This window comes from Acinetobacter indicus, from assembly GCF_009914475.1.
GTDB lineage: Bacteria > Pseudomonadota > Gammaproteobacteria > Pseudomonadales > Moraxellaceae > Acinetobacter > Acinetobacter indicus.
The window spans coordinates 576,715-633,288 of the sequence record NZ_CP045198.1; the positions used below are offsets into that span (position 1 = coordinate 576,715).

Genomic DNA, 56,574 nt, shown 5'->3' on the forward strand with positions numbered 1-56,574 from the left:
TGAAGAAGGCGGGGTATTAACCGAAGCCGTACGCCGTAAACCATATAGCGTGGTGCTGTTTGATGAGGTGGAGAAAGCCCATCCGGATGTATTTAACATCTTGCTGCAGGTGCTGGATGATGGTCGCTTGACCGACTCGCAGGGCCGTGTGGTGGACTTTAAAAACACCGTGATTGTAATGACCTCGAACCTGGGTTCAAGCGATGTGCGTGAACTGGGCGATAATCCAAGCCGTGATGATGTACGCAATGTAGTGATGGCGGCCGTGTCTGAGCATTTCCGTCCAGAGTTTATCAACCGTATTGATGAGCTGGTAGTATTCCATGCCCTGGAAAAAGCGCAGATTCGTGGTATTGCCGATATCCAGCTGAACCGTTTACGTGCCCGTCTGGCTGACCGCGATATCAAGTTAACGGTAGATGATTCTGCCTTTGACCAGCTGATTGAAGCCGGTTTTGACCCAGTTTACGGTGCGCGTCCATTAAAACGTGCCATCCAGCAACAGGTAGAAAATAATCTGGCGCAGAAAATTCTGGCCGGTGACTTCCAGCCGGGAGATACCATTGTGATTACGGCAGATGCAGGCCAACTGGATTTCCAGAAGCTGAAACTGAACTAATCCGCACACGGTTCATCTAAACTGTTTAATCAAAGACCTGGCTTCGGCCGGGTTTTTTTATGGGTATATCTGCAGCAAAAAGCCGGGCAGATGTAGCGATTCACTCTGCAAAGTAAGTCCACGCTGGATGATGAGTGACAGCGTAAAGTTTCCGATGTAAAAGAAGCCTGCTATGGGGTAGCAGGCTTTTTTATTGCTGATCGAATGAATTGCGAATAGAAAAGGATCAAATCATCCTTTGCCATTCACCGTCCTTGCCAATCACATTTTAGATTTGTGGATGCTGGATTTTCCAGGCGCGGTGAATCTTCTGGTTACGCTTGAAATCTGGACCAATGGTTTCATGGCTGATTTCCTGAATATCAAACAGCGCTGGCAAGGTTTCATCCATTTCAAAACCGCGATAGTTGTTCGAGAAGTACAGGGTGCCTTCTGTGGTTAAACGGTTCATGGCGCGTTTAATTAGCGAAACATGGTCACGTTGTACATCAAAAGTGCCGTAGAATTTCTTCGAGTTAGAGAAGGTGGGCGGATCAATAAAGATCAGGTCATATTGCTCATGACCTTCTTTTAGCCACTCAAAACAGTCGCTGGCAAAGAACTGGTGTTGTTCATCGGCATGGTCGACGGTTAAGCCGTTTAAGACAAAGTTTTCTTTGGACCAGTTCAAATAGGTGTTGGACAAGTCCACACTGGTGGTGCTGGCTGCGCCGCCTAAAGCAGCATGCAAACTCGCCGTCGATGTATAGCTGTACAGATTGAGGAAATGCTTGCCTTTAGCTTCTTTGGCAATACGTAAACGAATCTGGCGATGGTCCAGGAATAGGCCGGTATCCAGATAGTCGGTGAGGTTAACCAGAATCTTGGCCTGACCCTCCTGCACAATAAAGCGTTTCGATGCGGTACTTTGTTTGGTGTACTGGTTTTTACCTTCCTGACGGGCACGGGTTTTAATAAACACGGCATCACGGCCTAAACCGGTCACGGCACGAATCGCTTGCAGCGCCAGGTTAAAGCGTTTTTTTGCTTTTTCAGGATCAATTTTCTTCGGTGGTGCATATTCCTGCACATGCAGACGATCACCATATAAATCGACCGCGACATTAAAGTCCGGTAAATCGGCATCATACAGACGCAGGCAGTAAACGTTTTCTTTAACCGCCCATTTTTTTAAGGCCTGCATGTTCTTTTGCAGACGGTTGGTAAAGTCTTCGGCACCTTCAATTGGTTCAAACTGCTGTGGCTGCCAGTCAGCCAGGAACGGTTTTACTACTGCCAATGGTTTGACCGTACCAAAGCGAATGTAAATTGGCAGCTTACCATTCATTAAACGCAAGGTTTGTGGCTCATTAAATGCCAGCACATCGGCCTGTTCCACCTGGGCAGCAATGACAGCAGCAGACTGGTTCGGGAAATGTTTTTGTAGCAGGGCAGACAGACCTAAATACAAGGCACGGTTCGAGGCTTTATCTCCCAGACGTTCACCATACGGTGGGTTGGTCACCACAAACGCAGTTTTGCCTTCGGCCTGAAAATCTGGCCAGTCTGACAAGGTGCGTTCTTCAATCTGGATATGATCGAGCAGACGTTCAAAACCGGCAGCAATAATATTCTGTTTGGTGGCTTTGACTGCTTCCCAGTCGGCATCAAAAGCATAGAATTTTGGCAGTGGCTGTTCCAGCGCCTGTTGATGACGCTCAGCCGCTTCTGCCTTTAATGACATCCACAGTTCATGGTCATGGCCATTCCAGCCATTAAAGCCGAAACGGCGTACCAGACCCGGTGCACGGTCGGTTAAAATCAGCAGGGATTCAATAATAAAGGTACCTGAACCACACATCGGGTCGATGACAATATCAGGTTGTGTTTCTTTTAAAGCACCTTTTTGCAAAATTGCTGCTGCTAGATTTTCTTTAATTGGGGCGTCGGTCATAAAACGACGGTAGCCACGTTTATGCAGTGAATCACCCGATAAATCTAAGCAATAGGTATGTTCTTTTTTACCTGCCAAAATATACATGGTGATTTCAGGTGATTTGGTGTCGATACTTGGGCGTTTACCGACAGCTTCCATAAATGAATCAACCACACCATCTTTGGCACGTAGCGTAGCAAACTGCGTATTGACCTTAATTTCACGTTCAACGTGTAAACGAATGGCGAAGGTACTTTGTGGTGCAAAAATCAGTGACCAATCAAAGCTGATTGCACCTTCATAAAGCTCTTCAGCGACATCACGGGCATCATGTGAAAATTCAATTTCATGGGTATGTATTGGCATCAGCACACGTGAAGCCAAACGAGACCACATGCAGATGCGGTAAGCATTTTCCAGCGTACCTTTGAAGGTTAGACGACCCGGGAAACGTTCAATATTCTGAACACCTAAACCTTTGATTTCTTCTTCTAATAAGGTTTCCAGACCATCGGCACAGGTGACCCAATAATTGCTTAAACGTGAAGAGGTATTCATAAAATAGAGAGACCGGAAAAGAATAAATAAAAACTGCGCCAAGTTTACCGTATTTTGGCTATTAAAGCTGTGGAATTTTTTATAAATCTGGCACATCTCTGTTAGAGCTAATAATTATAAAAAGCTCTTAATCTTGGCATAAAAAGCAAATTGAAAACTCATGAGATATGTATAATTACACACCATCAACAAGAGGAACTTGTTGATTAAATCTTTTATTTTACAGAGGGATATAGGGTGAATATTACATCCGGTCGTGATGATGTTTTTTCCATTGCAACATTGTTGTATGCACGGTTAAGAAAAGTGAATAGTCGAGTAATTGACGTGATGTATCTGATGCAGGATCGCTCCTATGCACATCATGTGATTACGCTGGCGCTAGAAACCCGGGATGCTGAACTGGCAACGCATGTCGAGCGTTTGCGTCAGTTGCTGGATCTTCCAGATGACGAACAGCTGGAAAGAAGAAATTATGAGAATATTCAGGATGATGTATCAAGAAAAGGTGGTTCGGCCAAATATGATGAAGGCCATGTAAGTTTTAGCCTATTCTGATTTATAACTGAATTGTAGTTTTTATAAAAAGCCTGTCTTAATTACAGATGGGCTTTTTAATTTTGGTATGGATATTGCTGTAATTATCACGAGATTGCAGTCGCTGGGGAGAGGCTGCAATCTCGATTTTTAAATGATTGGGGAATCAAGAATGGTCAATACAGAAAGTTTTTCAATTGCGACTTTAATCTATGCACGTTTGAGACGAGTTTCAGGCCGGGTAATTGATGCCATTTATCTGTCTGAAAATAGTGATTATGCCGAACATGTGATTGCATTAGCCGAAGCCACACGCGATCCGGAATTACTGCGTCTGGTTGAAAAATTTAAAGACGTATTCGAGTTCTCTTCCGATTCGAACATAAGTCAAAAAGCGGGTTTACAGCAAAAAAATAACGATGAATTAATGAAAGTTGAACCAACTGAAGATGACATTTATCGGGCACAAGTCTCACATCATTATATTGGCGCACTACGCTAGATCAGTTATGGCATTCAAGCTCCAGACTTGGGTGCCATTTTAGAACATAAAATATTCATTCTAAAAATTCGTTTAAATTATCTTATTGAAAAAATACATAGGAATTTCAAAATCAATTTTTATTATCGAGCCGGTTTTTATACAAGTAGCCGAATTGCCAAGTGCCAAGAATGGCGATTCTCTGTATAATACGTTGACTTAACGTATAAGGAATCTCTCATGCACTTGGCGGCATTGCATACTCCGAGCCAGATTCAACTCAATAAAGATGGAAATCTAAAACATTTCATCACCATCGAAGGGCTTTCCAAACAAACCCTCACAAAAATTTTGGACACCGCGCAGTCCTTTTTTAATGACCAAAATCAGCTGATCACTAACAACCTGCTGGAAGGTCGTACGGTTATGAACCTGTTTTTTGAGAATTCAACCCGTACCCGTACCACCTTTGAAGCTGCAGCCAAACGTCTTTCGGCCAACGTGCTTAACATTGACATTGCCCGTTCCAGTACCTCTAAAGGCGAAACCCTGCGCGATACGCTGTGGAACTTGGAAGCCATGGCCGCCGATATTTTTGTGGTGCGTCATTCCTCTTCAGGTGCAGCGCATTTTATTGCCAAGGATGTCTGTCCAAATATCGCGATTATTAATGCCGGAGATGGCCGTCATGCGCATCCGACTCAAGCGATGCTGGATATGCTGACCATTCGCCGTGAAACCAAAAAAGACTTTGCTGACATGAGCATTGCCATTATTGGCGATATTAAACATTCGCGCGTGGCACGTTCTGATGTGGCGGCGTTACAAACTTTAGGTTGTAAAGATATTCGCGTGATTGCACCGAATACCTTGCTGCCATTTGGTTTTGAGGAATACGGGGCCGATGTACGCCTGTTTAATAAAATGGAAGATGGCATCCGTGACTGTGATGTGATTATTACCTTGCGTATCCAGAATGAACGGATTGATTCACCGGCGCTGTCCTCACCGGCAGAATTCTACAAAATGTATGGCCTGAACAAAGAGCGTCTGGCGCTGGCCAAACCGGATTGTATCGTGATGCACCCGGGACCGATGAACCGGGGTGTGGAAATTGATTCCAGCATTGCCGATGGTCCGCAATCGGTGATTTTAAATCAGGTGACCAATGGTATTGCGGTGCGTATGGCTGTGCTGGCACTGGCGATGCAGGGTCAACTGCAGGAACAAGGTTTAATTGAAGCGATTGCGGTATAAGGAATCAGTCATGCGTATTGTAAAAATTGAAAATGTCCGCGTTCTTGATCCAATGCAAAAGACTGATCGCGTGCAAACGGTATATCTGGAAAATGGCAAGCTGGTTGCAGAAACAGCAGATGTGACTGAAACCATTGATGGACAAGGCAAATGGCTGATGCCAACCATGGTTGATCTGTGCGCGCGGATGCGTGAACCGGGTCAGCAGCAGCATGGTACTTTAAAATCAGAAGGCAAGGCGGCACGTGAAAACGGTATTCTGCACGTGTTTACCCCACCAGATTCCAAGCCGATTGTGCAGGACAATGGTGCTTTGATTCACGGTCTGGTCGAAAAAGCCATGCTGGATGGTGGTATTTATTTACAGGTGATTGGCGCACAAACCCAAGGCTTGCAAGGCAAACAGCCTGCCAATATGGCCGGTCTGAAAAAGGGCGGCTGTACTGCAGTTTCCAATGCCAATGCATCCTTTGCTGATGATGATGTCGTGATTCGCACGCTGGAATATGCAGCCGGTCTGGACCTGACCGTGGTGTTCTATGCCGAAGAACCGCAAATTGCCAAAGATGGCTGTGTGCATGAAGGTTTTATTGCTTCACGTCAGGGCTTGCCTATGATTCCGGCGCTGGCCGAAACCGTAGCCATTGCCAAATACCTGTTGATGATTGAAGCGACCAAAGTCCGTGCGCATTTCGGTTTGCTGTCCTGTGGCGCTTCGGTCGAGCTGATTAAAATTGCCAAAGAAAAAGGCCTGCCAGTAACCTGTGATGTGGCGATGCATCAGCTGCATTTAACCGATCAGGTGATTGATGGCTTTAACTCGCTGGCGCATGTGCGTCCACCGCTACGTGCTGAAAAAGACAAAGAATTGCTGCGTCAGGGCTTAAAAGATGGCGTAATTGATGCGATCTGTACCCATCATGAACCCTTAAGCAGTTCGGCCAAAATGGCACCGTTTGCTGAAACCTTACCGGGCTTTACCGCTTTTGATACCTTTGTGCCCTTGGGTGTGCAACTGGTTGAGGAAGGTCTGTTCAGTCCATTGGAATGGGTGCATACCGTGACACTGGCACCGGCGACGGTTGCGCAAATGGCAGATCGCTGGATGCAGGAAGCTGGCTGGATTCTGGTCGATCCTGAACTGGAGTGGACGCTGGACAAAGACAGCATTCTGTCCCAAGGCAAGAATACACCGCTGATTCAGCAAACCGTGAAAGGCAAGGTAATTCAGACTTTCCTGGCCTAAATTCGCCTGTTCAAGAGCCAGCATTTGCTGGCTTTTTTATGTTTTAATTTAAGTACATAAAGAAAAATACAATTATTTACAACGTCTAAAAAATGACCAGATACACTAAAAAATGCGAGTAGAACAATGACAAAAATGAGGCCATATCATGCAAACCAGATTGATAGAATTATTGAAAAATAGCGTGTCATCCATTGTGCTAGACGGGGAAACGGATTACCTCATTGAGAAAAACCGTGCCTTAAATGATTTTTATCCGGTATTTTTATCGGTGTTAAGACACCGGCCATCCCTCATTGACAGCCTGAGAAATCAGCTTAATCCGCGGCTGGCTGAAATTTTTGGTACCAACCTGAACCTGAAACAGCAGTTTCTGGAATTTAGCCGCGGTCAGGCGCCGGCAGATGAAATTGAATCTATCCTGAACCGGGCCATCGTACCAACCTTAGGTTTTTTAGAAAGCGAGGCCGGCTCGACCGATCCTGAGGCGATTGTGCATTTGCTTGATCAGTATATGCCGGACATTCAGGCTGCTTTGCCGGAATGGGCCGCTGCGCTGCTGGCCGGTTTGGGCGTCAATGCCACTGCCGGGCAGACTATTCATCAGGCGCCTGAGTTATATGAAGAGGTGCCAGAGCAGAAGCGCTCGCCGTGGGTACCGATTCTGATTTTTATTATTCTGGCATTGTTACTGGCCTTTTTATTTAAAGCCTGTTCTGACCGTAATGAAGAAGAGGTGCCTGTTACCCAGGCAGCAGCGACGGAACCGGCCTATTTGCAGGTCAATACCGGTTCCAATGGCGATCTGGTCACCTGTCAGTTGTATCTGAACAATCCGGCTTATACCGACATTCTGCAAACAGAAGTTAAACGGATTTTTAACCATCCGACAGGTTGTGGGGTGAATAGCGCCAGTAATTATCATAGTGAATTTATTGATCAGGATGTGATTCCAACGGCATTGAAAATCCTGAAAGATGTGCCGAATACCAATATGACCTGGATGGGTGAGCAGATTGCGATTCAGTCCACCAATCCGGCAGATGCGCAGCGTGTGGCCAATCAGCTGCGTCCTTTGGCCAAGAATATGACCATTACGGTGCAGCAGGATCTCGATGTACAGACCGTCACACCAGCGACCACGACCGCAGCACAAGCCTTGGCCGTGATTAACCCGGATAATATTCAGGCGCTGGATGTCGCCACAGCCTTAAATCTGGAGGCGATTCATTTTGAGTCGGCATCTTCGACTGTACCGGAAGCCAATCAGCCAATTCTGGATCAGGCTGCGGCCTTAATCCAGCGTGCGCCGCATGTACATTTGACCATTAAAGGCCATACCGATGCAGTAGGCAGCAATGAAGCCAATAATCTGTTGTCCTTACGCCGTGCTGAAGCGGTACGTGATTATCTGGTGCAGCGTGGGGTTGATCCTTCACAGTTACAGGCCGTGGGGTATGGCCAGCAACAGCCGATGGAACCAAATGCAACCCCAGAAGGGCAGTTCCAGAACCGTCGTATTGAGTTTGAAGTATTAAATACAGAAACCGGGGTGGTACGTGCGGTTGATGATCAGGGCATTGTCGAGAAGAAAGCAGAGTAAGTTCGGTTAAGGGAATAGAAAAGGACGACTTGAAGTCGTCCTTTTGGGTTTAGTTGAATAACAGAGGTAGAAGTGGGGGATGTATTCACGACCATCCGATGCCCGGTTTTAAAACCAGCCATTAAGCTGCATTACGAATCAACGGCACCCCGGTGACTTTCTGAATTTCCTCAAAACTGACTTCAGGTGCCAGTTCCACCAGCTGCACGCCGGTTGGGGTAATATCCAGAACGCCCAAATCGGTGATCACGCGATGAACCACGGCTTTACCGGTCAGCGGCAGGCTACACTGTGAAACGATTTTAGGTGTCCCATCTTTGGCGCAGTGTTCCATCAATACCACCACTTTTTGCACACCTGCGACCAGATCCATGGCACCGCCCATACCTTTGACTTTTTTGCCCGGAATCATCCAGTTGGCCAGATCGCCCTGTTCAGAGACTTCCATGGCCCCCAGAATGGCAATATTGACATGGCCGCCACGGATCATGGCAAAAGAGTCTGCGCTAGAGAAAAACGAAGCACCTTGACGAGCTGTGACCGTCTGTTTGCCGGCATTAATCAGGTCAGCATCGACCGTGGCTTCAGTTGGGAATTCCCCAATCCCGAGCAGGCCATTTTCTGACTGTAGCCAAACGTTGATATTTTCCGGAATATAGTTAGCGACCAAAGTTGGTAAACCAATCCCTAAATTGACATAGAAACCATCTTCCAGTTCTTGTGCGGCGCGCTGCGCCATTTGATTACGCGTCCAAGCCATGGTTTAAGCCTCCGCCTTTAAAGTCATTTGTTCAATACGTTTTTCAGGATGCACATTTAACACAATACGGTTGACATAAATCCCCGGCAGATGGATTTCATCTGGATCGAGCGCGCCAATCTCTACAATTTCTTCGACTTCGGCAATGGTGATTTTGCCCGCCATGGCACAGACCGGATTAAAGTTCTGTGCAGTTTTACGGAAAATCAGGTTGCCGGCCTTGTCGGCTTTATAGGCTTTGACCAGGGCAACATCGGCGGTTAAGGATTCTTCTAAGATATAATCCTGACCTTTAAACTGGCGCACTTCTTTACCTTCCGCGATGACGGTACCGACACCGGTGGCGGTAAAGAAGGCTGGAATACCCGCACCCCCGGCACGTAATTTTTCTGCCAGTGTGCCTTGCGGGGTCAGTTCAACTTCCAGTTCACCGCTCAGAAACTGACGTTCAAATTCTTTGTTTTCACCGACATAGGATGAAATCATTTTTTTAATCTGTTTGGTTTCAAGCAGCAGCCCCAGACCAAAACCATCAACACCGGCATTGTTGGAAATACAGGTCAGCTGTTTGGCACCGGTGTCTTTTAACGCGGCAATTAATGCTTCGGGAATCCCGCACAGGCCAAAACCACCCACGGCCAGGGTTTGACCATCCTGAACCACGCCATTTAAGGCGGCTTGTGCGCTGTCATAGACTTTATTTGCCATGTGTCACCTCTATTTTTATCCTTTTTTCAGCAGATTGCTGCTGTTACATCCTTGAGTGGCTTGAGGGCATTGCTCAAGCCGGGTTTTATTCGGTTATTAAGCGCAGGCTTTTTGCCAGTAGGCATTGGCATAATTGGATGGATTATTGCGCTGTAAAACATTGCTGATGTTACGGCTGGCCTGCATCAAGGCCTCCAGCTGAATGCCGGTTTCATAGCCCATGTTGGACAGCAGGTAATACAGATCTTCGGTTGAGACATTGCCGGATGCGCCTTTGGCATAAGGACAGCCGCCTAAACCGGCAATTGACGAGTCAAAAACGCGAATACCTTGCAGCAGTGACTGGTAAATATTGGCGATGGCCATGCCATAGGTATTATGGAAATGACCGGCCAGCACCGTCGTATCCAGTTCGGCCAGACAGGCGTCCCAGACTTTTTTCACCCGGTCGGGTGTGGCGGTGCCAATGGTTTCACCCAAAGACACTTCATAGCAGCCCATATCCAGCAGGCGCTGCGAAACTTTTGCCACCTGCTGCGGATCAATTGCGCCTTCATACGGACAATCGACCATACAGGACACATAACCACGCACACGAATGTTGTGCGCTTTGGCTTCACGCATTACATCGCTGAATTTTTCAAAGCTTTCATCAATCGAACAATTGATGTTTTTGCGGGTAAAACTTTCAGACGCGGCGGTAAAGACCGCCACTTCTTTGCAACCCACTGCCAGCGCAGATTCAAAACCTTTCAGGTTTGGCGTGAGCAGGCTGAACTGAATATTTGGATCTTTGGGCAAGCCGGCAAACAGCACATCGCTGTCTGCCATTTGCGGTACCCATTTGGCCGATACACAGGAACCAACTTCAATGGCCTGTAAACCGGTTTGCATTAAATCCAGAATCAGCTGTCTGCGGTCATCCAGGGTTAAGGGTGTTTTTTCATTTTGCAGGCCATCGCGTGGCCCGACTTCAACAATTTTGACAAATTCGCTCATGCGACTTCCTCCGCCAGCGGCTGGAATTCCACCAGCTCATCGCCAGCTTTGACCTGATCACCGGCCTGGAAGTAAGAGCTGGCCACGATGCCATCATGCGGTGCACGAATCGAGTATTCGATTTTCATGGCTTCGAGGGTCATCAGGACATCGTCTTTTTTGACTTTGTCATTGGCCGCGACCAGTACCTGTGTGATGACACCCGGCATTGGCGCAGTCAGGTTGTTTTCAGCACCTTGTTCATCATCCTGGTTAAATACCGGTTTCAGATAGGTAAATTTATAGCTCTGGCCATTCTGGAACAGGGTAATGCCATGTTCAGTCTGGCTAAAGGCCAGTTTTTGCTGTTTGCCGGCCAGCTTGAATTGCAGGGTATGCGCATCCAGTAACTGACCCTCAAGCTCAAAAGTCTGACCCTCATACTGTGCGACAAAGCCATGTTCTTGTGCTGCAAACTGGATATTTAAGGTTTTGTCATTACATTGTAATTTGATTGTCTGCCCCGATTGCAGGTTTAAACGCCAGAAAGCATTGGTCTGCCAGACCGGATTGCTGGCGCTCGGGTTCTGGGCCAAACGTGACAGCAATTCGATGAAGGCCGCGCTGATCACTAGCGTACTGTTCAGCTCTGTGGCCGGTTTTAGCAGGAATTCTTCTTCGCGCTGAATCAGGCCAGTATCCAAATTGGCATTCTTGAAAGAATCGCACAGTACCAGACGATCCAGGAAGGCAATGTTGTTGCCCAGACCATCGACATGGAACTGACCTAAAGCATGGTGCATTTGCGTTAATGCTGCTTCACGGTTTTTGCCCCAGACAATCAGTTTGGCAATCATCGGGTCGTAGTAGGTGCTAATTTCATCGCCTTCAACAATACCGCTGTCGACACGTACCGCTTCATTTTGTGCTGGATAATGCAGATAGCTGATTTGACCAATCGCCGGAATAAAGCCTTTTTCAGGTTCTTCGGCATAAACACGTGCTTCTAAAGCATGGCCGTGAATCTGCAATTCGTGCTGCTGTTTTGGTAAAGGCTCACCAAAGGCGACGCGTAATTGCCACTCGACCAGATCCTGACCGGTAATCATTTCAGTCACCGGGTGCTCAACCTGCAGACGGGTGTTCATTTCCATGAAGTAGGCAGTACCATCTTGCTCGACAATAAACTCGACCGTACCGGCACCAACATAATTTACTGCACGTGCAGCGTCAATTGCGGCCTGGCGCATGGCTTCCAGTTTATCTTCCGGCATTTTCGGTGCTGGTGCTTCTTCCAGTACTTTCTGGTGACGACGTTGCACAGAGCAATCGCGTTCAAACAGATGCACATAATTGCCATGGGTATCGCCAAACACTTGCACTTCAATATGACGTGGCTGCACGACATAGCGTTCAATCAATACATCTTCATTGCCGAAACTAGAACGTGCTTCGCTTTTACAGGAAGCGAGTGAACTCAGAAAGTCTTCGCTGCGCTCGACCAGACGCATGCCTTTACCACCACCGCCGGCACTGGCTTTGATCAGTACCGGATAGCCGATACTATCGGCTTGTTGTTTCAGGAAATCGGCATCCTGATTGGTACCATGATAGCCTGGGGTTAACGGTACACCGGCTTGTTCCATTAAGGCTTTAGAGGTCGCTTTAAGACCCATTGCTAAGATCGCATCCACTGGCGGACCTATAAAGACAATGTTGTTGTCCTGACAGGCCAGTGCAAACTGGTCATTTTCAGACAGGAAGCCATAACCTGGATGAATAGCCTGAGCACCTGTAGTTTTTGCTGCCTGAATAATACGTTCAATCTGTAAATAACTTTGTGCAGCAGGCGATTCACCAATATGGATGGCTTCATCTGCCAGTTTGACATGCTGTGCCTGTGCATCGGCATCGGAATATACGGCAACAGTAGCGATGCCTAACTTTTTCGCTGTACGAATTACACGACAGGCAATTTCACCACGGTTGGCAATTAAAATCTTTTCAAACATCCTACGATCCTTCTTGTTGTTATGCCGTGGTCTTGATCCAGGCCGGGCTTTTTTTGTTTAAAAATGCATTCAGTCCATTTTTCGCCTCATCTCCCTGGCGAACATGGGCAATATGCTGTGCGGTTTTAAGCAGCAGATCTTCAGTCAGGACCTGTTGATCGACGAGTTGAATCAGTTGTTTTGAGGCGTTCTGTGCTTCTGGTCCACCGAGTAAGAGCGCTTCAACAATCTCATCAATTTTACTGTCGAGATGTTCTGGTGCAGTCACTTCATGTGCCAGACCAATAGCGTGTGCCTGTTCTGCAGAAATTCGTTCAGCAGTTAAAAAGTAACGTGATGCCTGACGCGCACCAATGGCACGAATGACATAAGGGCTGATGGTGGATGGCGCCAGGCCTAAACGTACCTCAGAGGTGGCAAATTTGGCATCGGTGCTGGCCACACAAATATCACAGGCCGAGGCCAGACCCATACCACCACCAAAGGCAATGCCATGTACGCGAGCGATAGTCGGCTGTTTCAAGGTGGCCAGACTTTGCAGCATTTTGGCCAGTTTCAGGGCATCGGCTTCATTGTCGGCTTGTGAGGCCTGACCGGCCTGTTTCATCCAGTTCAGGTCGGCACCGGCAGAGAAGCTCTTGCCACGACCGGCCAGAATCACCACACGTACATCAGCGCGGGTATTCAGTTGCTGAAAGCAGGCGTGTAATTCTTCAATGACCTGCGTATTAAAGGCATTGTGCAGTTCGGCACGGTTAATCCACACCGTGGCCACCTGATCTTGCTGTTCGAGTTGTAAAAATTGATAATCCATTTTTGTCACCTCTTACATGCGGAACACGCCGAATTTGGTTGGCTGGATTGGGGCATTTAATGCCGCCGCCAGACTGAGCGCCAATACTTCACGTGATTGTGCTGGATCAATAACACCATCATCCCATAAACGCGCAGAAGCATAATATGGATGACCCTGACGTTCGTACTGGTCACGAATAGGCTGTTTAAACTGATCTTCTTCTTCCGCTGACCAGCTGCCGCCTTTGCTTTCAATCTGGTCGCGTTTCAGGGTCGAGAGTACACTCGAAGCCTGCTCGCCGCCCATCACCGAAATACGCGAGTTTGGCCAGGTCCACATAAAGCGTGGTGAATAGGCACGGCCACACATACCGTAGTTGCCGGCACCAAAAGAACCGCCAATCACCAGGGTCAGTTTCGGTACATTGGCTGTCGCCACCGCCATCACCAGTTTGGCACCATTTTTGGCAATACCTTCATTTTCATACTGACGGCCAACCATAAAGCCGGTGATGTTCTGAATGAAGAGCAGGGGAATATTGCGCTGGGTGCACAGTTCAATAAAGTGTGCGCCTTTTTGTGCCGACTGGGAAAACAGAATCCCGTTATTGGCAATAATACCAACCGGCATACCGTACAGTTTGGCAAAGCCGGTGACCAGCGTGGTCCCAAAACGTGCCTTGAACTCGTCAAAACGTGAACCATCGACAATACGGGCAATCACTTCACGCACATCAAACGGTTTACGCGCATCGGTCGGGACAATGCCGTACAGCTCGGACGCATCGAATAATGGTGCTTCGACATTTTCCGGTTGTGGATTTGGTTTTTTATTTAAATTGGCGACGATGTTGCGGGCAATCGCCAAAGCATGTTCGTCATTTTCTGCCAGATGATCGGCCACACCTGAAAGGCGAGTGTGCACATCGCCACCGCCCAGATCTTCACTGCTGACCACTTCACCGGTGGCAGCTTTCACCAGTGGCGGGCCCCCCAGGAAGATGGTACCCTGATTCCGCACAATAATGGTTTCATCCGACATGGCAGGGACATAAGCACCGCCGGCTGTACAGCTGCCCATCACCACGGCGATCTGGGCAATGCCCATGCTCGACATACGCGCCTGATTGTAGAAAATACGGCCGAAGTGATCACGGTCCGGGAACACTTCATCTTGCAGCGGTAAATAGGCACCGCCAGAATCGACCAGATAGATACAGGTCAGATGGTTCTGCTCGGCAATTTCCTGAGCGCGTAAATGCTTTTTCACAGTCAGCGGATAATACGTTCCGCCTTTGACTGTCGCATCATTGGCAATGATCATACAGGTCACGCCATTGACCTGACCGACACCGGCCACCACACCGGCAGCAGGCACATCATCCTGATACACCTGATAGGCAGCCAGCTGACCAATTTCAATAAAAGCCGTACCCGGATCAATCAGGTGGTCAATCCGTTCACGTGGTAATAATTTACCGCGATCCAGATGTTTCTGACGTGCAGTTTCACCGCCGCCGAGGGCAATTTTCTGGACTTTCTGTTTCAGGTCATCGACCAGGGTTTGCATCGCTGCGTGGTTGTTTTTGAACTCTTCGCTGCGAATATTGATTTTGCTCTGTAATTGATTCATGCCAACATCCTTGTCTATTCTTGTGATTTACTTTTTAGGCAGTTTCGTTAAACAGTTCGCGGCCAATCAGCATACGGCGAATTTCCGAGGTGCCTGCACCAATTTCATAGAGTTTGGCATCACGCCATAAACGTCCAGCAGAAAATTCATTGATATAACCGTTCCCACCTAGCGTCTGAATGGTTTCACCGGCCATCCAGGTGGCTTTTTCGGCTGCATATAAAATTGCGCTGGCAGCATCTTTACGCAGGCTGCGGCTATGCTCGGCTTTGTCACATTCTGCACCTACGGCATAGACCAGTGCTTTACAGGCCAGCCAGGTCGAATACATATCAGCAATTTTGCCTTGCATCAGCTGGAATTCGCCCAGTGCCTGACCAAACTGTTTACGCTCGTGGATATACGGAATCACGGTGTCTAGGCAGGCATCCATAATGCCCAGTGGGCCTGCGCTTAATACAGCACGTTCATAGTCCAGACCACTCATCAGCACTTTTACACCATTGCCGACACCGCCGAGGACGTTTTCTTTCGGTACGCGCACGTTGTCAAAGAACAGTGGATAGGTATTCGAGCCGCGCATGCCCAGTTTGTCCAGGTGCGTACCGTGGCTAAAGCCCGGCATGGTTTTTTCAATCAGGAAAGCGGTCATGCCTTTGGCGCCGGCTTGGGTATCAGTTTTGGCATAGACCACCAGCACATCTGCATCGCCACCGTTGGTGATCCACATTTTTGAACCGTTTAGCAGATAATGATCGCCCTGATCTTCAGCTTTGAGTTTCATGCTCACCACATCGGAGCCGGCATTCGGTTCTGACATGGCCAATGCGCCGACATATTCACCTGAAATCAGTTTCGGTAAATAGCGCTGTTTCTGTTCTTCGTTACCATTACGCTTAATTTGGTTCACACATAGGTTAGAATGTGCCCCGTAGGAAAGGCCAATGGATGCTGAGGCACGTGAAATTTCCTGCATGGCAATAATATGTGCCAGATAACCGAGGTTGGTGCCACCATATTCCTCACTTACAGTCAGACCGAGTAAACCCATGTCCCCAAAATTTTTCCAAAGATGAGCAGGGAATTCGTTGTCACGGTCGACCTGTTGAGCAATGGGTGCGATCTCTTTTGCACAAAATGCAGCAACTGAATCACGAAGGGCGATCAGTGTTTCATCCAAACCGAAATCCAAGCTTTGTAAATTCATTTCTTCATCCATCCTGCGGTTATATTTGTTGTTTCCAAAAAAGCATTTTTGTTGTGCTTGGTTTTTAACATACATCGAAAATTTAAAAAAGTGAACTAAAATTCACAAAATGATTTACAATTCATTTTATCTGGTTGAGAATAAGATATGAGTTATAAAAGATCATCATTGATGCAGGAACGAATGGAACAGAATCGCCTGTCGATTTTGCAGTCCGCTCGTGAACTAATTGCTCAAGGGGGCTTTAAAGAGGCGTCGATTCAGGCCATTGCGGAACGTGCCGGTGTATCTACCGGTCTGGTCTATCGATATTTCGAAAACAAAAGCCAGATTTTAATTGAAGTGTTGTCGAATGCGATTCAGCATGAGGTTGAAATTTTGAACCACATTGCCGGCTCGGATTTATCGCCAAAACAGAAATTGCAAAAATCTGTTACAACTTTTGTGAAGCGTGCCATGAACAGTCCCCAACTGGCGTATGCGCTCATGTTTGAACCGGTCGATCCGGAAATGGAACATGAACGTTTTCGCAGTAAACAGCTGATCAAGCAGAGCATTAAGGAAATTTTGGCTGAAGGAAAAGTCAATGGTGAGTTTGAGTTTGAAGATTTGAACACCGCCGCACTGGGCGTGGTTGGCTCTATGACTTTTGTGGTGATTGAACCTTTAAACCCATCTCGCAATGTGATGTTTGATCAAAACTATAAGGATTACTTTGTCAAACAGATTGCCGATTTTTGTATGAATGCAGTACGTCGACAGGAGGGAAGTGAGTAAAAAACGATAAAAACGGCAGGGAAGACAGACAGGTAGTCGTGGTTCAAAAACAATTAGTAGAGTTGAAAATCAGAATTACAAAGAATCAAGGAGAACGATTCAATGACACAAGTACGGTTAAGCTACGCCTACGGAACGAGCAGCCAGCCTTTACTGGGCACAACGATTGGTGAAAAATTTGATCAGGCTTGCGCGCAATACGCCGAACAGGATGCGGTGGTCAGCCTGCATCAGAATGTGCGTTTGAGCTACCGGCAGTTGCAAGAGCAGGTGAATGCCTTTGCCTGCAGTTTGCTGAAACTGGGCTTTCAAAAAGGTGACCGTCTTGCAATCTGGTCGCCGAACTGCGTGGAATGGACCATTACCCAGTTTGCGGCCTTTAAAGCCGGCATTATTCTGGTGAACCTGAACCCGGCCTATAAAAGCAATGAGCTGGAATATGTACTGAATAAAGTGTCGTGTAAGGGACTGGTGATTGCCTCGCAGTTCAAGACCACCAATTATCAGGAGATTCTGACCAAAATTGCCCCGGAGCTGAACCAGGCAGCAAGCAAAGTGCTGAAAGCCGAGCGCCTGCCGCATCTGAAACATATTATTAAAATTGATGATCAGGAACATGCCGGATTACACCGCTTTCAGGATTTACTGACCCCGCCAAGCAAAAAAATGCTGCAAAAACTGCAGCAGATTTCTAGTGAATTGCAGTTTGATGAAACTATTAATATTCAGTTTACATCGGGCACCACCGGGAATCCGAAAGGCACCATGCTGACCCATAACAACATTTTAAATAATGGCTATTTTGTCGGTGAAGCAATTCATCTCAGCCCGGCAGATCGGGTCTGTATTTCAGTGCCGTTATTCCACTGTTTCGGGATGGTGATGGGGAACTTGGCCTGTATCACTCATGGTTCCACCATGGTTTATCCATCAGCCGTATTTAACCCGCTGGATACTTTAAAAGCCATTCAGCAGGAAAAATGTACCGCCGCTTATGGCGTACCGACCATGTTCATTGCCATTTTAGAGCATGAACAGTTTGATGAGTTTGACCTGTCAAGCTTGCGCACCGGTATTATGGCCGGCAGTCCATGTCCGCAGGAAATCATGCAGCGCGTGATTGACCGCATGCATATGTCGGAAATTACCATCTGCTATGGCATGACTGAAACAGCACCGGTAAGTGCGCAAAGTTCAACGGAAGATTCGGTGGAACGTCGCGTCAGTACCGTAGGCCGAGTCCATCCACATCTGGAAGTCAAAATTGTCGATGAAGAGGGCAAGGTGGTACCACGTGGACAGCTCGGTGAACTCTGTGTTCGCGGTTATTCGGTAATGCTCGGCTATTGGGAAGATCAGGAAAAAACCGCAGAAGTGATTGATGCTGCACGCTGGATGCATACCGGTGATATCGCTGAAATGGACGATGAAGGCTTTGTCAAAATTAAAGGCCGGATTAAAGATGTGGTGATTCGTGGCGGTGAAAACCTGTTCCCGAAAGAAATTGAAGATTTCCTCTATACCCATCCGGCGGTTTGCGATGTACAGGTGATTGGCGTACCTGACCATAAATATGGCGAAGAACTCTGCGCCTGCATTATCTTGCATGAAAACGACCCTTGCACAGAAGAAACCATTCGCCAGTACTGCGCCGAGTATATTTCACACAATAAAGTGCCACGTTATGTGCGTTTCTTTAGCGAGTTTCCAATGACGGCATCGGGTAAGGCGCAGAAGTTTAAGCTGCGTGAATTTATGCGTGAAGAGTTAAACCTAAAAGAAATTGCTTGATTCATGCAGGCATCTAATCACATGACAGGGCGACAGGGATATCGCCGGTCATGTGATTGAATCTCGGGAAAAATCAAATCAGAGCAAAATTGCTTTGCTTTCCGCGAGCTGTCATGACTTTCCAACAAGAATGATCTTCGCAAGTCTATTCAAGAGTCAGAGGTAGAGTGAGTTAAAGATGGCCAAAAACTTTCACAGTGAAGTCATTGTCGCCGGCTATGATGATCACATCCGTAAACTGATTCCCGGCTATGAACTGGTACATCAACAGATTGATGCCATTCTAACAGCAGAATTACCGGAAACTGCGCATATTCTGGTGGTCGGGTGCGGGACAGGCTATGAGCTGACCTATTTATTGGCGCATCATCCACAGTGGCAGATTACCGCCATTGATCCCTCCCGTGCCATGCTGGAACAGGCACAAAATACGATCCGCTCAATTGCAGGTGCCGAGCGGGTGCAGTTTATTCAGGCCGATACCCAGAGTTTAGAGTCCCCTCAGCCTTTTGATGCGGCACTGGCCATTCTGGTGGCGCATTTTATTCCCATGCCGGCCAAAGCCGATTTTTTTCAGGACATCTGCCAGCGCTTAAAACCGGGTGGTGTGTTCCTCAGTTATGACCTGATGCAGCCTGAAACATTGGCTGAACAGCAAGTGCTGCAGCATGTAGCGGTGCAACAGGGCTTAACAGTGAGGCAGAGTGAAAAGATGATTGCACATCTGGATGATGATTTTGAACTGGTTTCGGCTGAACAGACCAAAGACGTATTAACAAAAGTCGGATTTAAAAGTTGCAGGGTTTATTGTCAAATCATGAATTATTATGGTTTTTTTGCACGAAAATAAACGAAACAGAGGCTACACAGGCAGGTAGCACACAGACCAAAGAGCAAGGAAGTAGGGAAAATAATGTCGGCATATTACAGTTTTATCAGACGTGAACAGCATGCAGATGGCAGCAGCACAGCTTATTATGAATCGAATATTCATGCTCAGGGCGCGTGGAATCCGCATGAGCAGCATATGGCACCTGCCACCGGTATTCTCTGTGCAGAGCTGGAACAGTTCCAGCCACGTGCAGAAATGCGCATTGGCCGGGTCGGGCTGGATATTTTTGGTTTGATTGCCTTTGGTGAATTTTCAATTACTACCCGCATGATTCGCCCGGGCAAAACCATTGAACTGATTGAAGCGGAAATGTGTGCCAATGGCAAAACCTGTATTGTGGCGCGTGCCTGGAAAATGCTGACTTCCGACACTCGTGCCATTGCCGGTCTGGAAGATTTACCGGCAGAAAGTCCGGACTATTTACCCGAGTGGGATGGCATGCGCTGCTGGCCAGGCGGCTATATTCAAAGTATTCAGACCCGTGCCCATCTGGACCATCGTCCGGGCAAAGGCATTGTCTGGCTCAGTAATCAGCTTGAAATGATTGACGGCCAGCCGACATCGGATTTTACCCGCCTGATGGGCATGGTAGATACTGCCAATGGCGTGGTGCCACGTCAGGACCCGAATGCCGGTTGGGGCTTTCCAAATTTGGATCTGCAAATTCATCTGCACCGCTTGCCGCAAGGCCAGTGGCTGGGACTGGAAGTGGTACAACAATATGGTGAAGATGGTATTGGTCTGACCAGCGGCATTCTGCATGATGTTCATGGGCCATTTGGACGCAGTGAACAGATTCTGACCTTAAGAAAGTTCTAAAACTGGCTCAAATCTATCAGGACGAATTGATTCGTCCTTTTTTTATTGGCATGCTGTGGGCAGTTCAAAATATAGATGAAACAGATGCGAATCGGGATTATTGGCGCGGGGCGGGTAGCACATCATCTGGCACGGGCATTGAGTGCACGGCACCAGATAGTACAGATTTATAGCCGCAGTTTGGATAAGGCAGCGCAGCTGGCACAGCAGGTACAGGCCAGTGCAATTCATAGCCCTGAACAGTTTGATGCAACATTAGACTTGGTGATCATTGCGGTGAGTGATCAATCCATTGCCGCGGTAATTGAGCAGGTGCATCCTCATCTGCCTGAAGTGCTGATGGTCCATACCTCCGGCAGTACTGCAATGCAGCTGTTGCAGCAGGTACATGCACGTGCCGGAGTATTTTATCCGCTGCAAACCTTTAGTCTGGAACGTGAGATTGACTGGAGTCAGACCCCTGTATTTATTGAAGCGGCAGATGAAGACGATCAGGCTGTATTATTGCAGCTGGCCAATGAACTCAGTCAGTGGGTTTATGCCTATAGCTCCGAGCAGCGTCTGAGCCTGCATCTGGCCGCGGTGTTTGCCTGTAATTTCAGTAATTATTGTTATGACATGGCCCGGCAAATTGTTGATGTCCAGCAGGTCGATTTTAGTCTGCTGTATCCGTTAATGCTGGAAACGGCGCAGAAGGCCACCCAGGCCGATCCTAAAACCATGCAGACCGGCCCGGCCATGCGTGGTGATCAGAATATTTTACAGATGCATCAGCAGTTATTGGCCGATGCACAGCGACCTGATTTACAGGCGGTCTATCAACTATTCAGCCAGCAGATTTTAGAACGTCATCAGTCATAAACCATTGTTGTTATCTTCGGTTTTATACTGGTTAATCGAGTCGTTGATCTGATCTTTTAAATCACTTTTGACTGGTAGATCATCTATTTTGTCTAATCTCAAGATAGGGACGTATAAAAAAAGCGCTGAGATTTCAGCGCTTTTTCAACTTTGCGATTAAGAAATTTTCTTAAAGATAAAGTCGTTAATCTTGTGACCGGCTTCAATACCGCGGCGTTCAAATTTGGTTTGCGGGCGCCATTCCGGACGTGGATAGCTGTTGCCTTTGCCTGCCAGGTTTTCTAAACGAGAACGGTTGTCCAGCACGTCCAGCATCCATTCTGCATACGGTTCCCAGTCAGTTGCTGCATGGAAAGTACCGCCCATTTCCAGTTTTTGTTCAATCAGTTCCATACGCTCATCCACCACAAAGCGGCGTTTGAAGTGGCGTTTCTTTTGCCATGGGTCCGGGAAGTACAGTTGCACGGTGTTAATGCTGTTGTCTGGCATTTCACGCAGCACCTGAATTGCATCGGCATCCAGTACGCGCAGGTTGCTTAAACCGGCTGTGCCTGCTTCATATACGCACTGGGCAATACCCGGCACATGCACTTCAATACCCACAAAGTTACGCTCCGGATTGGCCTGCGCCATTAAGACCAGTGAACGGCCCATTCCAAAACCGATTTCTACCGTTAAAGGACGTTCTGGATGTTCAAAATGCTGACGTAAATCGCCAACCGGATATTCCAAAATTAGGTGACCATATTGTTCAAGCGCAGTACGTTGAGAGGTGTTGAGTGGTGAGGAACGACGCATAAACGTCACAATTTCACGGTGCTCGTTTAAGTTGTCCAGCTCGACGACTTGCTGGTCTAATTGATCATTCGACATAACTTTGGCAATCGTAAAAAATTCAAATGCGGTATTTTAAGTCCTGAGCAGTTGAAGTCAAATTTTTTCATGCATTGCGCTATTTTTTTCACGGCAGCTGTCATGAAAATGCAGAAATAGTTTCATCAAATGTTCATACATCTGTCATGTCTAAAAAATAGCCTGAATAAGCTTTAACAACTGATAAAAAAACAATGAAATTACATACTTTATGCTGGGCCATGGCACTCATGGGTTGTGGATTTTCTGCACATGCAGAGTTGATGTTCAGTCAATATGTCGATGGTACGTCGAACCGTAAGGGACTGGAGATTTATAACCCTGATGCGACAGCGGCCGATTTATCTCAGTATCAAATCAAGATTTTTTCCAATGGCTCAACCACAGCCGGACTGACGGTATCTTTAGAGGGAGTGTTGCCGGCCAAAGCTGAATATCTGGTCGGGCGAAGTGAATTGGAGCTGGTGCTGGGCGATCTGGTCAAAAAAATCGCAAGTCTGAATTTTAATGGTAATGATGCGGTTGTGCTGTATAAGCATAATACACCGGTCGATCGTTTTGGTGTGCTTGGACAGACTACGAGTTGGGCAGAGGGCACCAGTTTAAGCCGCAATAAAACCACGCATAGTGTTAGCTCAGTTGACCCAACAGCACCTTTTGATGTGAACAGTGAATGGACGGCTTGGTCTGACCGGAATGCTTTTAGCCAGTATTTGCGACCAGAAGGAGAGCAGACGCCGCCTGTGACGGAAACGATTAGCTGTAGCAGTAGTGATACCGCCATTGCCGATTTGCACAGTGCCAGCAAGAACCAGATCTATACCGTGCGTGGGGTGATGACCGCAGATTATCGTTATAGCAATGGTTTTTCCGGTTTTTATCTGCAAACGCCAGATAGCAAAGCCAAGCCAAACCTGAATAATGCGATTTTTGTTTATATTCCGGCCAGCAGCCAGATTAAAGGCGGGCAGGTTGGAGAAGAGGTGATTTTACGTGGCCTCCTCACTAGCTATCAAAACCAGCTGCAGCTGGACCAGCTGACTCAGGAGATTCAAACCTGTAATCCGCAAGCGGCAAGCTGGGTGGCACCAAAAACAGTAAATTTACCCTTTGAAAGCCTGACGGATATTCAGCAACATGCACCGCAGCGTTATCAGGGTGCACTGGTTAAACTGCCGCAAACTCTGACCGTCAGTGAAAACTATAATTATGGCCGTTATGGCGAGCTGGCCCTAAGCCTTGGGCGCTTATATATGCCGACCAATCTGTATCCTGCCAAATCCGACGAAGCACTCAGCCTGGCCAAGCAAAACCTGCTATCCAAAATTATTCTGGATGATGGCTATAACAACCAGAACCGGACGCCGTGGTTGCCGCTGAACTTTAATGCGCAAAATACCTTAAGAGCCGGCTATGAGCTGCAAAATGTAGAAGGGATTTTGGAATATCGTTTTAACCAGTGGCGTATTCAGCCTGTTCAGGGCAGAACCTTGCCGAATATCGTGGCAGACAAAAATGAGCGCAGCAGCGTCAGTGCCAAAAATACTGCCCAGATTCGTGCTGCGGCCTTTAATGTCCTGAACTATGACAATGGCGCTGCACAAGGCTTCCCGACCGAGCGCGGTGCAAAAACCAAAGCAGAGTTCGACAAGCAGCATCAGAAAATTTTCAGTGCCTTAAAAGCCATTGATGCCGATGTCTATGGCCTGAATGAAATTGCCAACAATGGTTATGGCCCAGACAGCGCTATTGCCTATTTAACCCAAAGTCTGGGGCCAGACTGGAAGTATGTGACACCGCCAAATGCAGATCGCTTGGGCACCGATACCATTGCCGTAGCCATGATTTATAACAGCAAACGCCTGACGCCGGTGAATGCCGCTGCCGTGTTTGATGATGGTACGCAATTGAACCGTGTCACCATGGCGCAAAGTTTTAAACCTGTGGCGGGTGGCGAAAGCTTTACCGTGGTGCCACAGCATCTGAAATCCAAAGGTAGCTGTCCTGACACGGGTGTAGATGCAGATCAGGGTGATGGTCAAGGCTGCTGGAATAGCACCCGTGTGACCGTAGTACAGAAATTAATGCAATGGCTGGCGACCAATCCAACCAAAGTAACGCAGCCCAATGTCCTGATTCTGGGCGACTTAAACAGTTATGCCAAAGAAGATCCGATTTTGGCGCTGGAAAAGGCCAACTATAAAAATCTGTTTAATGATGAAAAAATCGGACAGGGCAAACAGGCTTATAGTTATGTGTTTGGTGTAGCCAGTAATACCCAGGGCTATGGCGGCGCCGGTAATTTAGACCATGCCATTGCCGATGCGCAATTGTATCCACGGGTTAAACGTGCTTTTGCATGGGCCATTAATGCCGATGAACCGACGGCGCTGGCCTATAACGAAGACTATAAAACTGCCGAGCAGATTCAGGCCTTTTATAGCCCGGATGCTTTCCGTTCATCTGACCACGACCCGATTATTATTGATCTGGATTTGGCAGATGCACCGGTAGAGCCAAAGCCATCGGAAGACTCCAAAGCGGATACCCATGGGGGGAGTACCGGTCTATGGTCATTATTGGGATTATTTGGTCTGAGTGCTGCGGCTTGGTTACGTCGCCGTAAATAAGGCGGGTATTGATCTGCCATAAAAAACGCCTGATTATCAGGCGTTTTTTTATGTGGTTTTACTCAAGCTTAATTCGGACTTAATTTATCAATCAGGGTGTCACTGGCTTCATTCAAGCCAATCAGCTCGACCTGAATCCCGCGAGCTTCAAATTTTTGCACCACAGTATTCAGCATATTCACTGAGGTTAAATCCCAAATATGCGCATGAGTCAGATCAATCTTTACCTGTTGCAGATTTTCCTTAAAGTCAAAGAACTGGAAAAACTTGTCCGAGCTGCTAAAGAAAATCTGTCCGGTAATCTGATAACGGCGTGTATCCTGTACGCGTTCAGACTGAACTTTGACTTCACTTTCCAGCTTATTCACCAGGAATAAGGCCGACAGCAATACCCCAACGAAAACACCCAAGGCCAGGTTGTGTGTGGCCAGTACAATCGCCACCACGGTCAGCATCACAATATTACTTTGCTTTGGATGCTTGCTAAAGTTACGCACCGAATCCCAGTTAAAGGTGGTAAAAGCGACCATAATCATAATCGCCACCAGCGCCGCCATTGGAATATAAGCCAGCCAGTCTTTAAAGAACACCACCAGACACAGCAGGAAAACGCCGGCGACCAAAGTAGAAAGACGGGTACGCGCACCAGAGCTGACGTTAATAATCGACTGGCCAATCATGGCACAGCCGGCCATCCCGCCCATAAAACCGCTGACAATATTGGCATAGCCCTGACCACGACATTCCTGATGACGGTCACCTTCAGTTTCCGTCACTTCATTCACAATGGTGGTGGTCATCATGGTTTCCAGTAAACCCACTGTCGCAAGGGTGATGGAATAGGGGAAAATAATCGCCAGTGTTTCAAAATTCAGCGGAATTTCAGGAATTAAAAATACCGGTAAGGTGTCTGGAAATTGTCCCAGATCACTCACCGTACGCATATCGGCACCCAAAAACAGCGCCAGCAGACTCAGCACAATAATGCAGATTAAGGGTGAGGGCACCGCCTTGCCAATTTTAGGCAGATAGGGAAACAGATAAACTACCGCCAGCCCCAGGCCGACAAAGACATAGCCCCACAGATCCATTTGCATCAGCTCTGGAAGTTGCGCGACAAAAATTAAAATCGCCAGCGCATTCACAAAACCATAGACCACCGATTGCGACACAAAACGCATCAGCTTGGCCACTTTAAAATAGCCGGCCACCACTTGAATGATTCCGGTCAGTACCGTTGCCGCCAGCAAATATTGCAGCCCGTGCTCTTTGACCAGGGTAATCATCAGCAGCGCCATGGCACCTGTCGCGGCCGAAATCATCGCCGTGCGGCCACCAAAAAAGGCAATGGTCACGGCAATACAGAAGGAGGCATATAGGCCAACTTGTGGATCGACACCGGCAATTGCAGAAAAGGCAATGGATTCAGGAATCAGGGCCAGCCCCACCACCAGACCGGCCAGCACATCGGTCCGGATATTGGAAAACCACTCTTCTTTTTTTAGACTAATCACAATCGGCTTTTCATGAAACTTTAAAGGCGACTATGGTAAAACAAATGAAGTGAAAAAAGCAGCCGCAATCCACTTGAAAAAGCGCCGCGCTTGCTCAATATTGAAAAGGTAAATGTTTTTTACGCATTTACGCTTTTTTGCAATTTACAGGTTCGATCACTTGAAAGTTTGTTAGAAGCCATTTAAAACAGTTAGTAGTTATATAACAAGGATCAGATATGAAGCTTTATTATTCACCGGGTGCATGTTCTTTAGCGGCCCATATTATTTTAAATGAAATTAATGTAGATTTTGATTTAGAACGTGTCGACCTGAAAACCCATAAAACCGAAAAAGGTCATGATTATTACGAAATTAATCCAAAAGGCTATGTTCCGGCGCTTGAGATTAATCCAGGTCTGATTCTGACCGAAAACGTGGCAATTTTACCGTTTCTGGCCCAGCACGATCCAAAACAAGATTTAATTCCGCCATCTGGCATGGGCCGTGCCAAAGTGCTGGAATGGTTAGGTTATCTCAACTCGGAATTGCATGATGCCTACGCGGTATTCTTTGGTGGTCAGTTAACCGATGATGAAAAAAATAAAGCCTATGCTGAAATTGACCGTCTGTTAAGTTATATTGATAAAACCATTGGTGAATCAGACAATGAATATCTGGTCGATGATAACTTTGGCCCGGCCGATGCCTATTTATTCGTACTGACCAACTGGTCGAACCATATTCATCATGATTTAACCCCATATACCCATATTATTGCGCTACGCAATAAAGTGGCCGAGCGTCAATCGGTGCAGATTGCCATGCGTGATGAAGGCTTGATTCCTTGATCCAGGTTTAAAAACCGCAATAAAAAAGGACTCAAGCAGAGTCCTTTTTTCATGTTTAGCTTTTAAATCAAGTGAAACCTGAAGGAGTAACTTATCTCTCAGCACAGATAATGTCCGGATTATTTAAAGAAATAACCGGTTTCTGGCGAGCTGGCATTGGCCATACGTTTACGCGGCATCCGGCCTGCCAGATAGGCTTCACGGCCCGCTTCCACTGCTTTGCGCATTGCCGAAGCCATCAGGACCGGATTTTGCGCTGCTGCAATTGCAGTATTCATTAACACACCATCACAGCCCAGTTCCATGGCAATTGCTGCATCGCTGGCAGTGCCGACACCCGCATCGACCAGTACCGGTACTTTGGCATTTTCTTTAATAATAGAAATGGTATGCGGGTTTAAAATCCCCAGCCCTGAACCAATTAAGCTGCCTAAAGGCATAATTGCCACACAGCCCATGCTTTCCAGTTCTTGTGCCACAATCGGATCATCCGAGGTATAGACCATAATCTCGAAACCATCATCAATAAGCGTGCGCGCTGCCTTTAAGGTTTCGGTGATGTTTGGATACAGGGTTTTTTCATCGCCCAGTACTTCCAGTTTTACCAGATTGTGACCATCGAGCAGTTCGCGCGCCAGCATACAGGTACGCACTGCACTGTTGGCATCAAAACAGCCGGCAGTATTCGGTAAAATGGTATATTTTTCTGGTGGAATCGCAGACAGCAAATTTGGCTGATCGGGATGCTGACCAATATTCACGCGACGAATAGCAACAGTTACAATTTCCGCACCGCTGGCCTGAATGGCCAGATCTGTTTCCTGCAGATCTTTATATTTTCCCGTGCCCACCAGCAAGCGCGAGTTAAAAGTGCGTGAACCGATTTTAAGTAGGGTGTCTTCCATACGTGCTCCGTCTTAGCCGCCGCCAACGGCATGAATAATTTCAATGCGGTCTTGATCATGAATAGGGGTGCTTTCCAGTCGGCTTTTCGGCACAATCATCTCGTTTTGTTCTACCGCAAAACGTTTGCCTTCCAACGCCAGTTGTTGCACCAGTTCTAGTAAATTATGGCACTGTGTCTGTTGTAATTCGCCGTTTAAATAAATGTGCATACCTGCAGTTTCCTAGCTGTTCCGTTCCCGAATTATCGGGCATATTTCATGGCATTCCAGGCCAGTACCAGCCAGCCGGCAATCATTAGCGCACCGCCAATTGGGGTAATGGCCCCCAGACCGCGCGGCAAACCTAGCGCCATCACATACAATGAGCCACAGAAAAACACAATCCCGACCTGAATCAGCAGGAAGCTGGCTTTAATGGGAAATTGAGTCATGACTTTGGCCAGAATCGCCAGTGCCAATAATCCGAGGGCATGATAGAAAAAATAATCAGTCGCTGTTTGCCACCACGCCAGTTGAGCTTCTGTTGCGCGTGCTTTTAAGCCATGTGCCCCAAATGCACCTAACATCACCGCAAGTGCTAAATTAAGGGCAGAAATTGCAATCCACATAGCAAGAATGACCTGAGTAAATTTGCGCTCAACCTTAACATTTTTCCGGGCAACGAGAAAGTGAAAAACTTTCACCCTGAAATGTGGTATTGAATCCAGCTTTTTGATTTTAGGGGGGAAGAAAATGGATTTCTTTAAGATCATCGCCCGGTTTCAGCAAGCACAGACAGCAAAAAAGGGCAGATCGCCCTTTTTTAACTTTAGCACTCTGGAATCATCACTTAGTTAGATGACATTGCCACTTTAATTTTTTCCATGGCATTTTTTTCAAGCTGGCGAATACGCTCCGCAGAAACATTATATTCAGCTGCCAGTTCATGCAGGGTCGATTTATCATCATCTAACCAGCGACGCTGCAAGATATTACGCGAACGGTCATCCAGCTGCTCCATGGCTTCATGCAGGGCAGAGGTACTTTGTGCCTCATAATCTTCATCTTCGACCAGACGGGCCGGATCGTAACGGTTATCTTCTAAATAAAGCGCCGGCGCAACATGGGTAGTGTTTTCACTTTCATCATCATTTTGCGCTTCGAAAGCCGCGTCATAAGCGGTCAGACGGCCTTCCATTTCCAGGACCTGTTCCGGAGTGACATTCAGGTCGTTGGCAATCGATTTGGCTTCTTCCAGCGTCAGTTTTTTGCTGGATTTTTTCAGGCTGCGTAAATTAAAGAACAGTTTACGCTGTGCCTTGGTGGTGGCAATTTTAACAATACGCCAGTTACGGATCACGTATTCGTGAATCTCGGCTTTAATCCAGTGCACGGCAAATGACACCAGACGCACGCCCATATTCGGGTCGAAGCGTTTCACGGCCTTCATTAGACCGAGGTTGCCTTCCTGAATCAGGTCGCCTTGTGGCAAACCATAACCTGCATAACTACGCGCAATATGGACTACAAATCGCAAATGCGACATGACCAGCATTTTTGCTGCATCTAAATCTTGATCGTAATAATAACGTTCAGCTAACTCTTTTTCTTGTTCAGCCGTTAAAATAGGAATTTGATTGACGGTACTAATATAAGCACCGAGATTTACGCCTGGCGCAGATAATGACAGGGGCATCAACTGATTGCGGCTGTCACTCATGAGTTCTCCTTATAGGATCGGTGGGTCGTATTACCTGTAAATTTCATCTTAATACCAATATCCTTGCAAATTAAGGAAAAAAGGTAGAGAAATGTAAAGTTTTATGCCAATGCATGCTGTTTACTTTAATTGAAAATTATTTAATTTCAATAAAGTAATGAAACTCGTTGGCAGAAATTTGTGTCAATTCACAGCCGTACTGGTGAATCTGACAATAGCGGCTGACATCTTGCAGACTATGCGGGTCAGAGGACTTGAGCAGAAAGTGTCCGGCGCCGGTTTTTTTTAAAGCGCGTTTTAGCATCAGTAAGGGCATGGGGCAGGGTTGTCCCATCGCATCAATGATGATCATTTCATCGACAGAGTTGTCCATAATCTGCTTCAATCGGGTCTTTAAAAAAAGGACTCAAAATATTAGCAAATTTGGTGCCAAATCTAAAGTTTATTTGCGGTTTTTATCAAAATATAACATTGAAAAATCTTGAATTAACTCTGTCGAAACAAGCATGAATTCTGAATAAGATAAATCAAAAAAAATCTATTATTTGTCATAAACCCGTGTTAAGCTCGATGCGTATTTAGGATTTGAGATAGGCAGTTGTTGTTTGTCGCCCTATTACAAATTGGATGTAACCGGGATTTTGTTAATAGTTATACAGAATGATTACAAGCTTAGAAATAAAAATATTTTTAAACTTTGTTTACTCTGCTGTTTGCAACACCGGGTGGTCCTTCTTTTTAATCAATGAGGATTAACTTATGACAGCTCGTGAACAAGGCGTAGTTAAATGGTTCAACGACACTAAAGGTTTTGGCTTTATTCAACGTAACGGCGGCGACGATGTATTCGTTCACTTCCGTGCGATTCAAGGCGAAGGCCACCGTTCACTTCGTGACGGTCAACGTGTTGAGTTCAGCGTAGTTAAAGGTCAAAAAGGCTTCCAAGCGGAAGAAGTACAACCTTTAGACTAATCGTTGGATTAATCTGAAAAACGCTCCATCTATTGGGGCGTTTTTTGTTTATAATATGATACGTTTTTGTGATTAATAAGTTAGAGCACATTTTTATGTCATCTGGTTTTGAAACCTTAAATTTACATCCGAAACTGAGACAAGCTATTGCGGCCTTAGGTTTTAAGGAAATGACGCCCATTCAGCAAAAGGTTTTAAAATTTACTTTGGCTGGACATGATGCCATTGGTCGCGCCCAGACCGGTACCGGCAAAACCGCTGCCTTCCTCATTAGCGTCATCAATGACTTATTGAATAATCCGGTGAAAGAGCAGCGTTTCCGTGGTGAGCCGCGTGCCCTGATTCTGGCACCGACGCGTGAACTGGCCTTACAGATTGAAAGTGATGCCAAAGAGCTGGTGAAGTTTACCGACCTACATGTAGTGACCTTGTTGGGCGGTGTCGATTTTGACAAGCAAAAAGCGCAGCTGGATAAAAACTTTGTCGACATTATGGTCGCGACCCCGGGTCGTCTGATTGACTTTGTCGAGCAAAAAGAAGTCTGGCTGGATCAGCTGGAATTTCTGGTGATTGATGAAGCCGACCGTTTACTGGATATGGGCTTTATTCCATCGGTAAAACGGATTGTGCGTTTTTCACCGCGTAAAGAGCAGCGCCAGACTTTAATGTTCTCAGCCACTTTTAGCTATGATGTGCTGAATCTGGCCCAGCAATGGTTATTTGAACCGGTGACTGTCGAAATTGAACCGGAAAAGAAAACCAATGCCGATGTCGAGCAGCGCGTATATATGGTGTCGAATTCAGACAAATATAAACTGCTGCAAGATATTTTGCGCGACGAGCCGATTGAAAAAGTCATGATCTTTGCCAACCGCCGCGATCAGGTGCGCCGTCTGTATGACCATCTGAAACGTGATGGCTATAAAGTGGTGATGCTATCTGGTGAAATTGCCCAGGATAAACGCCTGAAAATGCTGGACCAGTTTAAAAATGGCAAACACAACATCATGATTGCCACCGATGTCGCCGGACGCGGCATTCACGTCGATGGCGTGTCGCATGTGGTGAACTTTACCTTGCCAGAACAATCAGATGACTACGTGCACCGTATTGGCCGTACTGGTCGTGCTGGTACGCGTGGGGTCAGTATTAGTTTCCTGGCCGAAGATGATGCTTTCTATTTGCCAGAAATTGAAAAAGCCATCGGACAAAAACTGCCATTAACCCGTTTAGATGGTTATTGCTAGACTTTACTATGTCGTGTTGTTGCTGAGGCAGCTACCCGCATCAAAATGAAAAAATGGATCAGCTCCAAAGGACCTGATCCATTTTTTATTGCATCTTTTGATTACGTTCAGATTAGTTGGCCTGACAGCGGAAGGTGAGTACGGTCTGATAATCATCATCCTGTGCCAGCTGGGCATTACGACCCGAGATGGTGCCGAGCACAGTCGCGGCAGCCTGAATCATCTGTCCGGTCTGTTCATCGACCACGCCTTTTAAAGCGCCGTTATAAGTGGTCTGTTCATCGACCACCACCGGTGTAGCGCGGCTACCACAGGTTTTGTTGGCCGCACTAATCGCATTGTTTTTGGAGATGATATTGCTTTTACCTAAACCGGTGACTTCGTACTGATTATTTTCTTTCTGAATTGCCAGCGAAGAGGTCGGGTTTGAAGCACAGGCGGTCAAAAATAGCGCAGCGGTGGCTGCAGCACTTAAACCAATCAGCTTGTTCATGTGTGGTCCCCATATTTTATTTGTTGAATCAGTCATCTATCTAAACATATCTGCACTTTTAGAGTTTGTAGAAGCTGTAAAGAAATGCAGTTTTATATAGTGGCTCTGTGACAGACAAGCCGGCCATTAAAACTCAGGATTTATACAAATAACCCAACGCAAATAGAGTAAATTCTGTGGTTTATGCTAATCTTGAGGCAGATTTTATAGATAGATATAAGCCAATGACGGATACAATGGAAGCTACGGTTCATCAGAATATTCATCAACGTCAGTCGATTGGGCATCTGGTCGAGCCGGCACCGAATGCAGCGCAGCTGGAGCGTGCCTTTCAGGCAGCCTTGACCGCGCCTGATCATCATCGTTTAAAACCGACCCGTTTTGTGGTGATTCCGGCAGAGCGCCGCGAAGCTTTTGGCGAGTTGCTGGTACAGGCTCTGGCCGATTTAGGCCAGACCGATGCGGTGCAGCTGGAACGTGTGAAACATCATCCTTTCCGGGCGCCATTACTGGTGCTGGCACTGACCAAATTCCAGCCGCATCCTAAAGTTCCGGATTTTGAGCAGACCTTAAGTACCGGGGCGGCGGTACAGAATTTCCTGCTGTCTTTACAGGCACAAGGCTTTGCCAGCATGTGGCGCAGTGGTGCTGTAGTGGAATCAAAATTATTGAAAAAAGCTTTGAAATTAAATGAAGATGATTTAATTTCAGGCATCATCTATATTGGAACTGCCGCAAAAGCGATTGCGCCGCGTGCGGACATTCAGACTGACGCCTATGTCAGTTACTGGACGGAATAAGCATCGCATACGGCTGAGGATATAAAAATAATGTCAGAATTGAATTTTGCCAGTCTGGTAGAACCGGTCAATATTGATCAGAAAACCGCATTAAGAATTACCGTCTTGGGTGGGGGCAGTTTTGGTACCGCCATGGCCAATACCGCGGTGCGTAACGGCTGCGATACCATGATCTGGATTCGGGATGAAGCCACCGCTGAAGAAATTAACCGCACTCATATCAATAAACGCTATTTGCCAGATTTTCCTTTAGAGCCGGGCTTAAAAGCAGTGTCGGATCTGGAACTGGCGGTACGCGACCGAGATATTATTCTGGTCGCCATTCCAAGTCATTCTTTTCGTGATGTGCTGAAGCAGATTAAGCCGTTTATCACCTCGCAAGCGGTGGTGTCCCTGACCAAGGGTATTGAGGCCAAAACCTTCTGCTTTATGAGCGATATTATTCGCGCCGAATTGCCGGAAGTGCCGTATGGGGTGCTGTCTGGCCCGAACCTGGCCAAAGAAATTGTAGCCGGGCAGCCTGCCGGAACCGTGATTGCCAGCCAGTCAGAACTGGTACGTTATGCGGTGCAGCAGGCACTCCATAGTGCTTTATTCCGTGTATTCGGTAGTGATGATGTACACGGGGTGGAACTTGGTGGGGCGTTAAAAAATATTTATGCCGTGGCCATGGGCATGGCCGCCGCGTATAACGTCGGTGAAAATACCAAAAGTATGATTTTAACCCGTGCTTTAGCTGAAATGAGCCGTTTTGCGGTCAAGCTGGGCGCCAACCCGCTGACATTCTTAGGTCTGTCAGGTGTCGGTGATTTATTTGCCACCTGTAGCAGTCCATTGAGTCGTAATTATCAGGTGGGGTATGCACTGGGCAAAGGTAAAACCCTGGAACAGGCCACACAGGAACTGGGCCAGACTGCAGAAGGGATTAATACCATTGTGCAGGTCAAAGCACGTTCTGAAGAGCTGGATGTGTATATGCCAATTACCAGCGCCTTGTATGATGTGATTTATGAAGGACAGCCGCCGCTGACGATTGCACTGGCACTCATGAAAAATGGCCATCGTAGTGATGTAGAGTTTGTATTGCCGCATCATGAAGTATAAATTGGTTAAAATATGACAGTTTGATGAACCGAACTGTCATATTTACTGCTTATAATGCGGACAAAATGAAATAAGGAAATGTATATGCAATTGACCCTAGTGCGTCATGGTGAAGCTTCACCACCCGTGCATGGTAATGATATTAAACGTCCCCTGACCGAACGTGGGCATACCCAGGCACAGCAAACGGCAGAGTATTTAAAAGATCTGATCCGTCCGGATGTGTTTGTGGTTAGTCCGCTGTTACGTGCCCAGGAAACGCTGGCGCATATCCAGACCTATTTTAAAGATGTGCCTGTGGTGATTTGCAATACCATTAAACCGGATGATGATGCGACTCAGGCTGTTGAGTGGTTATCGCATTTGCCTTATGAATCAATTGCCGTGGTGTGTCATATGAATGTGGTGGCACATATTGCAGAGCAGTTAACTGGGGAATCTTTCCATCCTTATGCGCTGGCAGAAGCGCGTATTTATGAGCAGGCGGTTATTGCTGCAGGTTTATCGACACAAATAAAAAGTTTTATTCCAGACGCATAACAACACACTTTATTTCATGGCAGTACAATAACAATGTTGCAAATATGGATGCCGGAAGCCAATGGGGTTTGGCAATGGTCAAGCGGGGAGTACTGGGTTCAGGCCAATACCCTGGAAGACCTGATTCAGGCGATACAGCTTCATCAGGGTGAAGAAGCAGTGGTGTATTTCCCGAGCCGGGATATACAGATGCTGCAACAGCAGATGAACAAGGCCCAATACAAGCAGCTGGGGCCAGAGGGGATTAAATTCCTGCTAGAAGAGTTTGTGGTATTGCCAATTGATGCCATGAAAGTGCTGCATCATTTTCAGCAGCCGGACCGCCTGACTTTACTTGGTGTGGCGCAAAGCCATGTCGAAACCTTGCAACATGCTTTGGCGCTATTGCCGGTCAAAGTCACGGCCTTATTGCCAGACTTTTTATTGCTGCCAGTGCCTGAGCCTGAGCATATTGTGCTGGCCAATGTCTGTGGCCGGTTGCTGGTACGTGAAAATGAATATCTGGGCAGCTCGGTCGATGATCTGGCTTTATTTCTGGATTATCAGGCGCCTGAACAGCGTTATCAGATCAGTAATTTTACCGCCGAACAGATGCACAGTATTGAGGCTATCAGCACGCATGAGCAGTTAAGTTCTTTCCATTATGAAGTGCCGGTACTGAAAAAATTCAAACAGCATCCTTTTAATATTTTACCCAAAGCCAAAAGTGAATCGGGCATTTCGGGTTACTGGAAAGCCTGTGCTGCGGTATTTTTGGGGATTCTGGTGGTGCAGTTCAGTTATGATGCCACGCGCTGGTATCAGTATAAAAAAGTCGCGAATCAGACCGCGGTGCAGGCGATTGATCAGTTTAAATACTGGTTTGGGCAAAACTATCCGGTCACCGAGCAAAATATTAAAAGCCAGTTTGAATATCAGTTAAAACAAAGCCAGACTGCCGATACCCAGGCCTTACAGCTGCTCAGTCGGATCGGGCCGGTATTGATGCAGAATCAGATTGTGGCCAGACGGGTCAATTATGATCTGTCCAGTCTGAATATGGAATTACAGGCCAGCTCTGCAGCCAGATTGCAGGCATTGACCCAGCAATTAAACCAGCTGGGCTTTAAAGTCGAGCTGGGTAATATTCAACCGGCCGCCAACGGCGCAATCGGACTGGTGAAAATACAATAATGAAAGCAGTAGAAAAAATTCAGCAGCGTTGGGATCAGTCGCTGGAAAAATTAAATGACTATTTAGATACGCTGAGCTTGCGTGAACGGATCATGGTGATTTTTACCGGTATTTTTGTGCTGGTGGCCGCCGTCGGATCGGCGCTGTGGTATATGCACGGCGCAGCAGATCAGCAGCAAAAACGGCTCAATACCTTAAAAGATCTGGTGGTGTGGATGCAAAGCAACGCCGTGACCATGAAGCCGGCCGGGGATGTACAGCTCAGCAGTCTGGAAAAAGTACAGCGCGTGGCACAGCAGCAGGGTTTGTCGGTGGCATCGCAGCAGTCGGGTGAAAAAATTCAAATTGTAAGCAGTCATGCACAATATTCTGTGCTGGCCAATTTCCTGACCCAGCTGGCACAAATAGGATTAAGCATTGAAAAAATGGAATTAATTTCCGATGCCGGGCAGATTAAATTAACGGCGACAGTGCAATAACCGGTAAAAATAAACAATGGTCAAGCATGGTGTTTTCAACAATCTGGGCCTATAATAGGCCGACTTAAAAAGCCGTAGACTTTTGCCGATATGTTGTATTCTCTTGCCCGCCCTTTGTTGTTTTCTTTGGCACCGGAGCGTGCACATGAGCTCACATTATCTTTATTAAAATCAGGTCATAAAATGGGCCTGATGCGTCAGCAGGTGGCAGCAAAACCAGTCACCTGTATGGGTATTGAATTCCCGAATCCGGTGGGTCTGGCTGCAGGCCTGGACAAAAATGGTGCCTATATTGATGCGCTGGCCGCTTTAGGTTTTGGTTTTATTGAAATTGGTACCATCACCCCGCGTCCGCAAGCCGGTAATCCACATCCGCGTCTGTTCCGTTTACCGCAGGCCAAAGCCATTATTAACCGCATGGGCTTTAATAATGATGGCGTCGATAAGCTGATTGAAAACGTCAAGGCCGCCAAGTTTAAAGGCGTACTGGGGATTAATATTGGTAAAAATGCCGATACTCCGGTAGAAAAAGCGGTTGATGATTATCTGATTTGTTTAGAAAAAGTTTATAATTACGCCTCTTATATTACGGTGAATATCTCATCACCCAACACCAAGAATTTGCGCAGTCTGCAAAGCGGCGATGCCCTGACCGAGCTGTTGCAAACCTTGAAACAGCGTCAGCTGGCGCTGGCCGAAGAGCATCAGCATTATGTACCGTTGGTGCTGAAAGTTGCGCCAGATTTAGAACTGTCCGATATTGAATTTATTGCCCAGCAATTACTGCAATTTAAAATTGATGGTTTAATTGTGACCAATACCACCTTGTCTCGTGAAGGGGTAGAGAATTTGCCACATGGCGATGAAGCCGGTGGTTTATCGGGTGCGCCAGTATTTGAAAAGAGTACCGCGTGTCTGGCAGCCTTTGCCAAAACTTTAGAGGGCAAAATTCCTTTAATTGGTGTTGGTGGTATTCTTTCAGGTGAGCAGGCAGTTGCGAAACGCAATGCCGGTGCAACTTTGGTACAAGTGTATAGCGGTTTGGTCTATACTGGCCCGGAACTTGTGAAAGATTGTGTAGACGCACTTTAAAGTCATGAACGCCATCGATATCTTTATACTGATTATTCTGCTCATTGGAGGGCTTAACGGTTTGCGTCAAGGATTTATTAAAGCCTTTGCGAACTTGGTCGGTTGGATTTTTGCCCTGATTGTGGCGGCAAAATATGCTTCCGTTCTAGCGCCTTCAATGACCGCTCTCAGTGCTGATCCGGTGGTTCAGAAAATTGCGGCCTTTGCTTTTATTGTGTTGGTGATTGTGGTGCTGACCTGGATGGTGAGCGCATTATTAAACCGCATCTTGAAATCGCTGAAACTGGGCCCATTAAATCGTTTAGCCGGTGGTGCGTTTGGTACCCTCAAAGGTCTGCTGATTGTGCTAATTGCCATTCAGGGCATTGGGCCGTGGGTCGAAAGTTCGCCGCACTGGAAACAGTCCAAATTTATTCAAACCCTTTTACCTTATGCGCCTTGGGCCACACAAATGTCCAAAGATGCCGCCAATGAGGCTTTACAGCACATCAAATCAGAAGATGCTCCGAAATCTTCTGGTTCTTCATCTGAACCTGAACGAAAGGGCGCAGATGAGTCAACGAATAATCCTTTTTATTAATCCTAGCTGGTCTGCGAGGTTGCTATGTGTGGAGTAGTTGGTATAGCTGGTAAATCACCTGTTAACCAAATGTTGTTTGATGCATTAACGATGTTACAACATCGGGGACAAGATGCAGCTGGGATTGTCACTTGCCATGAAGGTCGCTTGTTCTTGCGTAAAGACAACGGCATGGTGCGTGATGTATTCCATACCCGTCACATGCGTGCCTTGCTGGGCAACTACGGGATTGGTCATGTGCGTTATCCGACGGCAGGTTCATCTAGCAGTGCAGAAGCGCAGCCGTTTTATGTGAACTCGCCGTACGGTATTACGCTGGCGCATAACGGTAATCTGACCAATGCCGAAGAAATTCATGAAGACCTGTTCAAGACTGATTTACGTCACATGAATACCGATTCAGATTCAGAAGTACTGTTAAACGTTTTTGCCCATGAATTACAAAAACGCGGCAAGCTGGAGCCGGCAGCAGAAGATATCTTCCATGCGGTAACGCGTGTGCATGAGCGTTGTAAAGGGGCTTATGGCGTGGTGGCCATGGTGACCGGTCAAGGGATTGTGGGCTTCCGTGACCCGCATGGGATTCGTCCGTTAATTTACGGTTCGCGTGAAACCGATGAAGGCATGGAATACATCATTGCCTCTGAATCGGTGGCAATTACGGCACTGGGCTTTAAAGTCGAGCGTGACCTGGCACCAGGTGAAGCCATCTTCATTGACTCTAACGGCCAGATGTTTACCCAGCAGTGTGCGGCGCAATCTGAATATCATCCATGTATTTTTGAATATGTGTATTTCGCGCGTCCAGATGCGACCATTGATGGTATTTCGGTATACAAAGCCCGTTTAAAAATGGGTGAGAAGCTGGCGCAAAAAATCCTGCGTGAATGGGGTGAGGAACACGATATTGATGTCGTGATTCCAATTCCAGATACTTCGCGTACTTCGGCCTTGGAACTGGCCAACACCTTAGGTGTTAAATTCCGTGAAGGCTTTATGAAAAACCGTTATATCGGTCGTACCTTCATTATGCCAGGTCAGCAGCAGCGTAAAAAATCGGTACGTCAAAAGCTGAACCCGGTTGAGCTGGAATTTAAAGGCAAGAATGTGTTACTGGTAGATGACTCGATTGTGCGTGGTACCACCTGTAACGAAATTATCCAGATGGCACGTGACGCTGGTGCCAAACGCGTATTCTTCGCTTCAGCGGCACCGATGGTGAAATATCCAAACGTGTATGGTATTGATATGCCGGCTAAATCTGAGTTGATCGCCTCTAGCCGTAGCGTCGAAGAAATTCGTGAAATTATTGGTGCTGACCGTCTGATTTTCCAGGATCTGGAAGATTTGAAAGCTGCAGTACGTACCCATAAAGTGCCAGAAGTGAATGATTTCGATTGCTCGGTGTTTGATGGGGTTTATGTCGCAGGCGGTATTGATGAAGCCTATCTGGATAATCTTCAGCAAAAACGCAGCGATACAGCTAAAAAGAAAAAAGACAATTATATTGATGTGAATATTGATGCTGCATCGGTAGATTTGACCGGTTTGAAAGAAGAATAATTCTTGTAAAACTGGCAGGAAAAGCGGGAAATTCCCGCTTTTTTCATTTATGATGTCGCCTAAAGACAATGTAATTTAAGGAAATTTACATTGAAAGATGTAGGTTACTACTTTATTAAAAACAAGAATATGATGTGGTCTGCAAGCCTGTGTCTGCTTGCGGTCATCCTGACCATTTTTATTTTAAATACTGTACTGGGTTTGCTGGTGCATTATATTGATGCTTCGCAGTCCATTTACTGGCATAGCTTAAGTCCTTATCTGGTCGCGGTGCTGCTGTCTTTAATGGGTATTTCCATTGCCATTGAATTATATATTTTCCGTTCTGGCGGCCACTCACTGGCCAAGCAGCTGTGTGCGCGTCGTTTAAGCCTGATTGAAAGCACGCCGGAAGAAAGTGTTGCCTTAAAAATTACCGAGCAGCTGGCCGATACCTTTGCGATTGATACCCCGGCGCTGTATGTCCTGCCGGATGAAGTCGGGGTAAATGCACTGACCGCCGGTTTTTATCCACGCGATATTGCGATTATTCTGACCTGGGGCGCCTTGCAAAACCTGGATGAACAGGAACTGTATGGCTTACTCAGTCATGAGTTTCATCAAATTTTAAGTGGTGAAACTGCGGAAAATACCAAGCTGAAAATTCTCTACAGCAGCCTGACTACGTTTAGCCAGTGGGGCAGTAAAGTGGCCAAACTCGGCTTTGGCAAGCAGTATTACAACACCGCTTATGCACCTGCCACGCCTTTTGTTGCACTGGGCGGCATGATCTGGCTGATTGGCAGCTTAGGCATGCTGATTACCCGTTTTATTAAATATTTAAACCTGAGCGGGCGTACCTTTAAAAACGACCTGAAAACCAAACGTTTAATCCAGAACAATGCCAATATTCAAACCCTGCTCAGGATTTATGTGCATCATGCCGGTTCGCAAATTCACAGTGAATATTCGGAATCGATTGCGCATATGTGTTTTGCCAACTCGCTGAGTCCGCAAAGCTGGTTGAATATCCATCCGAGTATTGATGCGCGGATTTATGAGTTAAATCCGGCACTGGTACAGGACCTGCAACTGGAAAACCTGAAAAAGCTGCGCAGCCAGCCCTGGTTTGGTCTGTTTCGTTCACTGGAAGAGGTCAATGGTGAATATTATGCGCCGTGGAGTTCGCCGCAACCTTTGCCTTTATTGCGATTATCCCCGATTAGCTTTGCCATTAAAGATGCAATCAAGCCGCTGAAACCGGAAATCCGCCGTAATATGCCGCGTCCGGAACTGATCCAGCGTGCCTTGCAGACGGCCACTGGTTCGCGTGAGGTGATGATGGCAATTTTAATGATTCGCCAATACCGCGAATTTATTCCGCCTGAAGTAGAAGTCAGCCGTGCCATTGTCGATGCCTTGTTAAATCTGGATGGTCGGGTGCATATCTCCATTTTTCTGGAAGCCTGCCAGAATATTGGCGGTATGCCGGCCAGTATCGCGCGGCAGTTTTTGACCAAGCTGGCCAAAATTATTCAGGAAGATGGGGAAATTGGACTGCTGGATGCCTTGCTGCTGGAGCGGGTCAAATCCGAGTTGAACCTGCTGCCGCTACATACCCCGACGGCGCTGGATGAAGTTAAACCGCAAATTGTACGTTTAATTGATGCCTTGCTGCATGTGCAGCAAATCAATAGCGGCAACCAGCTGGAAGTGCGGGAAAAAATTTTACAGCGCGTACTGACACCGTATGAAATGTCGCTGTATGAAGAAATTTCCGATGAGCCAATTGATCTGGCAGAAATTCTGAATGATATGGCCGGGCTGTTGTTGCGTGACCGTTTAAGTATTCTGGGTATTGCTGAAGCCTGTTTGTGGAATGACCGGATTATCACTCAGGATGAGCTGGATGTACTGGAGCTGCTGTACTGGCGTTTAGGCTTTGCCACCGAAGAAATGGTTGAGCGTATGCAGAAGAAAAACAGTTTAATGATTATCTAAGGACTCTATTTCTGAGTGCGGTAGGCGGATCGAGTCATCCTCATTGAGCAGCTTTGATATGACTGGATGCAGAAAGCACAGCAAAACCGGACTAATCCGGCTAGAATAGCCCTATGGACATAAGTGACGATAGCAGATGATTGGGCATCAACGTGAGATTTTGGCAAGTTTGGGAATTGATATATGGATTCCCCGGGACGTTGCATCTCAAAATTTGCCCACATCTTCCTTATGGCGAGATCAGGCCCCGGCAGAACTGCTGACTGAAATTGTCATGCCGGCAGCTGTCGCGGCGACAGTACCTCAAGATATTGCCTTACAACTCAGACAGCCTGTTGCGGAACCACAAGTCTCTCCGCAAGAGAATCCAGTCGAAAGCCCGGCAGAACCTGTCACGCCTGCGGCTCTGGTTGAAGTGCAGCCTGCCTTACAGATTGATGCATTTCATCTACAAGCCATTGTTAAAGAACAATATACGATTGTGCTGGATGCCACCCACATCAATGAGTCGCAGCAACAGTTATGGCGCAATATCCAGCGTGCGGCACAGGCAGAATTTTTTGAGCTGAATTGGCCTTTTGCTTTGCCTGAGCTGCAAGATGGTCGAGCGGTTTCGGTATATGTACAAGGTTTTCTGGATGCGATTGCACTGGAGAAAAAGATCATTGTGTTGGGTCAATTGCCTCATGTACAGTTAACGCAAGCTACAGCATTGCCCGCTTTGGCCGAGATGCTAGAACAGCCGCTATTGAAAAAACAGCTATGGCAGGCTATGCAAGATAAAAAACACATGACGGATCAGGAATGAAACAAAAAGTTATCGCATTTAGTCAGGTTGATCAGGACGTTTTAAGCCAGCTGAAACAGCAGTATGACGTGGTAGAAATTAGCCCGAAACTGGGTGATGTTAATGAGCAGATTCGTACTCATGTCCAAGATGCTGATGGCATGATTGGTGCGGGGCGTTTGCTCAATGCCTCTAACCTGACGGGTGCGCACCGTCTTAAAGTGGTTTCCAGTATCAGTGTCGGTTATGACAATTATGATGTGGACTATCTGACTGAGCAAAAGATTTATCTGTGTCATACACCGCATGTATTAACCGAAACCACTGCCGATTTGGCTTTTAGTCTGTTAATGGGAGCTTCGCGTCAGCTGGCCTATCTGGATCGCTGGACCAAACAGGGTGAATGGAAACGTACCGTTGGCCCGGCCCAGTTCGGTCAGGATATTCATGGTAAAACTTTAGGGATTATTGGTTTGGGTAATATTGGTGCCGCCATTGCCCGTCGTGGGCGTTATGGCTTTAACATGAATATTCTGTACCATAACCGCCGTGAAAATCTGGCGCAGGCGCAGCCCTTAAATGCGCAATATCACAGTCTGGATGAGCTGCTACAACAGTCGGACTTTGTGGTGGTCGCGGTGGATTTAAACGCCGACTCGACCGCTTTAATTGGTGCGCGTGAATTTGAGCTGATGCAAAAACATGCGGTATTTGTGAATATTGCCCGTGGTTCCGTGGTCAATGAACAGGCTTTAATTGACGCGCTGAAACAACAGAAAATTTTTGCGGCCGGTCTGGATGTCTATGAAAAAGAACCGCTGCAAAGTTCGGAGCTCTTTGGTCTGGACAATGTGCTGACCTTGCCGCATATTGGCTCAGCGACCGCAGAAACCCGTAAAAAAATGGCCTGGCTGGCCTATAAAAATCTGGTGGATGTGCTGGAAGGCCGGCAGCCGGGCTACGCGGTCAATGGCGGATTTGCGTAAAACTTCCTAACACTTCGTTGCATATTTCTTCGATATTGAATGCTATATTCAAGACACGAGCAGATAATTTGAGAACGGCAATTTGAAACGGTTGTTTTTAGCAGGTAGTTTAGGCCTGCTTACAGCATTCACTTCGACACATGGGGCAAACTTCACCACTTCACCACAATTTAATGTGCCAGAAATTGGCGCAGGGGTGGGGCTGATCGATCAGCAAAAAGAACGCATGATTGGTGAAAAAGTCTATCGTGAAGTGCAGCGTCAAATGCCGGTGGCGCAAAATCCGTGGCTGGAAGACCAGCTGTTCTCGGTCTTCTCGCATCTGCTCAGCCAGACCCAAATGGGCCAGCCCATTGGTCTGCTCATTATTAATGATCCGCAAATTAATGCCTTTGCCGTGCCAGGCGGTCTATTTGCCTTAAATACCGGTCTGGTGACTTCTGCGCGTAATATGGATGAAGTGGCCGGGGTGATGGCGCATGAAATTGCCCACGTGACCCAGCGTCATTATAGCCGTTCACAGGAAGCTTTTAAGGGACAGGGTCTGCTGGCACTAGCAGGTGTGCTGGTGGGTGCATTGGTGGCATCCCAGGCCGATGGTGATGCCGGTGCTGCCGTGATGATGGGCTCGCAGGCCGCATTAATGGATAAGCAGCTGACCTATAGCCGTAATCAGGAACGTGAAGCCGACCGGATTGGCATGCAATATATGTATACTGCCGGTTATAACCCGCAAAGCATGGCTGATTTTTTTGAGGTAATGCATCGTGCCACCAGCCGGGTCAGTTTCCTGCCAGATTTCTGGTTTACCCATCCGCTGACCACAGAACGGATGAGTGAAGCACGTTTGCGTGCCAATCAGTTGCCACGAGTGAAATCATCATTACGTGATGAAGAATTTGATATTTTAAAACAGTACACCTTGGTGGTATCCAATCAGGCGACAGAGCAGCAATTACAGGTCTTGGCCAGCCGCAATAACTTTGCTGCACAGCTGGCTTTAGCGGCTTTTTATACCCGGCAGGGAGATTATGCCTTGGCACAGCAAACCCTGGATCAGGCCAAAAATCATCGCCGTTTACATCATCTTATTAGTTTAATTCAAACTGACATCTATTTAGGGCAGAATAAGCTGAGTGAGGCTTATAAAGTGATCAGTTCACCTGCGCGGATTATGCCGGAGAATCGGGCCTTGAATTACAAGCTGGCTGAAGTGCTGATCCGGCAGAATCAGCCGGCTGAAGCACAGGCACTGGTGCAAAAGTTCCTGAACCGGAATGAGCGTGATTTAAGTGCCTGGCGTTTGATGCAGCAGGCCGCCAATATTGATCGTAGTTCGCCATTACGCACGGTGAATGTATTGCGTTATCGTGCAGAACTGCAATACTGGTCTGGATGGGAGGAAGAAGCGATTAAATCCTTGCTGCATGCCCAGCGTCTGGCCAAGGATAATCAGGCCATGACTGCCAAACTGAAAACACGTACCACAGAAATGCAGCGGGAACGACAGCTCAAAATTTAACAGCATGAAAAATCATAATAACAATAAGGAGAATAATGATGTTACAGGGACAATGTTTATGCGGGCTGGTGTATTACCATTATCAGGCCGAGCTGGAAAAGACCATTTTATGTTTTTGCCAGCATTGCCAGCGTGCACAGGGGACCATGCTGGGCTGGAATAGCCCGATTGATCAAGCCAAATTTAAAATTGTACGCGGCCAGCAATATTTAAAAGAATATTTTCACAGTCCGAATAAGGCGCGGGTGTTTTGTCAGGAATGTGGCAGCCCGATTTATTCTTACCGTTTAGATTTACCGGGGGTTCTGCGTTTGCGTTTGGGAACGGTGACTGAAGGCTATGTGCCGGCACCCATCGAGCAGGCTTTTGCACATCGAAAACCGCAGTTTTTGCAAGTCAGTCTGCTGGAAACCTCTGTAAGGCATGGGGTTTAAAATGCTAGAATTTCGGCTCCTGGCTAAATAATGATTTTAAATAACGCGATGAAAAAATTATGGATGGGCGTATTGCTCTGGGGGAGTCTGTCTGTGGTCCAGGCAGCAAGTGTGGAGCAGTATGTACTGGCGGTTGAGCAGATTAACCAGAGTTATAAGCAGCAGACCCGGCAGTTTTTAAAGGGCTTGAATCCGCAGCAATCGGGTTTTAGTCCGGCGCAGCAACAGCAGTTTTGTGGCATTGTGCAGAATTATATTGATCAGCTGTATAGCGCTGCAGATGAAAACCGTGCCTATCTGGATCCGCAATATCGCAACATGACCAAGCAGGATGTGGCCCAGCAGGTGTATTCATCTAAAGAAATGCAGATGCTGAAAAAATATCAGGTCAATTGTGCACACTGATAGAAGTGACTCAAGAACTGCTTAAAACTTTAGGCAGTTTTTTTATTTTCGGGAAAATAAACTAATACAGCTGTTGATGCTGTTCGGGGAGGAAGTGAGGCGTATGCCTGACTTGAATTAGCTTAATTTGGCTTTAATTTTGGCAGATACTTGTGCAGGATCGGCGCGCCCGGCTATGAGCGGACGCAGAGAATTCATCACCTTACCCATATCTTTCATGCTAGTAGCTTCTTGCGCTGCAATCGTTTGCGCAATGATGGAATCAAGTTCTTCCTCAGTCATAGCTTCTGGTAGAAACTGAGATAACACCTCAATTTCGGCTTGTTCCTTACTAGCTAAATCTTCTCGGCCAGCACCTTCAAAGGCTTTAACCGATTCTTTACGTTGTTTAATTTGCTTTTCAATGACCGCAAGAACCTGAGCATCGTCAAGCTCTTTGCGCTCATCGACTTCGATTTGCTTAATTGCCGCCTGTAGACTACGAATGACCGTTAACTTGTCCATTTCTTTAGCGCGCATTGTCGCTTTCAAAACGTCAGTAATCTGGCTTTTTAAAGTAGTCATGTTTTAATCCAGGCAGTCAATCACAAATTAATCTTAGTAAAGGCGAGTAGTACGTACTGATTCACGCGCCAATTTCTTTTGGTAGCGTTTAACAGCAGCAGCTTTTTTGCGCTTACGTTCTTGAGTTGGTTTTTCGTAGAATTCACGCTTACGTACGTCAGCTAAAACACCTGCTTTTTCGCAAGAACGTTTGAAACGACGGATAGCTACGTCTACTGGTTCGCCTTCTTTCAATTTAACTTGTGGCATGAAGAATCCTCATTAAGTTATGGATAAGATCTGGGGCCGAATTGCCCTCGATCACAAGTGAAGGTCAGTATTTTACTCATTTACATCTCATATCACAAGTCTATAATAGTTCCCGCAATAAATTTGATACAGGTTATAGGCAGTTTAATGATCGTTTTAGGCTTAGAAACATCGTGTGATGAAACAGGACTCGCGCTGTACGACAGTGAGTTGGGTTTACGCGGACAGGTGCTGTATAGCCAGATCAAACTGCATGCCGAATATGGCGGCGTGGTGCCAGAACTGGCCTCACGGGACCATGTGCGTAAACTGATTCCATTAATGAACGAACTGCTTGAGCAAAGCGGTGTGAAAAAATCGGATATTGATGCCGTGGCCTATACCCGCGGTCCGGGCCTGATGGGCGCCTTGATGACCGGGGCTCTATTTGGCCGTACCTTGGCATTTGCCTTAAATAAACCTGCGATTGGCGTGCATCATATGGAAGGGCATATGCTGGCACCGTTATTGTCTGCAACGCCGCCTGAATTTCCATTTGTTGCACTTCTGGTTTCAGGGGGGCATTCACAGCTGATGGCCGCGTATGGCATTGGTCAGTATGAACTGCTGGGTGAGTCAATTGACGATGCCGCCGGTGAAGCTTTTGATAAAGTGGCCAAGATGATGGGCTTGCCGTATCCGGGTGGACCGAATATTGCCAAACTGGCCGAGCAGGGTGATCCGAATGCTTTTGCTTTCCCGCGTCCGATGTTGCATCAGGATTTAACCTTTTCCTTTAGTGGTTTAAAAACTGCCGTTTCGGTACAGATGAAAAAACTCGGTGATGAAAACCGTGATGCCGATATTGCCGCCAGTTTCCAGGAAGCGATTGTAGATACCTTGGTAAAAAAATCGGTGAAAGCATTAAAGCAGACCGGTTTAAAACGTCTGGTGATTGCCGGTGGTGTCAGTGCCAACAAGCGTTTACGCGAACGTCTGGAAGCAGATTTGGCAAAAATCAAGGCAACGGTTTACTACGCTGAGCCAGCACTGTGTACCGATAACGGTGCGATGATTGCATTTGCAGGTTATCAGCGTTTGAAAGCAGGGCAGCAGGATGGCTTGGCGGTAACCACAACGCCACGTTGGCCGATGACGGAGTTAAAAAATCCTGAAGCGGTTTAAAGATAGATAGGAAAGGGGCGGAAAGCCTCTTTTTTATTGTCTTGGTTTTATTGAGTAGAAATTTTCAACAAATAATAAATTATTTTGACTCTGCCATAGTAAGTGTTTTCTTACAGATACCGTAAAATGGTTTAATCATATAGGAATCCCGCTCTATGATAGGCGGAATTAAGAATAAATTTAATTTTTTATAAAAGTGTACAAATAAAAAATATTTTTTATTTGTCTTATTTTTGATCATTTATGGTTTTAAATAAATAGAATAAAATTAAAATAGGGAGAGTGAGTGTTTTTATTGGTTATCTTCGCTTTTAAGCAAAGATTAGAGTAGTTTAAATGAATATATCTAAATATTTTTTTATTTTAGGTCTTGGTTTGTCTGCTATTGTTAGCTTTGAAACCCAAGCATACAATTATACATCAAAAGGGGTGGGTGCAGACAGAAGTAAAGCATGTAATCAAGCTGATGAGAAAATTCAACGTGGTTCGACTACTTCAGGTTGTATATGTTCAAATATTCAACAAACCTATTGGGTTTGTAAAATAAACTATGATAAGCCTAAGCCAGTTGTATATACTGCACCTCCGATTTATCAAGCACCTGCTCCTACACGACGCTCATATAATTTCAGTGCACCAGGTGTGTTATAAGTAAAAAAGGCACTATGTTTAACATAGTGCCTTTTAAACTTAAAAACCTGTTCCATTCGCTGGATCACATTTTTGCTTAAGAAATGTCATGGCATAGTTTACACGTGTCGCTATATCTTCACTTCCTAATGAAAAAATAGTGTATGGTTCATTATTTTTTAAGCGTATAGAAACAAGTTCTTTAGATTGTTTAACTTCTAAAACCTTTCCCCAATCAATTCCATTTTCGGTACTCCCTAGTCGTAAGTCAGGTCTTAGGGATACTACCGGTTCAACCATTGAACCACCATGATAAACTCTCAAAGATAAGCTATTATTATCATAATTTATTTTGCTAATACAACGATCAATAGTAGTTACGTTGGTAATTTTACTATAGCCTTCGAGTCGTGCTGATCCATCATGCTCATCAGCCATATCTGAAAAATATTTTTTTAAATCTCCAGATTGGATACCTTTGTCTGGTAATATAATCGTTAAAAATTTTTGTGCATTTGCTACAGTTTGCTCTGCTGCTATAAGTGGTGTTGTAAATAAAAAACAGCTGGACATAATAGTCAGAGACTTTAGGTAATTCATGTATAAAAAGCCAAATAAATAAATCGTTTTATTTTAAAATAAAACTCCTCTACTTTAAAGATTAGTATTTTTCTTTTTTTAGCAGTATTAGGTAATATATAAATACAACTTAAAAGCTTGATTTTTTGATTTTCAAATGAAGAAATATTTAATTTATATATCGTTCTTTACCACCACAGGTCTTTCTGCAGAATATGTAATGATTGGACCTCCTTCTGGAGAGTGGGGGCGAACCTATGGTGAAACTTATCAAAACTCGGTAAAACAAAAAGAAATTCAAAAACAGGTCGATTTGTTGGGTAAACACCGGACAGCAGAAGCTCAAAAAATGGTGGATCTTGCAGACGCAGCGCGTAAGGCAAGAGGTGAGAATACTGATTCAGTAATTAAAAATAATGATCAAAAAAAATCAGAAATTAAAAAAGAACAGTTAAGTTTAAGTGAAAAAGAAAAGGAGCTTAAACGTAAACTGGCTCAAGTCGAGAAAGAAGAGCAAGAAGCAAGAAAGAAAATTGAGTTATTACAATATCGTAATGCAGTACGTAATGGAACCAGTGTAGGTGCACTTCGTTGTGGGAGTTCAGGGCGTCCACGTGTGCATTTGGTGGGTGTAGTTGGACGTGCAACACGACCAGATCACGTGTATTCGGATTGCCGTTTGAAGCAGGTACAGTATCGTTGTCGTGGTGAAGGAAATTGGCAATTTTATACAAATAATTTATGGGTCTTAAGTAATGCATGTATTGGTATTGGTGATGACGTAATAGTAAATGTTCACTGTGATGCTGAACAAGTTGAAGTGCGACCAACACAATTTAGCTGTGATATTCACTAAGTTATATCCAGTAGCACAATATTCAGCTTTTATCTGTCAACTCATTTTATGAGGAATGGTAAATCTATGTATCATGTTTAGTTTCAAGGTTTTGATTAATAAGATAGTGTTTTTCAAAGAAGTATTGGAGAATTTAAAAATAAAATGAATGATAAAGGGATCAAGAATGATTCGTCCTGCGACAATTGAAGATGTGGCAGTTATTGCACAAGCGCATGTGCAGAGCGGGCAAGAAACCTGTCAGCAGATGCTCTATCTACCTATTTTGGCGGAATATAAGCTAGATACACGGCTTGCTTTATGATTGCAGGTGCTCAAGCTCAATAACCATATTCTATTGGTTACAGAAGGAGCAGGGCATATTCAGGGCTTTATTGATGTTTCGCTAAGTGAAGCAAAAGGCATTGCCAAAATTATAGCGTTATATGTATTGAAAGCTGCATAAAAGCGTAGGATTGGTCGAGTCTTGTTTAAAGAGGCATTAAAAGATATTCACCCAATGCAATATCCATAGATTTTACTCAATGTTTATGATCAGAACCCAGTCTGTCAGTTTGATGAACATATGAGAGCAAAATGCATTACTGCTGAAGATGTTAGCAATGAAGGTAAAAATCTCAAGGTTCTACATATCTATGGGACCGCGATGCATTTGCTGATTTAGATGGTTTGATTTAGTAGATTCAGAGTAAAAATTGCATGATACACAAGATAAAAGACTCGGCTTTAAAAGTCCGAGTCAGGTATTATGGCAACAACATGGTGTTGCACTTCAAATGCGAATCTAAGAAGGCCCAAAGCGATATTTACGTTGAGCCTGATCTTTTGAATTTTCTATTGTTCCAGATTATTCAACTGAGTTGCCCCAATCCAGTGTTTCGAGAACTGATAAGCGGCACGGCCTGAGCGTTGACCGCGTGCCTGACACCAGCGTAAAGCTTCGGCACGTGCTTCTGCACTGAGTTGCATATTCGCTTTATTCAAGTAATGTTCTACGATTTCCAGATATAAATTCTGATCCATTGGGTAGAACGACAACCACATGCCAAAACGGTCAGACAGCGAAATTTTTTCCTCAATCGCTTCCTGTGGATGCAGCTCGGTATATTGTGGCACATCTACCCGCGTTACTGGTGTATTTTCATGCATAAACTCAGGTAATAAATGCCGGCGGTTACTGGTGGCATAAATCACAAAATTACTTGAACCGGACTGTAATGAACCATCCAGCACACTTTTTAAAGAGCGATAATTTTCATCTTCGGCGTTAAAGGCCAGATCATCACAATAGACAATAAATTTTTCCGGCCGATCTGCAATCTGCTTCTGAATTTCAGGCAAATCCGATAAATCATCACGTTCAATTTCAATTAACCGTAACCCTTGTGCTTCATACTCGGTTAGCAGGGCACGCACAATGGAAGATTTTCCGGTACCACGTGAACCGGTAAGCAGTACATCATTGGCCGGTAAGCCTTTTAAAAACTGCAAGGTATTTTGAATTACTTTTTCTTTTTGTTTTTCAATGCCTTTTAAATCTTCCAGATAGATTTTTCGTGGCTGGTAAATGGCTTTTAACTGTTGATCCTGCCATTTAAATGCCGATGCAGAAAAATCGGTGGCTTGCTTGAGTTCAGGCAAATGTTGCTGGAGCTGCTGTAAAACGGTTGCAAGCGAGGTGAGAATATTATCGGGTAAATCAATATGCGCCATGATTATTCAGCTTTTCGGTCTAGGTCAAAAGATTATCGGGTGCACAAACGACTGTATACCAAGGCGAAATGATTTAGCAATGAAAACATGAATTATGCAATTGAAGAATGTCTGAAATTTCTGCATAGTTAGGAGACATCGACAGATCAGCGCCTATTCAGCGAAGCGCAGAGGGAAGCTATGTTGTTTAAAGAGTTTAGCCAGGACATTAATCCTCATCAGGCCTATCGGATCAAAAAATTAAAACGAAAAATAGAACATGCCGAGAGTTACGAAGAATGGAAAAATCTGGCACTAAAAATAGATGAAGAATCGGGGGCGCAGGAATGGAAGTATGACAACACCTCGCCGTATTTTGATGCTGAAATTATTGCCCATCGTCTGAATTTATTACGCCGTTACCGCCTGGCAGAGCGAACCAGCGATCTGATGTATATTCTGCGTGAAGGCCTGACCTATGATGTGGCCAATATTGCCCATCCGATGCTGTTTACCGCGACCTATGTCGGCACTAAAAAAATTATTGAAGATTATATTGAAGAAGTCAGCAACAGTCTGGCCTTTATTGTATCCAAAGAATGCCATTTACTCAGTACTCAGGAAAAGATCGAATTTTTTAAAAACTGTCAGGTGGCCTATGGCCAGCCGGCGATTATGTTTTCAGGCGGGGCAACCTTGGGCCTGTTCCACACCGGCGTGTGCAAGGCGCTGCTAGAGCGTGACCTGATGCCGCAAGTGCTGTCTGGCTCCAGTGCCGGGGCGATTATGACCGCTATGCTTGGTATTTCCAAACCGTTGGAGATGATGCACATTTTAAATGGTGAATCGTTCTTTACCGAAGCTTTTCATTTTCGCCGCTGGGAAGACATTTTAAAGGGCAATGGTGGTATTGCCGATGTGCGCTATCTAAAAAAATTCCTGCTCACCAACCTCGGCGATGTCACCTTTGAAGAAGCCTTTAAGATGTCCGGGCTGCATATCAATATTGCAGTTGCGCCGTATGATGCATCACAGGAAGCACGCATCATGAACAGTTATACCTCGCCAGATTTGCTGGTCTGGAGTGCAGCTTTGGCCTCCTGTGCGGTACCGGTGCTGTTTCCACCGGTGCGTTTGACCAGTAAACGGCAGGATGGGGAACATACGCCCTATATGGGCAGAACCCGTTGGGTCGATGGCAGTGTGCGTAGTGATTTCCCGCAGGAAAAAATGGCGCGTTTATATAATGTGAATTACACCATTGCCAGTCAGGTCAATCCGCATGTGGTGCCATTTATGCAAACCGATGCCGAGCGTTTCCGTAAAGATATGCTGAGCTGGCCGGAGCGCATTGTGCGCCGTCAAGGCAAAGTGATTAGTAAGGGGATTATGGACTTTACCCGTGAACGTGTCGGTGGTGTGCCGGCGGTACGCCGTCTGCTCGATCATGGCCATGGCATTGTCGATCAGCGTTATTATGGTGATGTGAATATTGTTGGCAAATATGGCTGGCGTCATTATAGCTATATGTTACAAAACCCGCGTCCACACCTGTTCCGATTGTTACAACGCGAAGGTGAACGCGCCACCTGGCCAAAAATCTCCATGATTGAAACCCATGCCCGCGTGGGTAAAACCATTCAGCATTGTCTGGAACTTTTAGAATATCAGCAGAACCCCGTTGAACACGCCAAATCCGAATTTATTGCCGTTTAGTCCGGCTGAACTTGAACACTATTGTTTTGAGTTAAAAACCAAGCCGCAAAGCTTCAAGATGGGGCGGCGTCTGTTTCAGTTTCAACAAGGGCAATCTGTATACTGGTTGAAAGCCCAGCAGAGGGATGCGCATCCGCAACTGAGCGCAGGTTTTTGCCGAGAGCTGGATTTTTATCGCCAGTTTCAGCAGGCAGATGCACCGGATTTTTTACTGCCATTCTATTGTAGTCAAAATACCGAAATGCTGTGCATTCAGCAGGAGACTTTTCAGGATTATCTGATTGTGCCAGATGCGCCGGCGTTTTTTACTTTAGCACCCTCACAATTTAGCCTAAGCCAGATTCAAACACGTTTGCTGCAGGTACTGGATAGCCTGGAACAGCTAACACGGTTGGGCTATCTACATGCAGATTTAAAAGTCGAACATTGGCGCGAATGGACAGGGCAGGTCAAACTGATTGATTTTGAGCAGTTGCAGGCCATAGATGATCCGCTAATGTCCAATATGACCGCCACACCACGCTATATGGCACCTGAATTATTTCATGGTGAAGCCAAAACGCTGGCCAGTGATCTTTATGCGCTGGGGATTATTATCTATGAATGGCTGACTCAGCGCCGTTTACAGGCCAAAAGCTATCAGGATTGGGCCTATTTGCATTGTCAGCAGCTTAAAATTGAGTTACCCGCAGCGTATTTGGGCTTTCAGGACCTGCTTGAGGCGATGCTCAACAAACAAAAAAGCCAGAGAGAAGTCAGTTTTTTGGCCTTAAAAACACTGTTAAGCACTGAAAATGCTTAAGAAAAAACCAAAATAGAGGCTTTTGTTTTTTATTTAAACAAACAAGTGGCTTTTTCATAAAAAGGGCTTGTCATCGGGAAGTGATCTCTATAATATACACAGCCATCGGGGGCGTGGCGAAATTGGTAGACGCACTGGATTTAGGTTCCAGCGCTGCGAGGCGTGAGAGTTCGAGTCTCTCCGCCCCCACCACTTAAATATCAAGTGAGCTTGATTTTAGGTAACAGAGGATTGGTGTAATGGTAGCATGACGGTCTCCAAAACCGTTCGTCAAGGTTCGAATCCTTGATCCTCTGCCAGAATTTTGAGAAATCCAGCATTAAGTTGGTACCCGGTATGGGGGCGTGGCGAAATTGGTAGACGCACTGGATTTAGGTTCCAGCGCTGCGAGGCGTGAGAGTTCGAGTCTCTCCGCCCCCACCACTTAAAATTAGCAAGGTCAAAATCCTCGCTTTTTTGTTGAACCGGCCAGCTTGAGTATTTCTTAAAAAAATTGGCATCTTTATATGGGGATGTGGCGGAATTGGTAGACGCACTGTGTTCAGGTCGCAGCGCCGCAAGGTGTAAGAGTTCGAGTCTCTTCATCCCCACCAAATTCTGAAAAAGCAGGGCAGATGTCCTGCTTTTTTATTGCCTGTTATTTTGTCAGGCCTTTATCTCGCCCAAAGAAAAGCCCGCAGAACAGACGGTTCAACGGGCTCAAGTTATGAGAACACTTTATTTTTCTCGATCAAAGAGTGCGTAAACGAATTCAGGCTTTTAAGTGGTCCTCAAATTCTTCACCGAGTTGTACCGCCAGTGCATTGCCGGCCAGTTCACCCGTGACCAGACCATATTCTTTTTTAAAACTAAAGGTAAAACCACGGCCATCGGCTAAATTTTTGACTGAATATCCCAGTTTTTCTAACCAAATACGAAAGGCAATTAAATTTTTAGCTTTTACCACTTTTTTCACGAGCGTACTCCCTTATCTTCAATAAAGTATAGATATGGTTATATCAAGATTTTTTAAAGGGCAAAATTCAAGAATGTGTCAAAAAATATTGAGATTGATGATTTTTGCAGCAAAAAATCCAGAATTTGAGCGCCTAAAAAACGTGTATTGATGAATAAATCAGCAGAATTTTAAGCAAATTTTAAATTAATTGATTGATATATTTGATGTATTTTTATTCTAAATTTTCAATATTATCTATGGGCTATTTAAGCCGCCTTGAAATAATTTGTTAAATATTGATGACAACACATCTTTAAGTATTTCTTACAACCTCAGCCCAGCGCGAGATAAAAAGCTGTAGAGATCTGTGCCTGCTATGACCGTATGCGCTGAGTGATTGATGGCTTTATTTTCAGCCATCGCGGGCGTGGAGATCGGGTATCATAAAGCACAGCAACAGGAGTGAGTAAGATGACGCCAAATACCATTGAAGCTGACGTACAGCAGGCCATTCAACAGATGCAGCAACAGGGCCAAACCCCGGTGGCGGTAATGCTAGGCCATGAAGACTGGCTGGTCTTTACCGAACAATCGCAGGTGGCCTACACTCCATTTGGCAGTGCGCGTCGTTATCAACCAGCGTTGGGCGGCTTACTGCTGGTACGCATTGATGAAATGAATGCGGTACGTGTGGTGACACAGACCGAGCTGGATGCGTATGCGGCCAGTCACCAACTGTTATAAACCGGTTAAACCGCTTTAAAAATTATCTTTCATTTCACGTAATTTTTGGAATTCTTCGACGCTGTCCACCCGTAAAAAAGGATTGGTCTGCAGTTCCAGTTCAATTGTACTTGGCAAGGTCGGCTGATTTAGCAGGCGTAAATCTTCCACCTGCTGATAACGCTGTTGTAGCGCCAGATTATCCGGTTCAACATGCAGGGCAAATTTGGCATTGGACAGGGTATATTCGTGGGTGCAGTACACTTGGGTGCGCGCTGGTAATGCCGCCAGACGGTTTAAAGAGTGATACATCTGCTCAAAGGTGCCTTCAAAAACCCGGCCGCAGCCCATCGCAAACAGGGTATCACCGCAAAACAGGGTATCGATGGCATCCATAAAATACACAATATGCCCCAGGGTATGGCCGGGAACCGCCAGTACATCCACCTGCAGATCATGAAATTTAAAATGGGCTTCATGCTGCAAAGGGTGGGTGATAAACGGAATTTTACTCAGCTCTTCGCGTGGTCCATACACTGGAATATTGCGTGATTGCAGCAGCTCCGGCACACCCCCAATATGGTCTTTATGCCAGTGGGTCAGCC

The 56,574-nt window shown here is 46.1% G+C and carries 59 protein-coding genes and 4 tRNA genes (2 of these 63 cut by a window edge); 41 read left to right on the forward strand and 22 right to left on the reverse strand.

Annotated features, from left to right (window positions below; translation table 11 throughout):
- Nucleotides 1-619, forward strand: partial view of an ATP-dependent chaperone ClpB gene (gene clpB / locus GA693_RS03225; protein WP_160241448.1) — the end only. 1,961 nt of this gene lie to the left of the window's left edge; only the last 619 of its 2,580 coding nucleotides appear in the window; the start codon falls outside the window, past its left edge; the stop codon is at nucleotides 617-619.
- A 268-nt stretch (nucleotides 620-887) separates the two neighbouring features.
- Here clpB and rlmKL read toward each other — a convergent pair whose 3' ends face one another.
- The gene (gene rlmKL / locus GA693_RS03230) at nucleotides 888-3,092 is read right to left on the reverse strand and encodes a bifunctional 23S rRNA (guanine(2069)-N(7))-methyltransferase RlmK/23S rRNA (guanine(2445)-N(2))-methyltransferase RlmL (RefSeq protein WP_160241447.1); all 2,205 of its coding nucleotides are present in this window, start codon (nucleotides 3,090-3,092) and stop codon (nucleotides 888-890) included.
- Nucleotides 3,093-3,329: 237 nt separating this feature from the next.
- Here rlmKL and GA693_RS03235 point away from each other — a divergent pair, with 237 nt between their 5' ends.
- The 5 genes from GA693_RS03235 to GA693_RS03255 all read left to right on the forward strand — a co-directional run bounded on the left by GA693_RS03235 (nucleotide 3,330) and on the right by GA693_RS03255 (nucleotide 8,216).
- Nucleotides 3,330-3,650, forward strand: a complete 321-nt coding sequence (locus tag GA693_RS03235) for a hypothetical protein (protein ID WP_160241446.1) — start codon at nucleotides 3,330-3,332, stop codon at nucleotides 3,648-3,650.
- Between the two features lie 151 nt (nucleotides 3,651-3,801).
- The gene (locus GA693_RS03240) at nucleotides 3,802-4,131 is read left to right on the forward strand and encodes a hypothetical protein (RefSeq protein WP_005177044.1); all 330 of its coding nucleotides are present in this window, start codon (nucleotides 3,802-3,804) and stop codon (nucleotides 4,129-4,131) included.
- Nucleotides 4,132-4,350: 219 nt separating this feature from the next.
- Nucleotides 4,351-5,367 (forward strand): aspartate carbamoyltransferase catalytic subunit, encoded by a 1,017-nt coding sequence (locus GA693_RS03245; protein WP_005177046.1) that lies wholly within the window; start codon nucleotides 4,351-4,353, stop codon nucleotides 5,365-5,367.
- A 10-nt stretch (nucleotides 5,368-5,377) separates the two neighbouring features.
- A complete protein-coding gene (locus GA693_RS03250; protein WP_075174772.1) occupies nucleotides 5,378-6,613 on the forward strand; it encodes a dihydroorotase in 1,236 nt (411 codons plus the stop codon).
- A gap of 148 nt (nucleotides 6,614-6,761) precedes the next feature.
- Entirely contained in the window at nucleotides 6,762-8,216 is a 1,455-nt protein-coding gene (locus GA693_RS03255) for an OmpA family protein (protein ID WP_160241445.1), read from the forward strand.
- 121 nt (nucleotides 8,217-8,337) lie between these two features.
- On the opposite strand, the gene GA693_RS03260 is transcribed toward GA693_RS03255, so the two are convergent.
- The 7 genes from GA693_RS03260 to GA693_RS03290 all read right to left on the reverse strand — a co-directional run bounded on the left by GA693_RS03260 (nucleotide 8,338) and on the right by GA693_RS03290 (nucleotide 16,309).
- Nucleotides 8,338-8,976 (reverse strand): CoA transferase subunit B, encoded by a 639-nt coding sequence (locus GA693_RS03260; RefSeq protein ID WP_104487413.1) that lies wholly within the window; start codon nucleotides 8,974-8,976, stop codon nucleotides 8,338-8,340.
- Nucleotides 8,977-8,979: 3 nt separating this feature from the next.
- Complete coding sequence (locus tag GA693_RS03265; protein WP_160241444.1) at nucleotides 8,980-9,684, reverse strand: CoA transferase subunit A; 705 nt, start codon at nucleotides 9,682-9,684, stop codon at nucleotides 8,980-8,982.
- 96 nt (nucleotides 9,685-9,780) lie between these two features.
- A complete protein-coding gene (locus GA693_RS03270; protein ID WP_160241443.1) occupies nucleotides 9,781-10,683 on the reverse strand; it encodes a hydroxymethylglutaryl-CoA lyase in 903 nt (300 codons plus the stop codon).
- The gene (locus GA693_RS03275; protein WP_160241442.1) at nucleotides 10,680-12,674 is read right to left on the reverse strand and encodes an acetyl/propionyl/methylcrotonyl-CoA carboxylase subunit alpha; all 1,995 of its coding nucleotides are present in this window, start codon (nucleotides 12,672-12,674) and stop codon (nucleotides 10,680-10,682) included. The genes GA693_RS03270 and GA693_RS03275 overlap by 4 nt, the downstream gene beginning before the upstream one ends.
- Before the next feature lie 19 nt (nucleotides 12,675-12,693).
- The gene (locus tag GA693_RS03280) at nucleotides 12,694-13,488 is read right to left on the reverse strand and encodes an enoyl-CoA hydratase/isomerase family protein (RefSeq protein WP_160241441.1); all 795 of its coding nucleotides are present in this window, start codon (nucleotides 13,486-13,488) and stop codon (nucleotides 12,694-12,696) included.
- A 12-nt stretch (nucleotides 13,489-13,500) separates the two neighbouring features.
- A complete protein-coding gene (locus GA693_RS03285) occupies nucleotides 13,501-15,102 on the reverse strand; it encodes a carboxyl transferase domain-containing protein (RefSeq protein WP_160241440.1) in 1,602 nt (533 codons plus the stop codon).
- 34 nt (nucleotides 15,103-15,136) lie between these two features.
- Nucleotides 15,137-16,309 (reverse strand): isovaleryl-CoA dehydrogenase, encoded by a 1,173-nt coding sequence (locus tag GA693_RS03290; RefSeq protein WP_160241439.1) that lies wholly within the window; start codon nucleotides 16,307-16,309, stop codon nucleotides 15,137-15,139.
- 147 nt (nucleotides 16,310-16,456) lie between these two features.
- Between GA693_RS03290 and GA693_RS03295 the strand changes: the two genes are divergently transcribed.
- The 5 genes from GA693_RS03295 to GA693_RS03315 all read left to right on the forward strand — a co-directional run bounded on the left by GA693_RS03295 (nucleotide 16,457) and on the right by GA693_RS03315 (nucleotide 21,449).
- On the forward strand, nucleotides 16,457-17,086 hold the full coding sequence (locus GA693_RS03295; RefSeq protein WP_160241438.1) for a TetR/AcrR family transcriptional regulator: 630 nt from the start codon (nucleotides 16,457-16,459) through the stop codon (nucleotides 17,084-17,086).
- A gap of 102 nt (nucleotides 17,087-17,188) precedes the next feature.
- The gene (locus GA693_RS03300; RefSeq protein WP_160241437.1) at nucleotides 17,189-18,877 is read left to right on the forward strand and encodes an AMP-binding protein; all 1,689 of its coding nucleotides are present in this window, start codon (nucleotides 17,189-17,191) and stop codon (nucleotides 18,875-18,877) included.
- Between the two features lie 178 nt (nucleotides 18,878-19,055).
- Nucleotides 19,056-19,727 carry a class I SAM-dependent methyltransferase gene (locus tag GA693_RS03305; RefSeq protein WP_104489702.1) on the forward strand — a complete coding sequence of 224 codons (672 nt, stop codon included), beginning with the start codon at nucleotides 19,056-19,058 and terminating at the stop codon, nucleotides 19,725-19,727.
- 63 nt (nucleotides 19,728-19,790) lie between these two features.
- A complete protein-coding gene (locus GA693_RS03310; RefSeq protein ID WP_005177084.1) occupies nucleotides 19,791-20,588 on the forward strand; it encodes a thioesterase family protein in 798 nt (265 codons plus the stop codon).
- Nucleotides 20,589-20,672: 84 nt separating this feature from the next.
- On the forward strand, nucleotides 20,673-21,449 hold the full coding sequence (locus GA693_RS03315) for a Rossmann-like and DUF2520 domain-containing protein (RefSeq protein WP_160241807.1): 777 nt from the start codon (nucleotides 20,673-20,675) through the stop codon (nucleotides 21,447-21,449).
- Nucleotides 21,450-21,605: 156 nt separating this feature from the next.
- On the opposite strand, the gene trmB is transcribed toward GA693_RS03315, so the two are convergent.
- Nucleotides 21,606-22,322: a tRNA (guanosine(46)-N7)-methyltransferase TrmB gene (gene trmB / locus GA693_RS03320; RefSeq protein ID WP_005177088.1), complete on the reverse strand. Its 717-nt coding sequence runs from the start codon at nucleotides 22,320-22,322 to the stop codon at nucleotides 21,606-21,608.
- Between the two features lie 221 nt (nucleotides 22,323-22,543).
- Between trmB and GA693_RS03325 the strand changes: the two genes are divergently transcribed.
- A complete protein-coding gene (locus GA693_RS03325; RefSeq protein WP_160241806.1) occupies nucleotides 22,544-24,952 on the forward strand; it encodes an ExeM/NucH family extracellular endonuclease in 2,409 nt (802 codons plus the stop codon).
- Between the two features lie 68 nt (nucleotides 24,953-25,020).
- Here GA693_RS03325 and GA693_RS03330 read toward each other — a convergent pair whose 3' ends face one another.
- On the reverse strand, nucleotides 25,021-26,466 hold the full coding sequence (locus GA693_RS03330; RefSeq protein ID WP_005177090.1) for a SulP family inorganic anion transporter: 1,446 nt from the start codon (nucleotides 26,464-26,466) through the stop codon (nucleotides 25,021-25,023).
- Nucleotides 26,467-26,684: 218 nt separating this feature from the next.
- Between GA693_RS03330 and GA693_RS03335 the strand changes: the two genes are divergently transcribed.
- On the forward strand, nucleotides 26,685-27,296 hold the full coding sequence (locus GA693_RS03335) for a glutathione binding-like protein (protein WP_005177091.1): 612 nt from the start codon (nucleotides 26,685-26,687) through the stop codon (nucleotides 27,294-27,296).
- Between the two features lie 119 nt (nucleotides 27,297-27,415).
- On the opposite strand, the gene GA693_RS03340 is transcribed toward GA693_RS03335, so the two are convergent.
- From GA693_RS03340 to GA693_RS03360, 5 genes are all read right to left on the reverse strand, one after another.
- A complete protein-coding gene (locus GA693_RS03340) occupies nucleotides 27,416-28,201 on the reverse strand; it encodes a thiazole synthase (protein ID WP_160241436.1) in 786 nt (261 codons plus the stop codon).
- 12 nt (nucleotides 28,202-28,213) lie between these two features.
- Entirely contained in the window at nucleotides 28,214-28,411 is a 198-nt protein-coding gene (gene thiS, locus GA693_RS03345; protein WP_005177095.1) for a sulfur carrier protein ThiS, read from the reverse strand.
- A 32-nt stretch (nucleotides 28,412-28,443) separates the two neighbouring features.
- On the reverse strand, nucleotides 28,444-28,809 hold the full coding sequence (locus GA693_RS03350; RefSeq protein ID WP_005177099.1) for a DUF423 domain-containing protein: 366 nt from the start codon (nucleotides 28,807-28,809) through the stop codon (nucleotides 28,444-28,446).
- Between the two features lie 221 nt (nucleotides 28,810-29,030).
- A complete protein-coding gene (gene rpoH, locus GA693_RS03355) occupies nucleotides 29,031-29,900 on the reverse strand; it encodes an RNA polymerase sigma factor RpoH (protein ID WP_005177101.1) in 870 nt (289 codons plus the stop codon).
- A gap of 136 nt (nucleotides 29,901-30,036) precedes the next feature.
- Nucleotides 30,037-30,273, reverse strand: a complete 237-nt coding sequence (locus GA693_RS03360; protein WP_160241435.1) for a sulfurtransferase TusA family protein — start codon at nucleotides 30,271-30,273, stop codon at nucleotides 30,037-30,039.
- Nucleotides 30,274-30,659: 386 nt separating this feature from the next.
- On the opposite strand from GA693_RS03360, the gene GA693_RS03365 reads away from it, so the two are divergent.
- Nucleotides 30,660-30,872, forward strand: coding sequence for a cold-shock protein (locus GA693_RS03365; protein WP_005177104.1), 213 nt, complete (start codon nucleotides 30,660-30,662; stop codon nucleotides 30,870-30,872).
- 95 nt (nucleotides 30,873-30,967) lie between these two features.
- Nucleotides 30,968-32,119: an ATP-dependent RNA helicase RhlB gene (rhlB, locus tag GA693_RS03370; RefSeq protein WP_005177106.1), complete on the forward strand. Its 1,152-nt coding sequence runs from the start codon at nucleotides 30,968-30,970 to the stop codon at nucleotides 32,117-32,119.
- Between the two features lie 112 nt (nucleotides 32,120-32,231).
- On the opposite strand, the gene GA693_RS03375 is transcribed toward rhlB, so the two are convergent.
- Complete coding sequence (locus GA693_RS03375; protein ID WP_005177108.1) at nucleotides 32,232-32,612, reverse strand: hypothetical protein; 381 nt, start codon at nucleotides 32,610-32,612, stop codon at nucleotides 32,232-32,234.
- A 224-nt stretch (nucleotides 32,613-32,836) separates the two neighbouring features.
- Between GA693_RS03375 and GA693_RS03380 the strand changes: the two genes are divergently transcribed.
- From GA693_RS03380 to GA693_RS03445, 14 genes are all read left to right on the forward strand, one after another.
- Nucleotides 32,837-33,412, forward strand: coding sequence for a nitroreductase family protein (locus GA693_RS03380; protein WP_034597478.1), 576 nt, complete (start codon nucleotides 32,837-32,839; stop codon nucleotides 33,410-33,412).
- A gap of 30 nt (nucleotides 33,413-33,442) precedes the next feature.
- Nucleotides 33,443-34,516 carry an NAD(P)H-dependent glycerol-3-phosphate dehydrogenase gene (locus GA693_RS03385; protein ID WP_016658361.1) on the forward strand — a complete coding sequence of 358 codons (1,074 nt, stop codon included), beginning with the start codon at nucleotides 33,443-33,445 and terminating at the stop codon, nucleotides 34,514-34,516.
- 84 nt (nucleotides 34,517-34,600) lie between these two features.
- Nucleotides 34,601-35,056, forward strand: a complete 456-nt coding sequence (locus GA693_RS03390) for a SixA phosphatase family protein (protein WP_005177115.1) — start codon at nucleotides 34,601-34,603, stop codon at nucleotides 35,054-35,056.
- 33 nt (nucleotides 35,057-35,089) lie between these two features.
- Entirely contained in the window at nucleotides 35,090-36,229 is a 1,140-nt protein-coding gene (gene gspL, locus GA693_RS03395; protein WP_160241434.1) for a type II secretion system protein GspL, read from the forward strand.
- The gene (gspM, locus tag GA693_RS03400) at nucleotides 36,229-36,708 is read left to right on the forward strand and encodes a type II secretion system protein GspM (RefSeq protein ID WP_104488776.1); all 480 of its coding nucleotides are present in this window, start codon (nucleotides 36,229-36,231) and stop codon (nucleotides 36,706-36,708) included. Before gspL ends, gspM begins: the two co-directional genes overlap by 1 nt.
- A gap of 90 nt (nucleotides 36,709-36,798) precedes the next feature.
- Nucleotides 36,799-37,800 carry a quinone-dependent dihydroorotate dehydrogenase gene (locus GA693_RS03405; RefSeq protein WP_160241433.1) on the forward strand — a complete coding sequence of 334 codons (1,002 nt, stop codon included), beginning with the start codon at nucleotides 36,799-36,801 and terminating at the stop codon, nucleotides 37,798-37,800.
- Nucleotides 37,801-37,804: 4 nt separating this feature from the next.
- On the forward strand, nucleotides 37,805-38,380 hold the full coding sequence (locus tag GA693_RS03410; protein ID WP_016658356.1) for a CvpA family protein: 576 nt from the start codon (nucleotides 37,805-37,807) through the stop codon (nucleotides 38,378-38,380).
- 24 nt (nucleotides 38,381-38,404) lie between these two features.
- Nucleotides 38,405-39,943 carry an amidophosphoribosyltransferase gene (gene purF / locus GA693_RS03415; RefSeq protein WP_005177128.1) on the forward strand — a complete coding sequence of 513 codons (1,539 nt, stop codon included), beginning with the start codon at nucleotides 38,405-38,407 and terminating at the stop codon, nucleotides 39,941-39,943.
- A 90-nt stretch (nucleotides 39,944-40,033) separates the two neighbouring features.
- Entirely contained in the window at nucleotides 40,034-41,923 is a 1,890-nt protein-coding gene (locus GA693_RS03420; RefSeq protein ID WP_104505564.1) for a M48 family metallopeptidase, read from the forward strand.
- 136 nt (nucleotides 41,924-42,059) lie between these two features.
- Nucleotides 42,060-42,731: a hypothetical protein gene (locus GA693_RS03425; protein ID WP_160241432.1), complete on the forward strand. Its 672-nt coding sequence runs from the start codon at nucleotides 42,060-42,062 to the stop codon at nucleotides 42,729-42,731.
- Nucleotides 42,728-43,696, forward strand: coding sequence for a 2-hydroxyacid dehydrogenase (locus GA693_RS03430; RefSeq protein WP_160241431.1), 969 nt, complete (start codon nucleotides 42,728-42,730; stop codon nucleotides 43,694-43,696). The genes GA693_RS03425 and GA693_RS03430 overlap by 4 nt, the downstream gene beginning before the upstream one ends.
- Nucleotides 43,697-43,778: 82 nt before the next feature.
- The gene (locus GA693_RS03435) at nucleotides 43,779-45,218 is read left to right on the forward strand and encodes a M48 family metalloprotease (RefSeq protein WP_005177138.1); all 1,440 of its coding nucleotides are present in this window, start codon (nucleotides 43,779-43,781) and stop codon (nucleotides 45,216-45,218) included.
- Between the two features lie 38 nt (nucleotides 45,219-45,256).
- On the forward strand, nucleotides 45,257-45,652 hold the full coding sequence (locus GA693_RS03440) for a GFA family protein (RefSeq protein ID WP_160241430.1): 396 nt from the start codon (nucleotides 45,257-45,259) through the stop codon (nucleotides 45,650-45,652).
- A gap of 48 nt (nucleotides 45,653-45,700) precedes the next feature.
- Nucleotides 45,701-46,057 carry a hypothetical protein gene (locus GA693_RS03445; RefSeq protein WP_171502426.1) on the forward strand — a complete coding sequence of 119 codons (357 nt, stop codon included), beginning with the start codon at nucleotides 45,701-45,703 and terminating at the stop codon, nucleotides 46,055-46,057.
- Nucleotides 46,058-46,174: 117 nt separating this feature from the next.
- Here GA693_RS03445 and GA693_RS03450 read toward each other — a convergent pair whose 3' ends face one another.
- Both GA693_RS03450 and rpsU read right to left on the reverse strand, forming a co-directional pair.
- Complete coding sequence (locus tag GA693_RS03450; protein WP_005177146.1) at nucleotides 46,175-46,621, reverse strand: GatB/YqeY domain-containing protein; 447 nt, start codon at nucleotides 46,619-46,621, stop codon at nucleotides 46,175-46,177.
- Nucleotides 46,622-46,654: 33 nt separating this feature from the next.
- Nucleotides 46,655-46,870, reverse strand: a complete 216-nt coding sequence (rpsU, locus tag GA693_RS03455; protein WP_001136722.1) for a 30S ribosomal protein S21 — start codon at nucleotides 46,868-46,870, stop codon at nucleotides 46,655-46,657.
- A 147-nt stretch (nucleotides 46,871-47,017) separates the two neighbouring features.
- Here rpsU and tsaD point away from each other — a divergent pair, with 147 nt between their 5' ends.
- The gene (tsaD, locus tag GA693_RS03460; RefSeq protein ID WP_160241428.1) at nucleotides 47,018-48,034 is read left to right on the forward strand and encodes a tRNA (adenosine(37)-N6)-threonylcarbamoyltransferase complex transferase subunit TsaD; all 1,017 of its coding nucleotides are present in this window, start codon (nucleotides 47,018-47,020) and stop codon (nucleotides 48,032-48,034) included.
- A gap of 336 nt (nucleotides 48,035-48,370) precedes the next feature.
- On the forward strand, nucleotides 48,371-48,685 hold the full coding sequence (locus GA693_RS03465) for a hypothetical protein (protein ID WP_141667071.1): 315 nt from the start codon (nucleotides 48,371-48,373) through the stop codon (nucleotides 48,683-48,685).
- Between the two features lie 39 nt (nucleotides 48,686-48,724).
- Here GA693_RS03465 and GA693_RS03470 read toward each other — a convergent pair whose 3' ends face one another.
- Nucleotides 48,725-49,264 (reverse strand): hypothetical protein, encoded by a 540-nt coding sequence (locus GA693_RS03470; protein WP_074382963.1) that lies wholly within the window; start codon nucleotides 49,262-49,264, stop codon nucleotides 48,725-48,727.
- Between the two features lie 136 nt (nucleotides 49,265-49,400).
- On the opposite strand from GA693_RS03470, the gene GA693_RS03475 reads away from it, so the two are divergent.
- The 3 genes from GA693_RS03475 to GA693_RS14935 all read left to right on the forward strand — a co-directional run bounded on the left by GA693_RS03475 (nucleotide 49,401) and on the right by GA693_RS14935 (nucleotide 50,544).
- Nucleotides 49,401-50,099, forward strand: coding sequence for a hypothetical protein (locus GA693_RS03475; protein WP_141667070.1), 699 nt, complete (start codon nucleotides 49,401-49,403; stop codon nucleotides 50,097-50,099).
- A 166-nt stretch (nucleotides 50,100-50,265) separates the two neighbouring features.
- Nucleotides 50,266-50,403 carry a hypothetical protein gene (locus GA693_RS03480; RefSeq protein WP_157797501.1) on the forward strand — a complete coding sequence of 46 codons (138 nt, stop codon included), beginning with the start codon at nucleotides 50,266-50,268 and terminating at the stop codon, nucleotides 50,401-50,403.
- Between the two features lie 6 nt (nucleotides 50,404-50,409).
- Nucleotides 50,410-50,544 carry a hypothetical protein gene (locus tag GA693_RS14935; RefSeq protein WP_257222781.1) on the forward strand — a complete coding sequence of 45 codons (135 nt, stop codon included), beginning with the start codon at nucleotides 50,410-50,412 and terminating at the stop codon, nucleotides 50,542-50,544.
- A 389-nt stretch (nucleotides 50,545-50,933) separates the two neighbouring features.
- On the opposite strand, the gene GA693_RS03485 is transcribed toward GA693_RS14935, so the two are convergent.
- On the reverse strand, nucleotides 50,934-51,812 hold the full coding sequence (locus tag GA693_RS03485; protein WP_160241427.1) for an ATP-binding protein: 879 nt from the start codon (nucleotides 51,810-51,812) through the stop codon (nucleotides 50,934-50,936).
- 180 nt (nucleotides 51,813-51,992) lie between these two features.
- Here GA693_RS03485 and GA693_RS03490 point away from each other — a divergent pair, with 180 nt between their 5' ends.
- The 6 genes from GA693_RS03490 (at nucleotide 51,993) to GA693_RS03515 (ending at nucleotide 54,902) form a co-directional block, all read left to right on the forward strand.
- Nucleotides 51,993-53,507 carry a DUF3336 domain-containing protein gene (locus GA693_RS03490; RefSeq protein ID WP_160241426.1) on the forward strand — a complete coding sequence of 505 codons (1,515 nt, stop codon included), beginning with the start codon at nucleotides 51,993-51,995 and terminating at the stop codon, nucleotides 53,505-53,507.
- Nucleotides 53,473-54,309 carry a protein kinase domain-containing protein gene (locus GA693_RS03495; RefSeq protein ID WP_160241425.1) on the forward strand — a complete coding sequence of 279 codons (837 nt, stop codon included), beginning with the start codon at nucleotides 53,473-53,475 and terminating at the stop codon, nucleotides 54,307-54,309. Before GA693_RS03490 ends, GA693_RS03495 begins: the two co-directional genes overlap by 35 nt.
- 107 nt (nucleotides 54,310-54,416) lie before the next feature.
- Nucleotides 54,417-54,501, forward strand: a tRNA-Leu gene (locus tag GA693_RS03500).
- A gap of 33 nt (nucleotides 54,502-54,534) precedes the next feature.
- Nucleotides 54,535-54,608, forward strand: a tRNA-Trp gene (locus GA693_RS03505).
- A 39-nt stretch (nucleotides 54,609-54,647) separates the two neighbouring features.
- Nucleotides 54,648-54,732, forward strand: a tRNA-Leu gene (locus tag GA693_RS03510).
- A gap of 85 nt (nucleotides 54,733-54,817) precedes the next feature.
- Nucleotides 54,818-54,902: transfer RNA gene (locus GA693_RS03515), tRNA-Leu, on the forward strand.
- Nucleotides 54,903-55,060: 158 nt separating this feature from the next.
- Here GA693_RS03515 and GA693_RS03520 read toward each other — a convergent pair.
- A complete protein-coding gene (locus GA693_RS03520; RefSeq protein WP_005177162.1) occupies nucleotides 55,061-55,264 on the reverse strand; it encodes a hypothetical protein in 204 nt (67 codons plus the stop codon).
- A 453-nt stretch (nucleotides 55,265-55,717) separates the two neighbouring features.
- Between GA693_RS03520 and GA693_RS03525 the strand changes: the two genes are divergently transcribed.
- Nucleotides 55,718-55,990, forward strand: a complete 273-nt coding sequence (locus GA693_RS03525; RefSeq protein WP_160241424.1) for a hypothetical protein — start codon at nucleotides 55,718-55,720, stop codon at nucleotides 55,988-55,990.
- 15 nt (nucleotides 55,991-56,005) lie between these two features.
- Here the strand turns inward: GA693_RS03525 and gloB are convergent, their stop codons facing one another.
- Nucleotides 56,006-56,574: the 3' portion of a hydroxyacylglutathione hydrolase gene (gene gloB, locus GA693_RS03530; protein ID WP_005177169.1), read on the reverse strand. The gene runs 166 nt beyond the window's last position; the window shows 569 of its 735 coding nt (coding positions 167-735); its start codon lies off the right edge, out of view; its stop codon occupies nucleotides 56,006-56,008.

Bases quoted from the DNA above. Each gene is read 5' to 3' on its own strand.
- GA693_RS03405 (WP_160241433.1), top strand. From the start codon at position 36,799: ATGTTGTATTCTCTTGCCCGCCCTTTGTTGTTTTCTTTGGCACCGGAG.
- GA693_RS03335 (WP_005177091.1), top strand. From the start codon at position 26,685: ATGAAGCTTTATTATTCACCGGGTGCATGTTCTTTAGCGGCCCATATT.
- GA693_RS03375 (WP_005177108.1), bottom strand. From the start codon at position 32,612: ATGAACAAGCTGATTGGTTTAAGTGCTGCAGCCACCGCTGCGCTATTT.
- GA693_RS03250 (WP_075174772.1), top strand. From the start codon at position 5,378: ATGCGTATTGTAAAAATTGAAAATGTCCGCGTTCTTGATCCAATGCAA.
- GA693_RS03285 (WP_160241440.1), bottom strand. From the start codon at position 15,102: ATGAATCAATTACAGAGCAAAATCAATATTCGCAGCGAAGAGTTCAAA.
- GA693_RS03485 (WP_160241427.1), bottom strand. From the start codon at position 51,812: ATGGCGCATATTGATTTACCCGATAATATTCTCACCTCGCTTGCAACC.
- GA693_RS03365 (WP_005177104.1), top strand. From the start codon at position 30,660: ATGACAGCTCGTGAACAAGGCGTAGTTAAATGGTTCAACGACACTAAA.
- GA693_RS03280 (WP_160241441.1), bottom strand. From the start codon at position 13,488: ATGGATTATCAATTTTTACAACTCGAACAGCAAGATCAGGTGGCCACG.
- GA693_RS03255 (WP_160241445.1), top strand. From the start codon at position 6,762: ATGCAAACCAGATTGATAGAATTATTGAAAAATAGCGTGTCATCCATT.
- GA693_RS03380 (WP_034597478.1), top strand. From the start codon at position 32,837: ATGACGGATACAATGGAAGCTACGGTTCATCAGAATATTCATCAACGT.
- GA693_RS03270 (WP_160241443.1), bottom strand. From the start codon at position 10,683: ATGAGCGAATTTGTCAAAATTGTTGAAGTCGGGCCACGCGATGGCCTG.
- tsaD (WP_160241428.1), top strand. From the start codon at position 47,018: ATGATCGTTTTAGGCTTAGAAACATCGTGTGATGAAACAGGACTCGCG.
- GA693_RS03470 (WP_074382963.1), bottom strand. From the start codon at position 49,264: ATGAATTACCTAAAGTCTCTGACTATTATGTCCAGCTGTTTTTTATTT.
- gspL (WP_160241434.1), top strand. From the start codon at position 35,090: ATGTTGCAAATATGGATGCCGGAAGCCAATGGGGTTTGGCAATGGTCA.
- GA693_RS03425 (WP_160241432.1), top strand. From the start codon at position 42,060: ATGATTGGGCATCAACGTGAGATTTTGGCAAGTTTGGGAATTGATATA.
- trmB (WP_005177088.1), bottom strand. From the start codon at position 22,322: ATGTCGAATGATCAATTAGACCAGCAAGTCGTCGAGCTGGACAACTTA.
- rpoH (WP_005177101.1), bottom strand. From the start codon at position 29,900: ATGAGTGACAGCCGCAATCAGTTGATGCCCCTGTCATTATCTGCGCCA.
- GA693_RS03325 (WP_160241806.1), top strand. From the start codon at position 22,544: ATGGCACTCATGGGTTGTGGATTTTCTGCACATGCAGAGTTGATGTTC.
- gspM (WP_104488776.1), top strand. From the start codon at position 36,229: ATGAAAGCAGTAGAAAAAATTCAGCAGCGTTGGGATCAGTCGCTGGAA.
- GA693_RS03465 (WP_141667071.1), top strand. From the start codon at position 48,371: ATGAATATATCTAAATATTTTTTTATTTTAGGTCTTGGTTTGTCTGCT.
- GA693_RS03295 (WP_160241438.1), top strand. From the start codon at position 16,457: ATGAGTTATAAAAGATCATCATTGATGCAGGAACGAATGGAACAGAAT.
- GA693_RS03300 (WP_160241437.1), top strand. From the start codon at position 17,189: ATGACACAAGTACGGTTAAGCTACGCCTACGGAACGAGCAGCCAGCCT.
- purF (WP_005177128.1), top strand. From the start codon at position 38,405: ATGTGTGGAGTAGTTGGTATAGCTGGTAAATCACCTGTTAACCAAATG.
- GA693_RS03430 (WP_160241431.1), top strand. From the start codon at position 42,728: ATGAAACAAAAAGTTATCGCATTTAGTCAGGTTGATCAGGACGTTTTA.
- GA693_RS03240 (WP_005177044.1), top strand. From the start codon at position 3,802: ATGGTCAATACAGAAAGTTTTTCAATTGCGACTTTAATCTATGCACGT.
- GA693_RS03410 (WP_016658356.1), top strand. From the start codon at position 37,805: ATGAACGCCATCGATATCTTTATACTGATTATTCTGCTCATTGGAGGG.
- rlmKL (WP_160241447.1), bottom strand. From the start codon at position 3,092: ATGAATACCTCTTCACGTTTAAGCAATTATTGGGTCACCTGTGCCGAT.
- GA693_RS03260 (WP_104487413.1), bottom strand. From the start codon at position 8,976: ATGGCTTGGACGCGTAATCAAATGGCGCAGCGCGCCGCACAAGAACTG.
- GA693_RS03245 (WP_005177046.1), top strand. From the start codon at position 4,351: ATGCACTTGGCGGCATTGCATACTCCGAGCCAGATTCAACTCAATAAA.
- thiS (WP_005177095.1), bottom strand. From the start codon at position 28,411: ATGCACATTTATTTAAACGGCGAATTACAACAGACACAGTGCCATAAT.
- GA693_RS03450 (WP_005177146.1), bottom strand. From the start codon at position 46,621: ATGACTACTTTAAAAAGCCAGATTACTGACGTTTTGAAAGCGACAATG.
- rhlB (WP_005177106.1), top strand. From the start codon at position 30,968: ATGTCATCTGGTTTTGAAACCTTAAATTTACATCCGAAACTGAGACAA.
- GA693_RS03440 (WP_160241430.1), top strand. From the start codon at position 45,257: ATGTTACAGGGACAATGTTTATGCGGGCTGGTGTATTACCATTATCAG.
- GA693_RS03480 (WP_157797501.1), top strand. From the start codon at position 50,266: ATGATTCGTCCTGCGACAATTGAAGATGTGGCAGTTATTGCACAAGCG.
- GA693_RS03350 (WP_005177099.1), bottom strand. From the start codon at position 28,809: ATGTGGATTGCAATTTCTGCCCTTAATTTAGCACTTGCGGTGATGTTA.
- GA693_RS03305 (WP_104489702.1), top strand. From the start codon at position 19,056: ATGGCCAAAAACTTTCACAGTGAAGTCATTGTCGCCGGCTATGATGAT.
- GA693_RS03360 (WP_160241435.1), bottom strand. From the start codon at position 30,273: ATGGACAACTCTGTCGATGAAATGATCATCATTGATGCGATGGGACAA.
- GA693_RS03310 (WP_005177084.1), top strand. From the start codon at position 19,791: ATGTCGGCATATTACAGTTTTATCAGACGTGAACAGCATGCAGATGGC.
- GA693_RS03490 (WP_160241426.1), top strand. From the start codon at position 51,993: ATGTTGTTTAAAGAGTTTAGCCAGGACATTAATCCTCATCAGGCCTAT.
- GA693_RS03525 (WP_160241424.1), top strand. From the start codon at position 55,718: ATGACGCCAAATACCATTGAAGCTGACGTACAGCAGGCCATTCAACAG.
- GA693_RS03390 (WP_005177115.1), top strand. From the start codon at position 34,601: ATGCAATTGACCCTAGTGCGTCATGGTGAAGCTTCACCACCCGTGCAT.
- GA693_RS03340 (WP_160241436.1), bottom strand. From the start codon at position 28,201: ATGGAAGACACCCTACTTAAAATCGGTTCACGCACTTTTAACTCGCGC.
- GA693_RS03275 (WP_160241442.1), bottom strand. From the start codon at position 12,674: ATGTTTGAAAAGATTTTAATTGCCAACCGTGGTGAAATTGCCTGTCGT.
- GA693_RS03475 (WP_141667070.1), top strand. From the start codon at position 49,401: ATGAAGAAATATTTAATTTATATATCGTTCTTTACCACCACAGGTCTT.
- GA693_RS03315 (WP_160241807.1), top strand. From the start codon at position 20,673: ATGCGAATCGGGATTATTGGCGCGGGGCGGGTAGCACATCATCTGGCA.
- GA693_RS03265 (WP_160241444.1), bottom strand. From the start codon at position 9,684: ATGGCAAATAAAGTCTATGACAGCGCACAAGCCGCCTTAAATGGCGTG.
- GA693_RS03385 (WP_016658361.1), top strand. From the start codon at position 33,443: ATGTCAGAATTGAATTTTGCCAGTCTGGTAGAACCGGTCAATATTGAT.
- GA693_RS03445 (WP_171502426.1), top strand. From the start codon at position 45,701: ATGAAAAAATTATGGATGGGCGTATTGCTCTGGGGGAGTCTGTCTGTG.
- rpsU (WP_001136722.1), bottom strand. From the start codon at position 46,870: ATGCCACAAGTTAAATTGAAAGAAGGCGAACCAGTAGACGTAGCTATC.
- GA693_RS03290 (WP_160241439.1), bottom strand. From the start codon at position 16,309: ATGAATTTACAAAGCTTGGATTTCGGTTTGGATGAAACACTGATCGCC.